This is a genomic window from Synechococcus sp. N19, assembly GCF_900474045.1.
In the GTDB taxonomy this organism is placed as follows: domain Bacteria; phylum Cyanobacteriota; class Cyanobacteriia; order PCC-6307; family Cyanobiaceae; genus Parasynechococcus.
In genome coordinates this window covers 54,042-109,855 of sequence record NZ_UCNR01000004.1, presented here as the reverse complement: position 1 = coordinate 109,855, position 55,814 = coordinate 54,042, and the positions used below count along the sequence as shown (strand labels likewise).

52 protein-coding genes (1 of these 52 only partly in view) are annotated in these 55,814 nt (G+C 64.3%); 31 read left to right on the top strand and 21 right to left on the bottom strand.

From position 1 onward, the window contains the following. Positions 1–89 precede the first annotated feature (89 nt). From DXY02_RS01640 to DXY02_RS01625, 4 genes are read right to left on the bottom strand one after another with little or no spacing between them, the layout of a single operon-like run. Positions 90–569, bottom strand: a complete 480-nt coding sequence (locus DXY02_RS01640; RefSeq protein ID WP_114987706.1) for an MEKHLA domain-containing protein — start codon at positions 567–569, stop codon at positions 90–92. 14 nt (positions 570–583) lie between these two features. Then, positions 584–1,471, bottom strand: coding sequence for an SWIM zinc finger family protein (locus DXY02_RS01635; RefSeq protein WP_114987705.1), 888 nt, complete (start codon positions 1,469–1,471; stop codon positions 584–586). A 2-nt stretch (positions 1,472–1,473) separates the two neighbouring features. Further along, entirely contained in the window at positions 1,474–4,671 is a 3,198-nt protein-coding gene (locus DXY02_RS01630) for a DEAD/DEAH box helicase (protein ID WP_114987704.1), read from the bottom strand. Further along, entirely contained in the window at positions 4,668–5,084 is a 417-nt protein-coding gene (locus tag DXY02_RS01625; protein ID WP_114987758.1) for a hypothetical protein, read from the bottom strand. Before DXY02_RS01625 ends, DXY02_RS01630 begins: the two co-directional genes overlap by 4 nt. A 25-nt stretch (positions 5,085–5,109) precedes the next feature. On the opposite strand from DXY02_RS01625, the gene alaS reads away from it, so the two are divergent. Continuing rightward, complete coding sequence (gene alaS / locus DXY02_RS01620; protein WP_114987703.1) at positions 5,110–7,773, top strand: alanine--tRNA ligase; 2,664 nt, start codon at positions 5,110–5,112, stop codon at positions 7,771–7,773. On the opposite strand, the gene speA is transcribed toward alaS, so the two are convergent. Continuing rightward, positions 7,770–9,698 (bottom strand): biosynthetic arginine decarboxylase, encoded by a 1,929-nt coding sequence (gene speA / locus DXY02_RS01615; protein WP_114987702.1) that lies wholly within the window; start codon positions 9,696–9,698, stop codon positions 7,770–7,772. The genes alaS and speA overlap by 4 nt on opposite strands. 122 nt (positions 9,699–9,820) lie before the next feature. On the opposite strand from speA, the gene ndk reads away from it, so the two are divergent. Beyond that, positions 9,821–10,276, top strand: a complete 456-nt coding sequence (gene ndk, locus DXY02_RS01610; protein ID WP_114987701.1) for a nucleoside-diphosphate kinase — start codon at positions 9,821–9,823, stop codon at positions 10,274–10,276. 4 nt (positions 10,277–10,280) lie between these two features. Here the strand turns inward: ndk and thiO are convergent, their stop codons facing one another. After that, positions 10,281–11,393 (bottom strand): glycine oxidase ThiO, encoded by a 1,113-nt coding sequence (thiO, locus tag DXY02_RS01605; RefSeq protein WP_114987700.1) that lies wholly within the window; start codon positions 11,391–11,393, stop codon positions 10,281–10,283. Between the two features lie 91 nt (positions 11,394–11,484). Here thiO and gatB point away from each other — a divergent pair, with 91 nt between their 5' ends. Together gatB and DXY02_RS01595 are read left to right on the top strand one after the other, a co-directional pair. Continuing rightward, positions 11,485–12,966: an Asp-tRNA(Asn)/Glu-tRNA(Gln) amidotransferase subunit GatB gene (gene gatB, locus DXY02_RS01600; protein ID WP_114987698.1), complete on the top strand. Its 1,482-nt coding sequence runs from the start codon at positions 11,485–11,487 to the stop codon at positions 12,964–12,966. Continuing rightward, positions 12,966–13,787, top strand: a complete 822-nt coding sequence (locus DXY02_RS01595; protein WP_114987696.1) for a 2OG-Fe(II) oxygenase — start codon at positions 12,966–12,968, stop codon at positions 13,785–13,787. The genes gatB and DXY02_RS01595 overlap by 1 nt, the downstream gene beginning before the upstream one ends. On the opposite strand, the gene coaE is transcribed toward DXY02_RS01595, so the two are convergent. After that, complete coding sequence (coaE, locus tag DXY02_RS01590) at positions 13,784–14,410, bottom strand: dephospho-CoA kinase (RefSeq protein ID WP_114987694.1); 627 nt, start codon at positions 14,408–14,410, stop codon at positions 13,784–13,786. The two genes, DXY02_RS01595 and coaE, sit on opposite strands and share 4 nt — an antisense overlap. A 50-nt stretch (positions 14,411–14,460) precedes the next feature. Between coaE and argJ the strand changes: the two genes are divergently transcribed. Genes argJ through DXY02_RS01570 form a run of 4 tightly spaced genes read left to right on the top strand, consistent with a single transcriptional unit; the run spans position 14,461 to position 18,350 of the window. Next, positions 14,461–15,663, top strand: a complete 1,203-nt coding sequence (argJ, locus tag DXY02_RS01585; RefSeq protein ID WP_114987692.1) for a bifunctional glutamate N-acetyltransferase/amino-acid acetyltransferase ArgJ — start codon at positions 14,461–14,463, stop codon at positions 15,661–15,663. Positions 15,664–15,714: 51 nt separating this feature from the next. Then, a complete protein-coding gene (locus tag DXY02_RS01580) occupies positions 15,715–16,341 on the top strand; it encodes a hypothetical protein (protein WP_114987690.1) in 627 nt (208 codons plus the stop codon). 45 nt (positions 16,342–16,386) lie between these two features. Next, positions 16,387–16,698 carry a hypothetical protein gene (locus DXY02_RS01575; protein ID WP_114987688.1) on the top strand — a complete coding sequence of 104 codons (312 nt, stop codon included), beginning with the start codon at positions 16,387–16,389 and terminating at the stop codon, positions 16,696–16,698. Then, positions 16,698–18,350 carry an AarF/ABC1/UbiB kinase family protein gene (locus DXY02_RS01570; protein ID WP_114987686.1) on the top strand — a complete coding sequence of 551 codons (1,653 nt, stop codon included), beginning with the start codon at positions 16,698–16,700 and terminating at the stop codon, positions 18,348–18,350. The genes DXY02_RS01575 and DXY02_RS01570 overlap by 1 nt, the downstream gene beginning before the upstream one ends. A gap of 21 nt (positions 18,351–18,371) precedes the next feature. Here DXY02_RS01570 and eno read toward each other — a convergent pair whose 3' ends face one another. Then, on the bottom strand, positions 18,372–19,664 hold the full coding sequence (gene eno, locus DXY02_RS01565; protein ID WP_038552476.1) for a phosphopyruvate hydratase: 1,293 nt from the start codon (positions 19,662–19,664) through the stop codon (positions 18,372–18,374). A 112-nt stretch (positions 19,665–19,776) separates the two neighbouring features. Here eno and gloA point away from each other — a divergent pair, with 112 nt between their 5' ends. From gloA to rplL, 8 genes are all read left to right on the top strand, one after another. Next, positions 19,777–20,175 carry a lactoylglutathione lyase gene (gene gloA, locus DXY02_RS01560; protein WP_114987684.1) on the top strand — a complete coding sequence of 133 codons (399 nt, stop codon included), beginning with the start codon at positions 19,777–19,779 and terminating at the stop codon, positions 20,173–20,175. 8 nt (positions 20,176–20,183) lie between these two features. Further along, on the top strand, positions 20,184–22,961 hold the full coding sequence (locus tag DXY02_RS01555; RefSeq protein WP_114987682.1) for an AAA family ATPase: 2,778 nt from the start codon (positions 20,184–20,186) through the stop codon (positions 22,959–22,961). A 70-nt stretch (positions 22,962–23,031) separates the two neighbouring features. Further along, entirely contained in the window at positions 23,032–23,274 is a 243-nt protein-coding gene (gene secE, locus DXY02_RS01550; protein WP_006850159.1) for a preprotein translocase subunit SecE, read from the top strand. Between the two features lie 21 nt (positions 23,275–23,295). Beyond that, positions 23,296–23,964 (top strand): transcription termination/antitermination protein NusG, encoded by a 669-nt coding sequence (gene nusG / locus DXY02_RS01545; RefSeq protein WP_114987676.1) that lies wholly within the window; start codon positions 23,296–23,298, stop codon positions 23,962–23,964. 109 nt (positions 23,965–24,073) lie between these two features. Beyond that, positions 24,074–24,499: a 50S ribosomal protein L11 gene (gene rplK, locus DXY02_RS01540; protein WP_006851160.1), complete on the top strand. Its 426-nt coding sequence runs from the start codon at positions 24,074–24,076 to the stop codon at positions 24,497–24,499. A gap of 72 nt (positions 24,500–24,571) precedes the next feature. Continuing rightward, entirely contained in the window at positions 24,572–25,279 is a 708-nt protein-coding gene (rplA, locus tag DXY02_RS01535) for a 50S ribosomal protein L1 (RefSeq protein ID WP_038552494.1), read from the top strand. 238 nt (positions 25,280–25,517) lie between these two features. Beyond that, on the top strand, positions 25,518–26,045 hold the full coding sequence (gene rplJ, locus DXY02_RS01530; RefSeq protein WP_006851480.1) for a 50S ribosomal protein L10: 528 nt from the start codon (positions 25,518–25,520) through the stop codon (positions 26,043–26,045). Between the two features lie 54 nt (positions 26,046–26,099). Next, positions 26,100–26,489 carry a 50S ribosomal protein L7/L12 gene (rplL, locus tag DXY02_RS01525; RefSeq protein ID WP_114987674.1) on the top strand — a complete coding sequence of 130 codons (390 nt, stop codon included), beginning with the start codon at positions 26,100–26,102 and terminating at the stop codon, positions 26,487–26,489. A 271-nt stretch (positions 26,490–26,760) separates the two neighbouring features. Here rplL and DXY02_RS01520 read toward each other — a convergent pair whose 3' ends face one another. Beyond that, positions 26,761–27,504: a DUF3747 domain-containing protein gene (locus tag DXY02_RS01520; protein WP_114987670.1), complete on the bottom strand. Its 744-nt coding sequence runs from the start codon at positions 27,502–27,504 to the stop codon at positions 26,761–26,763. Positions 27,505–27,555: 51 nt separating this feature from the next. Here DXY02_RS01520 and rnhA point away from each other — a divergent pair, with 51 nt between their 5' ends. From rnhA to DXY02_RS01505, 3 genes are all read left to right on the top strand, one after another. Next, positions 27,556–28,314 carry a ribonuclease HI gene (gene rnhA, locus DXY02_RS01515; RefSeq protein ID WP_114987668.1) on the top strand — a complete coding sequence of 253 codons (759 nt, stop codon included), beginning with the start codon at positions 27,556–27,558 and terminating at the stop codon, positions 28,312–28,314. An 8-nt stretch (positions 28,315–28,322) separates the two neighbouring features. Beyond that, the gene (locus DXY02_RS01510) at positions 28,323–29,504 is read left to right on the top strand and encodes a quinone-dependent dihydroorotate dehydrogenase (protein WP_114987666.1); all 1,182 of its coding nucleotides are present in this window, start codon (positions 28,323–28,325) and stop codon (positions 29,502–29,504) included. Between the two features lie 221 nt (positions 29,505–29,725). After that, entirely contained in the window at positions 29,726–30,802 is a 1,077-nt protein-coding gene (locus DXY02_RS01505) for an aminotransferase class I/II-fold pyridoxal phosphate-dependent enzyme (RefSeq protein ID WP_114987664.1), read from the top strand. Between the two features lies 1 nt (position 30,803). Here DXY02_RS01505 and murG read toward each other — a convergent pair whose 3' ends face one another. Further along, a complete protein-coding gene (gene murG, locus DXY02_RS01500; protein WP_114987757.1) occupies positions 30,804–31,880 on the bottom strand; it encodes an undecaprenyldiphospho-muramoylpentapeptide beta-N-acetylglucosaminyltransferase in 1,077 nt (358 codons plus the stop codon). Positions 31,881–31,938: 58 nt separating this feature from the next. On the opposite strand from murG, the gene DXY02_RS01495 reads away from it, so the two are divergent. Then, positions 31,939–32,676 (top strand): hypothetical protein, encoded by a 738-nt coding sequence (locus DXY02_RS01495; protein ID WP_244276100.1) that lies wholly within the window; start codon positions 31,939–31,941, stop codon positions 32,674–32,676. Here the strand turns inward: DXY02_RS01495 and DXY02_RS01490 are convergent. Then, a complete protein-coding gene (locus DXY02_RS01490) occupies positions 32,673–33,560 on the bottom strand; it encodes an NAD(P)-dependent oxidoreductase (RefSeq protein WP_114987662.1) in 888 nt (295 codons plus the stop codon). The genes DXY02_RS01495 and DXY02_RS01490 overlap by 4 nt on opposite strands. Before the next feature lie 140 nt (positions 33,561–33,700). Then, entirely contained in the window at positions 33,701–34,906 is a 1,206-nt protein-coding gene (gene pgk / locus DXY02_RS01485) for a phosphoglycerate kinase (protein WP_114987660.1), read from the bottom strand. 118 nt (positions 34,907–35,024) lie between these two features. Between pgk and ylqF the strand changes: the two genes are divergently transcribed. Together ylqF and DXY02_RS01475 are read left to right on the top strand one after the other, a co-directional pair. Next, positions 35,025–35,891, top strand: coding sequence for a ribosome biogenesis GTPase YlqF (gene ylqF / locus DXY02_RS01480; protein WP_114987658.1), 867 nt, complete (start codon positions 35,025–35,027; stop codon positions 35,889–35,891). After that, the gene (locus DXY02_RS01475; protein ID WP_114987656.1) at positions 35,888–36,892 is read left to right on the top strand and encodes an RluA family pseudouridine synthase; all 1,005 of its coding nucleotides are present in this window, start codon (positions 35,888–35,890) and stop codon (positions 36,890–36,892) included. The genes ylqF and DXY02_RS01475 overlap by 4 nt, the downstream gene beginning before the upstream one ends. A 4-nt stretch (positions 36,893–36,896) precedes the next feature. Here DXY02_RS01475 and DXY02_RS01470 read toward each other — a convergent pair whose 3' ends face one another. After that, positions 36,897–38,537, bottom strand: a complete 1,641-nt coding sequence (locus DXY02_RS01470) for an ABC transporter ATP-binding protein (protein ID WP_114987654.1) — start codon at positions 38,535–38,537, stop codon at positions 36,897–36,899. 20 nt (positions 38,538–38,557) lie between these two features. On the opposite strand from DXY02_RS01470, the gene DXY02_RS01465 reads away from it, so the two are divergent. Further along, the gene (locus DXY02_RS01465) at positions 38,558–40,891 is read left to right on the top strand and encodes a bifunctional (p)ppGpp synthetase/guanosine-3',5'-bis(diphosphate) 3'-pyrophosphohydrolase (RefSeq protein ID WP_114987652.1); all 2,334 of its coding nucleotides are present in this window, start codon (positions 38,558–38,560) and stop codon (positions 40,889–40,891) included. Here the strand turns inward: DXY02_RS01465 and DXY02_RS01460 are convergent. Beyond that, a complete protein-coding gene (locus DXY02_RS01460; RefSeq protein WP_114987650.1) occupies positions 40,888–41,361 on the bottom strand; it encodes a DUF2062 domain-containing protein in 474 nt (157 codons plus the stop codon). The two genes, DXY02_RS01465 and DXY02_RS01460, sit on opposite strands and share 4 nt — an antisense overlap. Before the next feature lie 54 nt (positions 41,362–41,415). Between DXY02_RS01460 and mnmE the strand changes: the two genes are divergently transcribed. From mnmE to DXY02_RS01435, 5 genes are read left to right on the top strand one after another with little or no spacing between them, the layout of a single operon-like run. After that, on the top strand, positions 41,416–42,768 hold the full coding sequence (mnmE, locus tag DXY02_RS01455) for a tRNA uridine-5-carboxymethylaminomethyl(34) synthesis GTPase MnmE (RefSeq protein ID WP_114987648.1): 1,353 nt from the start codon (positions 41,416–41,418) through the stop codon (positions 42,766–42,768). Between the two features lie 23 nt (positions 42,769–42,791). Further along, complete coding sequence (gene nadC / locus DXY02_RS01450) at positions 42,792–43,631, top strand: carboxylating nicotinate-nucleotide diphosphorylase (RefSeq protein ID WP_114987646.1); 840 nt, start codon at positions 42,792–42,794, stop codon at positions 43,629–43,631. Positions 43,632–43,674: 43 nt separating this feature from the next. Then, complete coding sequence (gene argS, locus DXY02_RS01445; RefSeq protein ID WP_114987644.1) at positions 43,675–45,447, top strand: arginine--tRNA ligase; 1,773 nt, start codon at positions 43,675–43,677, stop codon at positions 45,445–45,447. Next, positions 45,444–46,562, top strand: coding sequence for a histidinol-phosphate transaminase (locus DXY02_RS01440; protein WP_114987642.1), 1,119 nt, complete (start codon positions 45,444–45,446; stop codon positions 46,560–46,562). The genes argS and DXY02_RS01440 overlap by 4 nt, the downstream gene beginning before the upstream one ends. Then, positions 46,559–47,542: an asparaginase gene (locus DXY02_RS01435; RefSeq protein ID WP_114987641.1), complete on the top strand. Its 984-nt coding sequence runs from the start codon at positions 46,559–46,561 to the stop codon at positions 47,540–47,542. The genes DXY02_RS01440 and DXY02_RS01435 overlap by 4 nt, the downstream gene beginning before the upstream one ends. On the opposite strand, the gene DXY02_RS01430 is transcribed toward DXY02_RS01435, so the two are convergent. The 6 genes from DXY02_RS01430 to prfB form a co-directional block, all read right to left on the bottom strand. Continuing rightward, positions 47,526–48,248: an MBL fold metallo-hydrolase gene (locus DXY02_RS01430; RefSeq protein ID WP_114987755.1), complete on the bottom strand. Its 723-nt coding sequence runs from the start codon at positions 48,246–48,248 to the stop codon at positions 47,526–47,528. The genes DXY02_RS01435 and DXY02_RS01430 overlap by 17 nt on opposite strands. A gap of 1,110 nt (positions 48,249–49,358) precedes the next feature. Further along, a complete protein-coding gene (locus tag DXY02_RS01425) occupies positions 49,359–49,952 on the bottom strand; it encodes an aminodeoxychorismate/anthranilate synthase component II (protein WP_114987639.1) in 594 nt (197 codons plus the stop codon). A 14-nt stretch (positions 49,953–49,966) separates the two neighbouring features. After that, positions 49,967–50,374: a diacylglycerol kinase family protein gene (locus tag DXY02_RS01420; protein WP_244276105.1), complete on the bottom strand. Its 408-nt coding sequence runs from the start codon at positions 50,372–50,374 to the stop codon at positions 49,967–49,969. Between the two features lie 104 nt (positions 50,375–50,478). Beyond that, entirely contained in the window at positions 50,479–50,997 is a 519-nt protein-coding gene (gene ybeY / locus DXY02_RS01415; protein ID WP_114987635.1) for an rRNA maturation RNase YbeY, read from the bottom strand. 2 nt (positions 50,998–50,999) lie between these two features. Then, positions 51,000–51,182, bottom strand: coding sequence for a DUF3285 domain-containing protein (locus DXY02_RS01410; RefSeq protein ID WP_114987633.1), 183 nt, complete (start codon positions 51,180–51,182; stop codon positions 51,000–51,002). Beyond that, positions 51,169–52,297 (bottom strand): peptide chain release factor 2 gene (prfB, locus tag DXY02_RS01405; RefSeq protein WP_114987631.1). Its coding sequence is split into 2 segments (ribosomal slippage): positions 51,169–52,221 and positions 52,223–52,297, totalling 1,128 coding nucleotides; the frame shifts between segments, so codons are not numbered across the junction. Before prfB ends, DXY02_RS01410 begins: the two co-directional genes overlap by 14 nt. Before the next feature lie 77 nt (positions 52,298–52,374). Between prfB and grxC the strand changes: the two genes are divergently transcribed. Further along, positions 52,375–52,632, top strand: coding sequence for a glutaredoxin 3 (grxC, locus tag DXY02_RS01400; protein WP_114987629.1), 258 nt, complete (start codon positions 52,375–52,377; stop codon positions 52,630–52,632). A gap of 3 nt (positions 52,633–52,635) precedes the next feature. Further along, positions 52,636–53,559 (top strand): glutathione synthase, encoded by a 924-nt coding sequence (gene gshB / locus DXY02_RS01395; protein ID WP_114987627.1) that lies wholly within the window; start codon positions 52,636–52,638, stop codon positions 53,557–53,559. Here the strand turns inward: gshB and DXY02_RS01390 are convergent. Beyond that, positions 53,526–54,932 (bottom strand): isochorismate synthase MenF, encoded by a 1,407-nt coding sequence (locus tag DXY02_RS01390; protein WP_114987625.1) that lies wholly within the window; start codon positions 54,930–54,932, stop codon positions 53,526–53,528. The genes gshB and DXY02_RS01390 overlap by 34 nt on opposite strands. A 70-nt stretch (positions 54,933–55,002) precedes the next feature. Between DXY02_RS01390 and menA the strand changes: the two genes are divergently transcribed. Continuing rightward, positions 55,003–55,814, top strand: partial view of a 2-carboxy-1,4-naphthoquinone phytyltransferase gene (gene menA / locus DXY02_RS01385; protein ID WP_114987623.1) — the 5' portion only. Its footprint extends 133 nt past the window's final position; the window shows 812 of its 945 coding nt (coding positions 1–812); it begins with the start codon at positions 55,003–55,005; its stop codon lies off the right edge, out of view.

The window sequence follows — 55,814 nt, the reverse complement described above, 5'->3', positions numbered from 1 at the left end:
ACCAGAAGCCTGAGAACCGTCCGTTTTGATTCGGTCTGTACCACCAGGTTCGGCTGGCACCACAGGGATGGTGTTGAAACCGAATCTCCTTAAAGCCACCACCAGTCGCTGAAGCAGGCCGCCTGGCCGCAGACCCGCTCTTCCGCATCCCAGAGGGTCCAGATTCGGGCCTTGTTGATCATGAATCGCCGCCCTTTGCGGCTGATGCGAATGCCGTGATAGTTCTGCACGGCATCGAGGCGTTTGGCTTGGCCCAGGGCGCTGCTGCGTTCCGCCCGTTCGCTGTCCGGGGCGGTGAGCCGTGAGGGCATGCCAATCAGCACATTCCAGTCGCTGTCCCACAGCAGCAGGGCCGCAGCGTTGGCGTAACTGAGTGCGGGATCCTGCTCCGTGCCGTGGGCCAGCACCGGAAAGCCGCAGGTAAACAGGTTCTGGCAAAGCAGCCGCCTTGACTGGCCCGGTTGGGCGGAAGCGATCAGCGGCCTGCTGAAGGCTCGTTGATGCGATTGCAGCAGCACTGCGGCGAGTGCTTGTTTGTCGGCGGTGAGCCAGGCGGCTTCATGGGCCATGGCTTTGCTCTGTGTTAGCTCCCGGCTGCCATGGCCTGCAGCATCGCCTTCTGGGCACTGGCCTGACCATGGGCCTTGAGGTTGTTAAGGAAGGTGCTGCGCGCATCGGCGAAGCGTGGGTCTTCCGCCAGCGGCAGCTCTCCGGCGGCATCGAGGCCCGTGTCGCCCTCCATGGCTGGGGTGATCACCACCAGGTCGCCATCGAGGCTGCGGTTGTAGCGCCACCACAGGGCCGGGTCCTGCACCGCCGCATGGGGCGGCAGCGGTGTTGCCTCTTCAGATGTGCTGACTTTGTTCTCCTCCTTGGCTGCCGCCGCCCGCTCCGCCAGGGCCTTGCGCCGGTGTTCCGCCAGGTCTTCCAGCAGCCGAGCCCGGTTGCGGCCCCGCAGTTGGAACAGCACGAAGGGGTCTTCACTGAAGCGATCCCCCATCAGGAAATACACCGCGCTGATGTGTTTGCAGGGGTTGGCTTTGTCCGGGCAGCTGCACTCGCTGCGCACCTCCTGCAATTTGAACGGGAACAGGCGTTTGCCGCTGGCGGCAAACGCCCGTTCGATGTCGGAGGGCATGATCCCCGCCAGCAGCTGGGCCGACCAGCGGGCTTTCTGGGTCAGCGCTTCCAGCACATAGCCCCAGTCCTCATCGTTGAGCACATCCAGCCAGAGCTTCACCTTGTAGGGCGCTTCATCGGTGCCCTGAACACGGGCATGCACGCGGCGGCCTTCGAAGCGGATCGAGGTCACATGGCCTTCTCGGGCGTAGCCCCAGGCCCGCTCCAACCGTTTCTTGAAGCGGTAGCCGTTGATTAGCTCCATCCACTGCTCGACCCACCAGGGCTGTTGGCCCAGGCCGTCGTCGCCGATGGCGGTGATGCCGTTGCTGCTGCCGTTGCTGAGGGTCATGGTCAGGTGTCCTCCAAGGCGACGAGGTCGCGCAATTGATCGCCACCGAGGCTTCCCAGCCAATCCTCGCCGGAGCCGATCACATCCTCAGCCAGGCGTGATTTCTCGCGGATCATGCGATCGATCTTTTCCTCCACCGAGCCGCTGGTGATGAATTTGTGCACCATCACCCGGTTGGTCTGGCCGATCCGATAGGCCCGGTCGGTGGCCTGGTTCTCCACAGCTGGGTTCCACCAGCGGTCGATGTGGAACACGTGGCTGGCCCGGGTGAGGTTGAGGCCCACACCACCAGCTTTCAACGAGAGCAGGAACAGCTGCGGACCGCGGGGATCCTCCTGGAAGCGATCCACCATCGCCTGGCGCTCGCTCTTGCGGGTGCCGCCGTGCAGGAAGGGAACTTCCGATTTCCAGCGCTGCTGCATCCAGGCCTGCAGCAGATGCCCCCATTCGGCGAACTGGGTGAACAGCAGGGCCCGATCGCCCGCTTCGATCACCTCATCGAGGATTTCCTCAAGCCGCTGCAGCTTGGCCGAACGGCCCAGGAAGCCATCGTCCACGGCCCCTTCGCTCAGGGCCAGGGCGGGATGGTTGCAGATCTGTTTCAGCCGGGTGAGCAGGGCCAGTACCTGCCCGTGGCGCTGCCCGCGCGGTGCCCGTGCAATGGCATCGAGGGTGTCTTCCACGGTCTTGCTGTACAGGGATTTCTGCTCCTTGCTCAACCCCACCCATTCGCTCAGCTCCACCTTCTCCGGCAGGTCGGAAATGATCGTTTTGTCGGTTTTCAGCCGGCGCAGGATGAATGGACCCACGCGGCCTTTGAGGTCCCGCAGGGACGACATGTCGCCATACCGTTCGATCGGCATCCGGTAGCGCTGGCGGAAGAAGTCCTCTTCCCCCAGCACCTTGGGGTTGAGGAAGTCCATCAAGGCCCACAGTTCGCTCACCCGGTTCTCCACGGGGGTGCCGGTGAGGGCGATGCGGAAGCGGTTGGTTTTGCTGCGGCCGGGTCGGGCTAGATCCCGGGCGGCCTGGCTCTGTTTGGCGCCGGGGTTCTTGATCGCCTGGGCTTCGTCAATCACCACCCCCTGCCAGTCCTGGGTTTCCAGCAGTTCGCTGTCCCGCTGCAGCAGCCCGTAGCTGGTGAGCACCAGATCCACCTCCTTCAACACTTTTTTGAGTTCGGCTGGTGTGGAGGGGCGGCGGGGGCCGTAATGCTCGGTGACCTTCAACTCCGGGGTGAACGATTCCGCCTCCCGTCGCCAGTTGGTGAGCACCGAGGTGGGAGCCACCAGCAGCACCGGGCGCTTCAGTTCCTGCTCTGCTTTGAGGTGCTGCAGAAACGCCAGCAGCTGAATGGTTTTGCCCAGGCCCATGTCGTCAGCCAGGCAGGCCCCCTGGTCGAAGCGGTGCAGGAAGGCGAGCCAGCCGAGGCCCCGCTCCTGATAGGGCCGCAGCTGACCGCTGAATCCCTCGGGAGCCGGCAGGGGATCGGGCGCCTTCTGCTGGTGGTATTGCTCCAGCACCGATTGGAGCCTTGGGCCGGCGTCGAAGCGGTGCACCGGCATCCGCATCAGCAGTTCCCCTTCCGTTCCCGTCAGCCGCAGCGCGTCGTCGAGGCTCAGTTCCGGTTTCGCGCCACAGAAGCGTTCGGCGTTCTTGAGGTCGTTGGGCCGCAGTTCGATCCAGGCCCCCTTGTGGCGCACCAGGGGGCTGCGCTTGCCGCTCAGACGCTCCAGTTCCCGCAGGGTGAGCGTCACCCCGCCGATCATCAGATCCCACTCCCAGTCCAGACATTCGCCCAGGGTGAAGCCGCGGGACCGCTCTGGAAGTTCCGCCTTGATCGACAGGCCTAGCCGGCTGGCCAGGCCGCCGGAGAGGCTGGGCGGCAGCTCCACCCCCACGCCGGCATCCCGCAGCTGGCGGGCAGCCGTGCGCACCAGCACGAAGGCTTCGGCCGGGGTCAGCTGCATCGTGTCCGGCGTCGCGCTCTCCAGCCCCCGTTCGATCGGTGGGAACACCGTCAGCGCGCGTCCGAGGCCCTCCAGCAGCACTTCGCCCGGTTGATCCACCTGGATCTCCCCCAGTTGCAGCATCTCGGCGCCGGAGGCCCAGGCTGCGGCGGCCGGGAGCTTCAGGCTGGGGTCGGCTTCCGCCTGCAGCCCGAAGCGCAGCTCCCAGAGATCCTCCCCATCCGGTGGGGTGTGCAGTTCAAGGCAGGTGCGGGCCGCAGCAAAACCGCCGGCGATGCCTTCCCTCCAGTGATGGCTGGCGGTGGCCAGGCGTTCGGCCTCTTCATCACCGATCTCGATCACCCCGGTCTCCGACCCCAGGGCCTCCTGCCAGAGGGTCAACAGGGGATCCAGTCCATCAGTGGATGGCTCAAAGTCCTTGCGCAGCTGCGCGTCCACCAGGTCTTCCAGCAGCGTCGCCACCCGCAGGCGTCCGCTGCGGGGCCGGCAGCTGGCCACAGGGTTGGCGGCACGCATGGCCTCCGGTCGCAACCGGGTGGTGCGGTTGCTGCGGCGCCCCAGGGGTTCACGCCAGGGCAAGGCGCAGGTGGCCACCAGGGGCAGGCTGGCCGCTAGATCCTCCAGTCGGCGTCGGTCTTCTTCCCGGTTGAGCAGCGGCACCCAGCGGGCCCGATGCGGATAGCCCTCTCCTTTACTGAGCTCCATCTGGGGAATCCAGCGGCCCCGGGCCACCAGGCTCAGGGCCCAGCGCTGCAGATGGCTCCACCAGCGCAGTTCGTCAGCCAGGTCTGGATTGGTGCCTGAGAGGGGCAACCGGGACAGCCACTCCGTGGCAGCCGATGGTTCCACTGCGAGCCCTTGCACCTGCCAGGGCCACCATTCGGTTTGTTTGGGGATGGGTTCGCCGGCCTGCATCGGTAGCCCGGTCCAACCCGGTGGTTCCGGCGTTGGCTCCTCTTTTCTGCTGCGGCTTTTGCGCGGCTTCACCGTGCGGCTCGGCAGGGTGAGACAGGCCGTGGCATCAATGCAGCCGCCTGGCAAAAGTTCGCGTTCGCTCAGCCAGGCCCTGAGGTCGTCGTGGCTGAGGGTGAAGGGGTGCAGCGCGGGGGTGAGGCCGGGGCCTTCCGGTGTGGCCACCCGCCAGGTGTCAGCCCAAACGAGCAGTGCCGGTTGACCGGAACTGCTGGAGGTGCGGATGGCGGGAAGCCAGGTGGCGTGCAGCAGGCTCATGGCCGCGACGCGGGCAGGAAGCGGAGGGTGCCGTGGAGCAGGAGAGCACTGCCGATCAACGGCAGCCAGGCCTGAAGTAGCTCCAGTAGTAATGATGCCAGGCCATCGACCTGCCAGTTGTCAAGGGGTAGGGGCATGCCGAGGCTGCGCAACCCGCAGACCGCCCCCACCAGACCCGCCTGCAAATGCCCGTCATCAGGGTCCACCCGTTGCAGGTGGAAGGCCAGCAGGCCGTAAAAGAGGCCACAACCGCCCGAACGCACCGCAGCTTCCAGACCCCAGGGCAAGCTCAGCAGCCCGGCGCTGATCCCGGCAGCCAGCGCCCAACCGATCGACTGCAGCCGAAGTCGCTGGCGAATCTCGGGATCACTGGGTGGAACGGCCACGGGCGCCGGCGGTTCAAAGGCGATCATGACGGCAGGATCCCCCTTTCCTGTCATGGTTGCCGCCGCATCGTCGTCTTCTGCAGCGTCTGCACCGCGCAGTGGGGAGGAGATCCGTGAGGCCTTTCTCAACTTCTATGCCGAGCGCGGCCACAAGCGGATGGCCAGCGCCTCATTGATTCCCGAAGACCCGACGGTGCTGCTCACCATTGCGGGAATGCTGCCGTTCAAGCCGGTTTTTCTGGGCCAGCAGGAGCGACCCGCGCCCCGGGCCACCAGTTCGCAGAAGTGCATCCGCACCAACGACATCGAGAACGTGGGGCGCACGGCCCGGCATCACACCTTTTTCGAGATGCTCGGCAACTTCTCGTTTGGGGATTACTTCAAGCAGCAGGCGATTGAGTGGGCCTGGGAGCTCAGCACCGGCGTTTACGGCATCGACCCCAAGAATCTGGTGGTGAGCGTCTTCCGGGAAGACGACGAAGCCGAGCAGATCTGGCGCGATGTGGTGGGGGTGAACCCCAAGCGGATCATCCGCATGGATGAGGCCGACAACTTCTGGGCCTCCGGCCCCACCGGCCCCTGTGGCCCCTGCTCGGAGATCTATTACGACTTCAAACCCGAGCTCGGGGATGAGGGCATCGATCTCGAGGACGACGACCGTTTCATCGAGTTCTACAACTTGGTGTTCATGCAGTACAACCGCGACGCGGAGGGCACCCTCACGCCGTTGGCCAACCGCAACATCGACACCGGCATGGGCCTTGAGCGGATGGCTCAGATCCTGCAGAAGGTTCCCAATAACTACGAAACCGATCTGATCTTTCCGCTGATCCAAGCGGCCGCGGATCTGGCGGGGGTCGACTACCACCAGCTCAACGACAAGGGCAAGACGTCGTTGAAGGTGATCGGCGACCACAGTCGTGCAGTGACGCAGCTGATCTGCGATGGCGTCACCGCCAGCAACCTGGGCCGCGGCTACATCCTGCGGCGTCTGCTGCGCCGGGTGGTGCGCCATGGCCGCCTGCTGGGCATCGACAAACCCTTCCTCGTCACCATGGGCGAGGCGGCGATTGCCCTGCTGGAGGGGGCCCACCCCAGCGTGATCGAGCGCCAGGAGGTGATCCTGGCCGAGCTCCAGCGGGAGGAAGCCCGCTTCCTTGAGACCCTTGAGCGCGGCGAGAAGTTGCTGGCGGAGGTGCTGGCCTCCAAGCCCACCCAGATCAGCGGTGCCCAGGCCTTTGAGCTGTACGACACCTATGGCTTCCCGCTGGAGCTCACCCAGGAGATCGCTGAGGAGCAGGGCCTAGCCGTTGACCTCGATGGCTTCGAGGCGGCGATGGAGGAACAGCGCCAGCGGGCCAAGGCGGCCGCGGTGAGCATCGATCTCACTCTGCAGGATGCGATCGACCAGGTGGTGGCGGATCAGGCGGCCACCTGTTTCGAGGGCTATGAAGCCCTCGATCACGCCTCCTGTGTGCGGGCGTTGGTGGTGAACGGTGAACCAGCCAGCACCGCCAAGGCGGGCGATGCGGTTCAGGTGGTGCTCGACACCACGCCGTTCTATGGAGAAGGCGGCGGTCAGGTGGGTGATCGCGGCGTGCTTGCGGGCAGCGATCTGATTGCTCGGATTGAGTCGGTGAGTCGCAGCCGCGATGTCTTCGTCCATGCCGGGCGGGTGGAACGCGGCGAGCTCGCCTTGGGCGACACCGTGAAGGCCCAGGTGGACCGTGCTTGCCGGCGTAGGGCCCAGGCGAATCACACCGCCACCCACCTGCTGCAGGCAGCGCTCAAGCAGGTGGTGGATCCAGGCATCGGCCAGGCCGGATCACTGGTGGATTTCGATCGCCTGCGTTTCGACTTCCACTGCCCTACGGCGGTGACGGCGGATCAGTTGCAGCAGGTTGAAACCCTGATCAATGGTTGGATCAACGAGGCCCATGCGCTGCAGGTGCAGGAGATGGCGATCGATCAGGCCAAGGCGGCCGGTGCCGTGGCGATGTTCGGTGAGAAGTACGCCGATGTGGTGCGGGTGGTCGACGTCCCCGGTGTGTCGATGGAGCTCTGCGGCGGCACCCACGTGGCCAACACCGCTGAGATCGGCCTGTTCAAGATCGTGGCGGAAAGTGGCGTCGCCGCCGGTATCCGCCGGATTGAAGCCGTCGCTGGTCCCGCTGTGCTCGCGTATCTGAACGAGCGCGATGCAGTGGTGAAGCAGCTGGGGGATCGCTTCAAGGCGCAGCCGGCCGAGATCGTGGATCGTGTGGCGGCCCTTCAGGAGGAGCTCAAGGCCACCGGCAAGGCGCTGGCCGCGGCTCAGGCGGAACTGGCGGTGGCGAAAGCCGGCGCTCTGGCCGCTAAGGCCGAGGCCGTGGGCGACTTCCAACTGCTGGTGGAACGCCTCGACGGCGTGGATGGCGCTGGTTTGCAGGGTGCAGCCCAGAGCCTGGCGGATCAGCTGGGGGATGGTGCGGCCGTGGTGATCGGCGGTCTGCCGGATCCCGGCGACATGGGCAAGGTGATCCTGGTGGCGGCCTTTGGCAAGCAGGTGATCGCTGCCAAGCTCCAGGCCGGCAAGTTCATCGGCGGCATTGCCAAACAGTGCGGCGGTGGCGGCGGTGGACGCCCGAACCTGGCCCAGGCCGGGGGACGCGATGGTGCTGCCCTTCCTGTTGCTCTTGAGTCCGCCCGCTCCGAGCTGTCTGCAGCGTTGGCTTAGTCCTGAAGGTAGGTGGTCTGTCGCAGGCTGCTTTCGAGGTGATCCAGCAGCCTGCGTGACTCGTCGATGCGCAGCTGGCCGTTGTTGATGGCTGCTTCCGCCGCCACCCGCAACCGCTCCAGCAAGGCACGGGGGTCGTGCTCCATGGCCTCCAGCACATCGGCATTGGTGTCACCCCGCACGACGTGGTCAATGCGATAGCTACCGCCGGGGCTGAGGCGAATGTGCACGGCGTTGGTGGTGCCGAACAGGTTGTGCAGATTGCCCATTACCTCCTGATAGGCACCGCTCAGGAACAGGCTGATCAAATAGGGGTTGTTGCCGTCGAGTTCGTGCAGCTCCAGTAGGTGTTTGGGTTGTCCATCTCCGATGAAGCGATCCAGACGACCATCGGAATCGCAGGTGAGGTCGGCGAGGTTGGCCAGTCGGGTCGGCCGTTGATCCAGCTGCTGGATGGGCACCACTGGAAACAGCTGGTTGATGGCCCAGGTGTCGGGTGCTGAGCGGAAGATCGACAGGTTGGCGTAATACGTTCCCGCCAAAGCCTTGTTGAGGGCTGCGAGCTCTTCCGGGATGGCTTGATCCTTGGGCAGTCGCTGCGCAATCGCATCAGCACAGGCCCACGTCAGTTGTTCAGCGGTGGCGCGGTCGGGAAGCCCCATGTACCCGAGCCGGAATGCGGCCAGCGCATCCTGCTTGAACTTCAAGGCGTCGTTCCAGGCTTCCTGCAGACGCACCAAGTGCGCATCCGCCGTCGCCGATAACTCCTGAATTGTGGCGAGGGTGTCCCGCAGGTTGCGAACGGTGAGTGGTTCATCTCCGCTGGCCTTGGGAACCGATGCTGGCAGTGCGCTGCTGCCCAGCACGTCGAACACCAGCAGGGAGAAATGACTGGCAATAGCTCTCCCGCTTTCGCTCACCAGCGTGGGTACGTCCACACCATTGGGTTCGCAGCATTCCCGCACTGTTGCCACAACGTCGTTGGCGTAGTTCTGCAGCGAGTAGTTCGTGGATGCCGCTGATGCGGTGCGGCTGCCGTCGTAGTCGATGCCGAGTCCACCACCCACATCCAGGAACCCCATCGGAGCCCCCAGTCGGGTGAGCTCCACATAGATCTGCCCCGCCTCCTGGAGGGCGTCTTTCAGCACGGCGATGTCGTTGATCTGGCTGCCGATGTGGAAGTGCAGCAGGCGCAGATCGGGGAGCAGGTTGTTCTCCCGCAGCCGCTCCACTGTGGCCAGCAACTCGGGAATCGAAAGGCCGAATTTGGCCTTGTCGCCGACGGAGCTGCCCCAACGCCCCGTGCTGCGGCTGGAGAGCTTGGCCCGCACACCGATGTAGGGCGCTGCCCCCAGGCTTTTGCTGGCTTCGATAATCCGGTCGACTTCGTCCGGCTGTTCAATCACCACCACCGGTTGGCGGCCCAGACGGCGCGCCAGGATCGCTGTCTCGATGTAGAGCCGATCCTTGTAGCCGTTGCAGATCAACAACGCCTCGGGGTCGTCCAGCAGCGAGAGGGCGATCAGCAGTTCCGCTTTGCTTCCTGCTTCCAGCCCGAAGTTCCAGCGCTTGCCGCAGCTCACCAACTCCTCCACCACGTGGCGTTGCTGGTTGCACTTCACCGGGAAGACGCCCTGGTACCGGCCGGTGTAGCCGTACTGCGCGATGGCGCGTTCAAAGGCGGCGTGGAGCCGCTCCAAACGGTCTTCGAGGATGTCGTCGAAGCGAATCAGCAACGGCAGCGCCAGGTTGCGGCTTTTCAGCTCCGACACCAGATCCACCAGATCCAGGCTGCCGCCGCGATCCCCTTGGGGTTGAACGCTGATGTGGCCGCGCCCATTGATGGAGAAATACGGTTCGCCCCAGCGGTCGAGGCCGTACAGCGCAGCACTGTCCTGAATCGACCAGTGTTCGCTGTCTGACACCTGCGTCTGCTTGAAGTGGATGGCCGGAATCTAGGGACATTCCCTGCACTGCCCAAGGCCTGTGCTTGCCAAGCGGGGTGGCCAGCACTGACGATGGCGGCGCTTTTACTTCACACCAATCCATGGCCGAACGCACGTTCATCGCCATCAAGCCCGACGGCGTCCAGCGCGGCCTGGTGGGCGAGATCCTCGGCCGCTTTGAGCGCAAGGGCTTCAAGCTGGTGGGTCTGAAGCAGATCACCCCCAGCCGCGCCCTGGCCGAGCAGCACTACGGCGTCCACAAGGAGCGTCCCTTCTTTGCTGGTCTCGTCGATTTCATCACCTCCGGCCCCGTGGTGGCCATGGTCTGGGAAGGCGATGGCGTGATTGCCAGTGCCCGCAAGCTGATCGGTGCCACCAAGCCCCTCGAGGCTGAGCCCGGCACCATTCGTGGCGATCTTGCCGTCAACATCGGCCGCAACGTCATCCACGGTTCCGATGCTGCGGAAACCGCTGCCTTCGAGATCGGCCTCTGGTTTGAAGCCTCTGAGCTGAACGACTGGTCTCCTTCCGATCAGGAGTGGCGCGTCGAAAGCTGATCACTCAGTTTTCGAATCGGTTCCAGCGGAATGCCCCCAACAACGCCTCTTCGGCGGCGTTGGGGGCTTTTTTCATGACTCCGCCGGTCGTGAGCTCAGCCGTGATGGCGGCAAGCAGAACGCCATTGCGGTGATGCCCACAGGCCAGCCATAAACCAGGTAGCGGACCAGGGCCGAGCAAGGGGCCTTCATCGGGCGTGCAGGGCCGGAACCCCCACCAACGCTCCATCGGGGGCCATGTGGCCGCCGTTGGCAGCAGGCTGGCGATGCCCGCCTGCAGTTGTTTCTGGCCATCGGGGGTGAGCCCTTCGGCAAATCCGGCGTCCCGTTCGCTGGTGGCCCCCACCACGATCAATCCGTCTTCGCGTGGAACCAGATAGGTGCCGGGGCCGAAGATCACGCGCTTCAGTGCCTCCCGCGGACCCTGCAGCGACAGCATCTGCCCTTTCACCGGGAACACGGGCAGTTGCGGCACCAGTTGTTGGCTCCAGGCGCCACTGCAGAGCACCGCTTGCTGGCAGCGCAGTTGCTGCTGTTCTCCTTCGGCGCTGCGCAGATGGATGCCGCAGAGCTGTCCGGCGGACTCCCGCTCCAGATCAAGCACTTCGGCCCCTTCCATGAACTGCACGCCCAGGGACACGCAGGCCCGCTCCAGGGCCCGCATCAACTGCCTGCGGTTGTCGATCTGGCCGTCCTGCTCGAACAGCAGCCCGGTGCTCCACGCCGGCCCCAAGCCTGGGATTTCCCGCTCAAGGCCGGTGCGGTCCAGGGTTTGCCCAAGGCTGGCGGTGGGGTATGCGTCCCGCTCGGCCTCTGTTCGGAATGGCACCACGATGCCGCTGGTGCGCAGGCCGCAGCTCAGGCCGCTGTCCGCCTCGATCTGCGCCACCCAGCGAGGGATCAGCGCGAGGCTGGCTTGACCCAGCTCCAACAGGTTGCCGCTCAAGCCTTCGGCATGGGGCGCCAGCATCCCTGCAGCCACAAAGCCTGCCGCTTCGCTGCGGCGGCGGCTGATCACTGTCACGCGCTGATCGCGACGGGCCAGCTGATGGGCAACGGCTAAGCCCATCAGTCCCCCGCCCAAAACACAGACGGCTGAGGCAGAGGCGGCAGTCATGCGCAAGAAAGGCCCTTGCTGGTCATGGTGTCAGGAGAGGGCTTCATCCTGATTCCATAGGATCCCGGAATCTGCTTCACATCACGGGCGCATGGCCGACGCAGCAACCCAACCGGCCTGGGAGGCCGTGATCGGTCTCGAGACCCACGTGCAGCTGGGAACGGACAGCAAAATTTTCACGGCAGCATCCACCACCTTCGGTGATGACCCCAACACCCACATCGACCCGGTGGTGTGCGGTTTGCCCGGCACATTGCCGGTGCTGAACCAGAAGGTGCTCGAGTATGCGGTGAAGGCCGCGATGGCGCTGAACCTCAACATCGCCGAACACAGCAAGTTCGACCGCAAGCAGTACTTCTATCCAGATCTGCCGAAGAACTACCAGATCTCCCAGTACGACCAGCCGATCGCCGAGGAGGGCTGGATCGAGGTGGAAGTGGCGGAGAAGGGCAAGGACACCTACCTCAAGAAAATCGGGATTGAGCGTCTGCACATGGAGGAGGACGCCGGCAAGTTGGTGCATGCCGGCAGTGACCGCCTGGCGGGTTCCACCCATTCGCTCGTGGACTACAACCGGGCCGGTGTGGCCTTGGCCGAGATCGTCAGCAAGCCGGACCTGCGCACCGGCCGTGAAGCGGCCGAATACGCCTCGGAGATCCGCCGGATCATGCGGTACCTGGGGGTGAGCGACGGCAACATGCAGGAGGGATCCCTGCGTTGTGACGTCAACATCTCCGTGCGCCGGGGGCCGGATGCGCCCTTCGGAACGAAGGTGGAGATCAAGAACATGAACTCGTTCTCGGCCATCCAAAAGGCCTGCGAGTACGAGATCAAGCGTCAGATCAAGGCCTACGAGACCGATGAGCCGATCGTTCAGGAGACCCGCCTCTGGGATGAGGGCAAGCAGCTCACCAAGAGCATGCGCAGTAAGGAAGGCGCCAGCGATTACCGCTATTTCCCGGATCCTGACCTTGGTCCGATTGAGGTGAGCGCGGATCAGCGGGAGTCCTGGCGCGCTGAATTGCCTGAGCTGCCGGCGGCCAAGCGGCATCGCTATGCCGATGAGCTGGGTCTCTCCCAGTACGACGCACGGGTGCTCACCGATGAGCGGCCGATGGCCGACTACTTCGAGGCTGTGGTGGGTGCAGGCGCTGACGCCAAGCTTGCGGCGAACTGGATCACCGGCGACATCGCTGCCCATGTGAACAGCAACCGGCTCAGCTACACCGAGCTGCCCTTCCGGCCTGAGCAGTTGGCCGAAATGGTGCAACTGATCGATGGCGGCAAGATCAGCGGCAAGATCGCCAAGGAGATCCTTCCGGAGCTGCTCGAGAAAGGCGGCTCACCCAAGGCGATCGTCGACGAGCGCGGCCTCGGCATGATCAGCGATCCGGCGGCGATCGAAGCAATCGTCGATGAACTGCTGGGGGCCCACCCTGATGAAGTGGAGGCTTTCCGCGGCGGCAAGACCAAGCTGCAGGGCTTCTTCGTCGGACAGTTGATGAAGAAGACCGGTGGCAAGGCGGATCCCAAGCTCGCCAACCAGATTCTGAGCAAGAAGCTCAAGGGTTGATGAGCGGAGCGGCAGCCATTCCCGATGCCTGGAAGGAGTGGCTGCTGCAGAACCGGGATCGCGGCTGTGATCTAGAAGGGTTGATGCAGCGTGCTCTCGCCCAGGGGTTTGCGCGAGAGGCGATTGCGGCAGTTCTCGATTCGTCGTCCCGTGGGCTCACAGCCACGGACTCACCATCGCCCGATTGGCTCGCCTGGTTCGAGGCCCCCCTCACCCGGCAAGAGCACCGGCCTCGCGCCTGGCGGTTGGATACCTCATTGGCCCAGGTCTATGAGCTGCCAGGACTGCTCAGCCGCGAGGAATGCGAGCAAGTGATCGACGCCATCAACGGGTCATTGCAGCCGTCAACGGTGACCCGCGGCAGCAGCGATTACCGCACCAGTCGCACCTGTCATTTGCGCCAGAACCATCCCCAGCTGGCGGCGAGCCTCGACCAGCGCTTTGCGGCCTTGTTCGGCGTGGATCCGCGCCTCTCGGAACCGATTCAGGGGCAGCGCTACGACCCCAGCGAATACTTCAAGGAACACACGGATTGGTTTGCGCCGGGGACGGAGGAATACGCCACCCACACCGACAGTGGCGGGCAACGCACCTGGACGGTGATGGTTTATCTCAACGCTGTGGAGCGGGGTGGAGAGACGTTGTTCCGCCGCCTGGGGCGCTCGTTCACGCCTGTGCCCGGCATGGCCTTGGCCTGGAACAACCTCCAGGCCGATGGCACTCCCAACCCTTTCACGCTGCATGAGGCCTTGCCGGTAGAGGCGGGCCACAAATGGGTGATCACAAAGTGGTTCCGTGCCGACTTTGGGAGGAACGGCTAACCCGGATCTGCTGTCCCCGTTGCGTTGAGCAGACCCATGGCCTGGGTTTTCCAGGCGCCGGGTTGGCCTCGATTGGCAAGAACGTGATCTGCCAAGCCACGTTTGCGGCTCAGGGGCCATTGGGCGGCAATGCGGGCTTGAGCGGCGTCAGGGCTCAGCCCGTCCCGCGCGATCAAGCGCTCGAGCTGCTGGGATGCATCACAGTCGACCAGCCAGACTTCGCTGCAGAGCGACTCCAGCCCCGCTTCGAACAACAGCGGAATCATCAGCACAACGGCTGGTGCCTTGGCATGGAGGCTGAGTTCTTGGTCGAAGCGCTCCCGCACGATCGGGTGAACCAGTTGCTCGAGCCACCGCCGTTCCGCGGGGTCCTGGAACACGATCCGACCCAGGGCAGCGCGGTCGACGGCTGCGCCCCCTTCAGCCTGGACTCCAGCGCCGTACCGCTGCATCACGCTGGTCGTGGCCGGGCGACCGGGTGCGAGGGCCTCTCGGGCGAATTGATCCGCATCCAACACCGGCAGACCTTGCTGCGCCAACCAATGGCCCACGCTGCTCTTGCCGCTTGCGATCCCGCCCGTGAGTCCGATGCGTCGTTGCGAGAACGGCTCGCCAGGCGCCATGGTGTCGGAGCAGGATGCACCCAGTGTCTCGCGGCGGATCAGCGGTGGCGATGGCTTCTTCTTGGCAACCGATCCAGGGTGGTGTGACGGCACCGAATGGGTTCCAGGCCGCTGGCATCGTTGCCGGTCTCAAGCCCTCAGGTAAGCCTGATCTGGCGCTGGTGTTGGCACCGGTGACGGCCGTTTGTGCCGGCACCTTCACCACCTCCGTGGTGCGGGCGGCCTGTGTTGACCTTTGCCGTGATCGCCTTGCCAGTACTGCTGGCCAGGCCCGTGCCGTGTTGATCAATTCCGGTCAGGCCAATGCCTGCACCGGCGATCGCGGTCTGGTCGACAGTCAGCGCGCCACCCAGGTGCTGGCCGATCAGCTTGGCGTCGATGCGGAGTCGGTGTTGATCTGCTCCACCGGAGTGATTGGTGTGCCGATTCCGATGCCCACCCTTCTGGCCGGGTTGGCTCCTTTGCTGGAGGCCTTGGATGACGCGGGGGGTGATGCTGCGGCCAACGCCATCCTCACCACCGATCTGGTGGACAAGCAGGTGGCGCTTGAACTGGAACTGGAGGGGCGCCGGGTGCGCATCGGAGGGATGGCCAAAGGCTCGGGAATGATTCATCCCGACATGGCCACGATGCTCGGCTTCTTCAGTTGTGATGCCGGCGTCGATGCAGGCGTTTGGCAGGAGATGGTGCGACGTGCGGTGCAGCGTTCCTTCAACGCCATCACCGTGGATGGAGACACCAGCACCAACGACACCGTGCTGGCCTTCGCGGCAGGCCCACCGCTGGCCCAACAGCACCATGCCGTTCTGGAACAGGGCCTCACCCAGGCCATGCAACAGCTGGCTCAGGCCATTGCCCGGGATGGCGAAGGGGCGACCTGTCTGATCGAAGTGCAGGTGGAGGGTGCGGTTGACGAGGCCGCGGCGTTGCAGGTGGCGCGCACGGTCTGTGGTTCGTCCCTGGTGAAGACCGCAGTCCATGGCCGGGATCCGAACTGGGGGCGGATCGTGGCGGCCGCGGGTCGCTCTGGTGTGTCCTTCGATCCGGATGCGGTTGCTCTTTGGATTGGTCCCCATCAATTGATGGCGGCCGGTCAACCCGTGGCCTTTGATCGCGCTGCAGCCAGCAACGTTCTGCGGCAGGAGCATGTTCCGATTCGCCTCGGCCTGGGGCATGGTTCCGGCTCTGGTCAGGCCTGGGGATGTGACCTGTCGGATCAGTACGTGCGCATCAATGCCGACTACACCACCTGAAGCTTCTGTTTTGAACCCCTGTCACAATCCGAGTCTCCGTCAGACCCATCCGTGGACCATCCCAGCTCCCCTGACGCTCCCGTTGAGGCCAAGGCACGTTTCTGGGTGGGGCCCCTGGTGGCTGGTTGTTGTTTCGCCCTTGGTTACGGCATCACCGAGCGGGTGCTGACGCGGCAGACCAATGCTGAGGACCCTGTTCCTGAGGCTTTCACACCGCTCGCGTTTCCAGGGGATTCCCTGCAGGAGATTCGGGCTCGGTTCAGTGACGACGATTCATCCCTGCAAGTGGATGTCACAGCCCTAGAAGCTGCCGAGGCTGCAAGCCGACCGGCCAAGCCAGCGGTCAAGGAGACGCCCAAACCCCCTGTGGCCCTGCAGACGCCAGAACCCCCTGTCTGGACGGCCCCCGCCTGGTCGGACCCCCAAACCATTTCCCCGGAGGTTGAGGAAGACTACAGACCCGCCTCCTCATCTGCCCAGGAGCCTGAGCTCGAGCTCGATGACAGCAATGCCGATTCCCTGGCGCTTCCTGGGGAGTCCATCGAGGTGATGCCTGCTGTGGTTGTTCCAGGCGGTGATTCACCCGTGCTGGTGGCTGAGCCGGAATCTGTTGTGCTGCCTCCTGGCGCGGAAGCCTTTTTCGAAGTCATTGAGCCCGTGACTCCGCCTCAGCCCTGATCTCCGGTTGGATCTGCCACAGTTGAAGCTGTCTGCAATCGGTCCATGGGCTCGTCGGAGGCCTTGATTCGCGCCACGGTGAACCGCATCAGTGCGCGCCTTGGTCACGGCTTTGCAGACGCTGCAGCGGAGTTGGCGGTACTGGCGCAAGACGCTCCGCAACGGCTGCGCCAGGAATGGGATCTGTTTCAAGACGAGGTCCGTGCCGAAGCGGAACGGATTGAACGGGGTGATCACGTCACGGTGAGCACAGATGGGGCGTCGGCCTCGGAACCGTCGGACAACCCACAGGCGGTGATCGATCGTCTTCGGGCCACGGTGGCTGATCTGAGCCAAGCGATCGAGGCACGCCCCTGATGCTCGGCCTGCTGCGAGCGCTCCGCATCTGGCGCGCTGTCCTGACGCTGCTGCTGCTGCTTTGGTGGGATGGCCAGTCCTGGACCTACCGCGGCGGTGTCACCGTCGAGCGTCGTGCTCGCCGTCAGCAACAGCGAGCCCGTTGGTTGACGTCTGAGTTGCTGTCTCTGGGCTCCGCCTTCATCAAGCTGGGGCAACTGCTCTCCGCCCGCCCAGACATCCTCCCCGCGGGCTGGGTGGCCGAGCTGGCAGCGCTGCAAGACAGCGTTCCGGCCTTCAGTTTTGATCGGGTGCAGACCGTGCTCGAGCGAGAGCTGGGGCCGCGCTGTGCCGAGGTGATCGATCTGGATCCCGAACCCCTGGGTGCAGCCTCGCTGGCCCAGGTGCATCGCGCCAGCCTGCGCAGTGGCCGGCAGGTGGTGCTCAAGGTGCAGCGCCCTGGGCTCGATCGCCTGTTTCGCCTTGATCTGGAGGTGATGCAGCAGGTGGCAGCTGTGCTGCAACGCAATCCCAGTTGGGGTCGTGGTCGGGATTGGCCGGCGATGGCACGGGAATGTCGACGTGTGCTGCTGCGTGAGCTCGATTTCCGCGTTGAGGCGCAGTACGCCGCTCGTTTTCGTCAGCAATTTCTGGATGACGAACGCATCAGGATCCCCGGTGTGGTCTGGGAGTTGAGCACGCGCCGTGTGCTGTGCCTCGACTACCTGCCCGGTATCAAGGTCAACGACCGTGAGGCGTTGCTCGAAGCCGGCGTTGATCCGGCCGCGGTGGCTGAGGTGGGTGCAGCCAGTTATCTCAAGCAGTTGGTGAGGTTTGGTTTTTTCCATGCCGACCCCCATCCCGGCAACCTCGCCGTGGCGAGTGATGGAGCGCTCATTTACTACGACTTCGGGATGATGGGGCTGTTGTCAGACGGCTTGCGTCGACGTCTAGGAGCCATGGTCCGGGCTGCTGCTGCGAGGGATTCAGCGGCATTGGTGGAGGAGATGCAGGCGGCTGGTGTGATCTCCGGCGGCATTGATGTGGGTCCGGTGCGCCGTCTCGTGCGGCTGATGCTGCAGGAGGCTCTCACCCCACCCTTCACGGCCAACGTGATCGACAAACTCTCCGGCGATCTCTACGACCTGGTCTATGGCCAGCCCTTTCGTCTGCCGGTTGAGCTGATCTTTGTGATGCGGGCTTTGTCCACCTTCGAGGGTGTTGGCCGCAGCCTTGATCCCGCTTTTAGCTTGGTGGCGATCGCCAAGCCTTATCTCCTTCCACTCATGACCTCCAGCGGCTCCGGCAGCAACGATCTGTTCAACGAACTCGGCCGTCAGGTCGGGGCCCTCAGCAGCCGCGCTGCTGCCTTCCCGCGGCGCTTGGATGAAAGTCTGGAACGCCTGGAGCAGGGCGATCTTCAGCTCCAGGTGCGGCTTGGCGAATCGGATCGTCAGTTCCGCCGGATGGCCCTGGCCCAGCAATCGATCGGCCAATCGGTGTTGCTCGGATGCCTGGCTTTGGCCACCGCGATTGTTGGTGCCAGTGCACGCCCGCTCTGGTCACTTCTTCCGGCTGCTGCTGCTTTGCCGGTGGGCTTGGGCTGGTTCCGAATGCAAGTCAAGATCCGTCGCGATCAACGGTTGGAGCAGTTGCCCGGTTCCAACCGTTGAACGTTCGTCGGAGGCCTGAGATCAGGCCTTGCCGCGGGGGCCCTGGCCAACGGCACCGGCGTAGACGGCCTGGCTGCCCAACTCGTCTTCGATGCGAAGCAGCTGGTTGTACTTGGCGACCCGCTCGCTGCGGCTGAGGGAGCCGGTCTTGATCTGTCCGGCGCGGGTGGCGACGGAGAGGTCGGCGATGGTGGTGTCTTCGGTTTCGCCACTGCGGTGGCTGATCACGCTGGTGTAGCCGGAGCGGCCTGCCAGGTCGATGGCCTGGAGGGTTTCGGTGAGCGAACCGATCTGGTTCACCTTGATCAGGATCGAGTTGGCCGTGGCGCTGTCGATGCCCTGTTGAAGACGCTTGGTGTTGGTCACGAACAGGTCGTCACCCACCAGCTGCACTTTGCCGCCGAGGCGTTCGGTCAGCAGCTTCCAGCCATCCCAGTCGTCTTCGGCCAGGCCGTCTTCGATCGAAACGATCGGGAATTTCTCCACCAGTTGCTCGAGTTGGCCCACCATCTCAGCGCTGGTGTAGCTACCACCATCGAAGGCATAACGGCCGTTCTCGAAGAATTCGGTGCTGGCTACGTCCAGGGCCAGGGAAATCTGTTCACCGGGCTTGTAGCCCGCCTTACTGATCGCTTCCACCAGGATTTCGCCGGCTTCCACATTGCCCAGATCCGGTGCGAAGCCGCCTTCGTCGCCCACGGCGGTGCTCATGCCCTTGTCGCTGAGCAGTTTCTTGAGCGTGTGGAACACCTCGGTGCCCATCCGCAGGGCTTCGCGGAAGCTCGGAGCCCCGTGGGGCACCAGCATGAATTCCTGGAAGTCCAGGCTGTTTGCGGCGTGGGCGCCACCGTTGATCACGTTCATCAACGGCACCGGCAGCAGGTTCGCCATCGGCCCGCCGAGGTAGCGATAGAGGGGAATTCCCAGCCCGTTGGCAGCAGCACGGGCGGTGGCCATGCTCACCGCCAGGATCGCGTTGGCTCCCAGGTTGGATTTGTTGTCGCTTCCGTCCAGCTCCAGCATCGCGGCGTCCACAGCTGCCTGATCCAGTGCGGAAAGGCCGCAGAGAGCCGGTGCGATCCGCTCTTCGATGTGGTTCACGGCCTGGCCCACACCCTTGCCCATGTAGCGATCACCGCCGTCACGCAGTTCGTGGGCTTCGTGGGCACCGGTGCTGGCACCACTGGGAACGATGGCCCGTCCCATGGCACCTCCTTCGAGCAGCACCTCGGCTTCAACCGTGGGGTTGCCGCGGGAATCGAGCACCTCTCGGGCCACGATGGTGTCGATGACGAGGTCGAGGGAATCGATCACGTTGGGACGGACGCTTAACCCGGGGATCTTATGGGTCGCCCCTCTCTCTCGTGTTGTGACGGGTCATACCTGGCCAGAATGACGGCAGGTTCACGCTGCACGACGCTCACCCATGCGGATGCTTCACACCATGCTCCGGGTTGCTGATCTGGAGAGGTCTCTGGGCTTCTACACCGAGGTCCTGGGCATGCAGCTTCTGCGTCGAAAGGATTACCCCAGCGGCCGCTTCACATTGGCCTTTGTTGGCTATGGCTCGGAGAGCGACCACACGGTCCTCGAACTCACCCACAACTGGGACGCCGACAGCTACAACCTCGGGGATGGCTATGGCCACATCGCGTTGGGGGTGGAGGACATCCACAGCACCTGCTCTGGCATTGCCGATAAGGGTGGTCGTGTGGTGCGGGAACCTGGTCCGATGAAGCACGGCACCACCGTCATCGCCTTTGTTGAGGATCCGGATGGCTACAAGGTGGAATTGATCGAGATGTCCTCCAAAGCCCACGCCTGAAGAACCGGATGACTTCATCGCCAGCGTTGAACGGCAGCCTCACCCATGAGCCGGATCGCTTCAGCGACGCGGCCTGGGATCTGCTGCTCAGTGGTCAGGACGTTGCCCGTCGCTGGCGCCATGAGCAGTTGGATGTGGAGCACCTGATTCAGGTGCTGTTCACCGATCCCGCCTGCCGCCGCTTGGTGGAGCGCTTGCCCCTCCCCATCGATGCGCTCTTGGATCGCTTGGAGGATGTGCTGGCTGATCAGCCTTCGGGGCGAGGCGATGAGCTCTTCATCGGTGATGACCTGGAACAGCTGCTCGATTCGGCTGATGCCATCCGTCGGCGCTGGAATGGAGACGTCATCGATCTGCCGGAAGTGCTGATGGCCATTGGTGCCGATCCGCGGATCGGCGCTGATCTGTTTGCCGGCTTTGGTTTGTCGGCCGGTGCCCTGGAGCAGCTGATCCAACGGGGTATGGATGACCGGGTTCCTGGCATGACCGTTCCTCCCCAAGAACGCTCGATGCCGCGGGCTCAGCCGGAGGTGCAGCAGGAAGCGCCCCGCCGTGAACGGGTGGCGCGCGTTCCCTCCTCCTCCCGTGCGCCGCGCGGGCCGGAGCCTGTCGCCGCCCCTGTCACCCCCCAGTCGCCCGCCCCTGAGCCCCCCCTGCAGGAGCCCCCCACGGCCTTGGAGTCCTATGGGCGGGATCTCACCGAAGAGGCGGAAGCAGGCAGCCTGGATCCGGTGATCGGTCGCGATTCTGAAATTCGCAACCTGATAAAAGTGCTGTCGCGTCGGAGCAAGAACAATCCGGTGCTCATCGGTGAACCCGGTGTTGGCAAAACAGCGATTGCAGAGCTGCTGGCGCAGCGGATCGTGGCGGGTGAAGTGCCGGAGTCGCTGCAGGGTCTGCGGCTGGTGGCGCTGGACCTCGGGGCTTTGATCGCCGGTGCCAAGTTCCGTGGTCAGTTCGAGGAACGCTTGCGCTCGGTGCTCGAGGAGGTGAGTGGTTCCGATTCCGGTGTGGTGTTGTTCATCGATGAGCTGCACACCGTTGTTGGCAGCGATCGCAGCAGCACCGATGCCGGCAGCCTGTTGAAGCCAGCTCTGGCCCGGGGAGACCTGCGCTGCATCGGTGCCACCACGCCGGAGGATCACCGGCTCACGGTGGAAAAGGATCCGGCCCTCAACCGCCGCTTCCAGCAGGTGGTGATCCGCGAGCCGGATCTGGAGCTCAGCCTCGAAATTCTGCGCGGCTTGAAGGAGCGCTACGAGCTGCACCACGGCGTCACCATCACCGATGAGGCCATTCAGACCGCCAACCGTCTTGCCGACCGCTACATCAGTGATCGCTGCCTGCCGGACAAAGCCATTGATTTGATCGATGAGGCGGCCGCACAACTGAAGATGGAGGTCACCTCCAAGCCGCAGGTGGTGGAGGAGGCCGAAGCAGATCTACGCCGCGTTGAACTGGCCTTGCTCGCTGCCGAGCAGGCGCCTGAAGCGGAGCGGATTCAGCTCCAACGCAACCGGCTTGAAGTGTCCACGCGACTCGAAGATCTGCGACGGCGCTGGCAGGAGGAGCGCGGTCAGCTCGAGGAGCTCGGCCAGCTGCTTCAGCAGGATGAAGACCTGCGCCACGCCATCGCTGAGGCCGAGCGGGATGGTGATCTGGAGGAAGCGGCTCGCCTCCAGTACGACCAGCTGCATCGGGTGCAGCAGCGCCGGGATGAACTGGAGGCGTCCCAGGCGGAGGCCCAGTCCGCTGGAGTGGCTCTGCTTCGCGAGCAGGTGGAGGCCGGTGACATCGCTGATCTGGTGGCCCGTTGGACCGGGATTCCCGTGCAGCGGCTGTTGGCGGGCGAGCGTCGCAAACTCCTGGATCTCGACGCCCATCTCGCCGAACGGGTGATTGGTCAGGGCGAGGCGGTGTCCGCCGTTGCTGCTGCCATCCGCCGGGCCAGGGCCGGCATGAAGGATCCCCGTCGACCGGTGGGGTCCTTCCTGTTCCTGGGGCCGACCGGCGTCGGCAAGACCGAGCTGGCGAAGGCGCTGGCGGGGTCGTTGTTTGATGAAGAGGAGGCGCTGGTTCGCCTCGACATGAGCGAGTTCATGGAGCGGAACGCCGTAGCCCGGCTGATCGGTGCTCCTCCGGGCTACGTCGGTTACGAGGAAGGGGGGCAACTCACGGAGGCCGTGCGTCGCCGGCCCTATGCGGTGCTGCTTCTCGATGAAGTGGAGAAGGCCCATCCCGATGTGTTCAACCTGCTGCTGCAGGTGCTGGATGACGGCAGGCTCACCGATTCCCAGGGCCGCACCGTTGATTTCCGCCACACCGTGGTCGTGATGACCAGCAATCTGGCCAGCCCGGCGATCCTTGAACACGCCCGCTCGGGATCCACGGATGAGTCAGCCCTGCAACAGCAGGTGGATGCAGCGCTCTCCAGCCAGTTCCGGCCTGAATTCCTCAACCGCATTGATGAGGTGATTCGTTTCCGCCCGTTGGAGGTGGCCGATCTGGTGCGGATTGTTCAGTTGCAGCTGAAAGACCTCGCTGCTCTGTTAGCCGAGCAGGGTCTTGCCCTTCAGGTGGACAATGCTGTCGCTGAAGCCATGGCCCGTCAGAGCCATGAACCGGAGTACGGGGCGCGGCCGCTGCGTCGGGTGTTGCGGCGCCAATTGGAAAATCCGCTCTCCACACTGCTGCTTGAGGAGCGCTTTGCCGGAGCCAGTGGCGTGAAGGTGCGGCTGGGGGAGGGCGGCACGGATGCCCTTGTGTTTGATCCGGTGGGGGTTTGAGGGCATCCGGTAGGGTGTCTGTTTGGCGAAGTGCCTACCGGCACCGTTGTCAACTTCCGGTCCCATCCCCGTGACCAGCCCCATCTCTGAGGACACCACCACTTCCGACGGCTCAAAAGCCGCTGCCGATTCCACCAAATCCGGTGGTTTTCTGGCGGACACGGTTGATGAGCTGAAACTCGTGGTCTGGCCCAGCCGCCAGCAACTGTTCAGCGAATCCATCGCTGTGATCCTGATGGTCAGCCTTTCGGCCGCCACCATCGCGGCTGTCAGTCGCTTCTTTGGGTGGGCTTCGTCCCAGGTGTTCCGCTGACTCGATATCACCTTTCTCGCCGTGCCCGACGACCTGACCACACCGGACGCCCCTGAGGTGCTTGATCTGCCGGCCCCGAATGAGGGGGAAGACGGCACCTTGCCCGCGGCGGCTGTCGCCAACACGGCCATCGCCCGTTGGTACGCCGTTCAGGTGGCGTCCAGCTGCGAGAAAAAGGTCAAGGCCACCCTGGAGCAGCGGGCCGTCACCCTCGGGGTGAGCAACCGGATTCTCGAAATCGAGATTCCCCAGACCCCTGCCGTCAAGCTGAAGAAGGACGGGACCCGTCAGTCCACCGAGGAGAAGGTGTTCCCCGGTTATGTGCTGGTGCGGATGGTGCTGGATGAGGACACGATGATGGCGGTGCGGAGCACTCCGAACGTGATCAATTTCGTCGGTGCTGAAGACCGGCGCGCTACCGGTAAGGCCCGCGGTCACATCAAGCCCCGTCCCCTCAGCCGCTCTGAGGTGGATCGCATCTTCAAGCGCGCTGCCGAGAAGAAGACCGTCGTCAAGGTGGATCTCACCGAAGGCGATCAGATTCTGGTGACCGCTGGTCCGTTCAAGGACTTCCAGGGCGAGGTGATCGAGGTCTCCGGCGAGCGCAACAAGCTCAAGGCCCTGCTCTCCATCTTCGGTCGCGAGACCCCGGTGGAACTGGAGTTCTCTCAGATCAGCAAACAGAACTGACCTGGCGGCGGCCGTCTCCCTGCGGAGGGCGGCCTTGGGAGTGGGCAACCATTCCGCCGCACCCGACCCGAGGGTCTGGTGATCCGCAGCTGTCCAAACCCCCCAGCCGATGGCCAAGAAAGTCGTAGCTGTGATCAAGCTGGCCCTAGATGCCGGCAAAGCCAACCCCGCGCCGCCGGTGGGCCCTGCCCTCGGTCAGCACGGTGTGAACATCATGATGTTCTGCAAGGAGTACAACGCTCGGACGCAGGACAAAGCCGGTTATGTGATTCCGGTGGAGATCTCGGTCTTCGAAGACCGCAGCTTCACCTTCATCACCAAGACGCCTCCGGCGTCGGTGCTGATCACCAAGGCCGCGAAGATCCAAAAGGGATCCGGTGAGTCCGCCAAGGGCAGTGTTGGATCGATCAGTCGGGCTCAGCTCGAGGAGATCGCCAAGACCAAGCTCCCCGACCTCAACTGCACCAGCGTTGAGTCCGCCATGCGGATCATCGAAGGCACCGCCCGCAACATGGGCGTTTCCATCAGCGACTGACGTCGCTGCATCGCTTCTCCAACCCCATACGGGGGAGGCATCCCTGATGTCGTCTGAACCCCAACCCTGAACATGCCCAAAATCTCTAAGCGCCTGGCCAGCCTGGCCGGCAAGATCGAGGACCGTGCCTACGCACCCCTCGAGGCGATTGCCCTGGTCAAGGACAATGCCAATGCGAAATTCGACGAGACGATGGAGGCCCATGTGCGCCTCGGCATCGATCCGAAGTACACCGACCAGCAGCTGCGCACCACCGTGGCTCTGCCCAACGGAACCGGTCAGACCGTGCGGATCGCCGTGGTGACCCGCGGTGAGAAGGTGGCTGAAGCCAAAGCCGCCGGTGCCGAACTCGCCGGTGAAGAAGACCTGGTGGAAAGCATCAGCAAGGGCGAAATGGATTTCGACCTGTTGATCGCCACCCCCGACATGATGCCCAAGGTGGCCAAGTTGGGTCGGGTTCTCGGTCCTCGTGGCTTGATGCCCAACCCCAAGGCAGGCACCGTCACCACGGACCTCGAGGCTGCGATCAAGGAATTCAAGGCCGGCAAGCTGGAATTCCGTGCCGACCGCACCGGCATCGTTCACGTCCGCTTCGGCAAGGCCAGCTTCAGTGCCGATGCCCTGCTGCAAAACCTCAAGACCCTGCAGGAAACCATCGACCGCAACAAGCCCAGCGGTGCCAAAGGCCGTTACTGGAAGTCCCTGTATGTGACCTCCACCATGGGTCCTTCCGTTGAAGTCGATTTCTCTGCTCTGCAGGACATCGAGCAGGGGAGCTGATCAGGCTCTCCTCTACAATTAACGATTGGCGAAAGCCAAATCGGGCACGCGCCCGGCCAGAGACAGCAGGATGTCCCTGGGAACGACGTCAGTCATTCCTGTTGATGTAATCCCTGCCGAGGCAGACGCGACACGGTTTTGTCCCATTCGGGATTGGATCGGCACGCGGCCTCGTCTTCCTTTCGAAGACTCGATCGGCCGTGTGCCCAGCTTGTTCCTTTGATCCGATCCAATCCCTATGGGCCGCACGCTGGAGAACAAGCAGCAGATCGTCGGAGAGCTCAAAGAGCTCCTCGCCGACGCCGAACTGGCACTTGTCCTTGATTTCAAGGGCCTGTCCATCAAGGAAATGTCTGACCTGCGGGATCGTCTGCGGGCCAGCGACAGCGTTTGCAAGGTGACCAAAAACACCTTGATGCGCCGTGCCATTGATGGTGACAGCAACTGGGCCAGCCTCGATTCCCTGCTGACCGGAACCAACGCCTTCGTCCTGGTGAAGGGCGATGTTGGTGCCGGTGTGAAGGCCGTTCAGACCTTCCAGAAGGAACTCAAGAAGTCCGAGACCAAGGGCGGCCTTTTCGAAGGCAAGCTCCTGTCTCAGGACGAGATCAAAGCCATTGCCGATCTCCCCTCCAAGGAGCAGCTCATGGCTCAGATCGCCGGTGCCATCAACGCCGTGGCCACGAAGGTCGCTGTGGGCATCAACGAGGTTCCCTCTGGTATGGCCAGGGCACTCAAGCAGCACGCCGAAGGCGGCGAAGGCTGATTCGGCCCTGCCGAGACCACTGTTCATTGATCTGTTGCTTCCCCTTTCAAAACCATGTCTGCAAAAACCGACGAAATTCTCGAATCGCTGAAATCCCTCTCCTTGCTTGAAGCTTCCGAGCTGGTCAAGCAGATCGAAGAGGCCTTCGGTGTGTCCGCCGCAGCATCTGCTGGTGTTGTGATGGCTGCCCCTGGCGCTGCTGGTGGCGGTGGCGATGCCGCTGAAGAGAAGACCGAATTCGACGTGATCCTGGAAGGCTTCGACGCCTCCGCCAAGATCAAGGTCCTCAAGGCCGTCCGTGAGGCCACCGGTCTGGGTCTGGGCGACGCCAAGGCTCTGGTCGAGGCTGCTCCCAAGGCCGTCAAGGAAGGTGTCTCCAAGGAAGACGCCGAAGCTGCCAAGAAGGCCATCGAAGAAGCAGGCGGCAAGGTCACCCTCAAGTGATCGCCTTGGGAGAGGGCTTGCCCCTCTCCCCCTGTTTGCGTTCAGTCACCGGTCCTTTCCAGGGCCGGTTTTTTTGTGGTTTTCTCTGGCCAATAAAAAAGCCCCGCCAAAGGCGGAGCTTTTTAAGAGAGGAACACATTCAGGAGTCTGTCCTTGTTTCGACCCTGAAGAGGCGCTCAGCACTCCTCACACAAATTCAAACTAAGGGTGGGGAATCCTTTGTCAGCCCCTGTCTGGTCGCCCTCTCAACTGGCACTGTGACGGTTGGTCCTCAGCGGCGATAGGGAATCACCTGCAGCCGGATCGGGGCATTGCTGGCCAGGCGTGTGGTTCGTCGTTGTGTGGTGCGTCGTCGTGTTGATCGTGCCGTGGGCAACGGCGGTGGTGCGATCGGCGGCATCGGCGCTCCCAACCGCTGAAAGCCTGAACGCTGGCCGCGGCTGCTGGCCAGCGCGAGCAGCCGGTTCACCGGGTCGTGATGCGCGAAGTACAGGTGGTTCAACGGGCGACCCTGGTAAACCCGGCGTTCCAAGGCCCAGCCCGGCTCCAGCTGCAGAGCCACGAACCTGTTGGGATCGCGGCGAGTTGGTAAGGGAGCCTGACCCACCAGGAGTGGTGCCCGTTGCTGGGGGTCGAGGGCCTCGAGCCTCAGCGAGGCGCCGGATGGCTTGAGCCGGAAGCGAAAGCGGGTTCCAAGGTCTTGGCCACCGCTGCGCAGCGAGTAGCCATTGCTGTCCAGGTAGCGCTTGCAGATGCCGCTGAAGTTGAAGCGATTCAGGCTGGGCTCTACCAGTCCGTCCTGGCGTGCCCTCCAGCAGCGCGGTTGGGCCTTGATCTGTTCCAGCACCAGCAGTTTCCACTGGGCTTTGCCAAGGGGTTGTGCTAGCACAGCGAAGTGCTCCTGCGGCACCGCAGCGCTGTTAAACAAGGCCCGTGCGGTGCCCTCCTGCGACAGACCGGCCGCCAACAGCCCCACGGCAGTCAGACCAGCCGCCCGCAGGTAGGTTCGGCTCATCCACGGTGACGCCAGAAACCGTGTTGTACCGAACAGCGTTGGGACCGATCAATGGCGGAAGGACGGGGACGGGTCGTGGCTGCAGCGACGGATGGTGCCTGCAGCGGCAACCCAGGTCCGGGAGGTTGGGGGGCCTTATTGCGTTTTGAAAACGGCAGCGTTGAGGAATTTGGTGGCCATGCACCCGACACCACCAACAACCGCATGGAACTGCAGGCGGCGTTGGAGGTGTTGCAACGGCTTGAACATCTGCCCCGTCATCCGGATCTCACCCTGCGCACCGACAGCAAATATCTGATTGATGGCCTGGGCTCCTGGATCAAAGGCTGGAAGCGCAAAGGCTGGAAAACGGCTGCGGGCAAGCCCGTGCTCAACCAGGACCTCTGGAAGGCTTTGGATGCCGCTCGTCTGGATGATGTGCCCCTGCGCTACGTCAAAGGCCACAGCGGTGATCCAGACAACGAACGGGTGGACCGCATCGCCGTGGCGTTCTCCCATAACGCCCAGCCCAACTTGGCTCTGAAGCAGGGATCATCGGAGCTGTCTTCCGCCGAGGCTGCGCCAGAAGCACCATCTGAGGTTGCCCCCAAGCCTCTGCTGCAGCTGTTGTCCCGGTTGGAGCTGGCGGACCGTCTGGCGCAGGGTGGCTACAGCCTCTCGTCGCTGGAGCTGGCGCAGCTGGTGGAAAAGCCGCTCAAACAGCTGGAAACCAAGGCTGAGAGCTGGATCTGGAGGGATTGGATGGTCGAGCCCCAGGCGGAAGGGCGTTGGACCCTGCAACGTCGCGAGGCAGGATCAGAACAGTCCTGAGCCAGAGCATGTCGCCGTCCTCTTCGGCCGGACCGCTCAGCAGCGGTGCCTTTTATCAGCGTTGGCTTGGCCCGGTCTTGGCGCGGGACGACGGTCTGGATGCTGAACAGCTGTCGCGCACTGCCCTCACGGCTCTTGGTCAAGCCAGCCTGCGGCGCCGCTGGCCAGGGGTGTCCACGGTGCTGGATGGCGTTGCGGCGGATCTGCAACGGCGTGATCTGCGCCTGGAACAAGTGCTGTTTGGCTGCCGCTTCCCCAACCCGGTGGGTTTGGCGGCGGGGTTTGACAAGAACGGAGTCGCGGCTGGGATTTGGGATTGCTTTGGCTTTGGCTTCGCTGAAGTGGGCACGGTCACCTGGCATGGCCAGCCGGGCAACCCCAAACCACGCCTGTTCCGGTTGGCGGAGGAGCAGGCCGCGTTGAACCGGATGGGATTCAACAACGATGGCGCCAAGGCGCTGTTGAAAACGCTGGAGCGTCAACGTCTGGATCCGCCCGGCCGGCGGCCGGCGGTGCTGGGGATCAATGTGGGCAAATCCAAGATCACGGCCTTGGAGCAGGCACCGGACGACTACGCGGCGTCCCTGGAGTTGTTGTCGCCCTTGGCGGACTACGCGGTGATCAACGTCAGCTCCCCCAACACCCCCGGATTGCGGGATCTGCAGGACACAGCCCAGTTGCGGCGTCTGGTGGAACGGCTGCGCCGGCTGCCGGCCTGCCCGCCTCTGTTGGTGAAGATCGCGCCGGATTTGGACGATGAATCGATTGATGCGGTGGCCCGATTGGCCTTTGAGGAGGGTCTGGCTGGAGTGATCGCGGTCAACACCAGTCTCAATCGGCTGGGCCTGGAGCAACGGCGGTTGCCGCAGACCGGGCGCACTCTGGCGGAGGAGGCCGGAGGTCTCAGCGGTGCCCCCCTGCGTCAGCGGGCCCAGGAGGTGATCCGTCGTTTGCGGGCCAGTGCTGGCCCGGCGCTGCCGTTGATCGGTGTGGGTGGGATTGACTCGGCCCAAGTGGCTTGGGAGCGAATCACCGCGGGGGCTTCATTGGTTCAGCTCTACACCGGCTGGATTTTTCAGGGGCCGGATCTGGTGCCGCGGATTCTGGACGGTCTTCTGCTGCAGTTGGACCGCCACGGTCTGCGCACCATCGCGGAAGCATCCGGCAGCGGTTTGCCCTGGCAAGACTGAAGCTGTTGCTTGAAAGACAGCTCAACTGCTCGATGTTTCGCTCTTGAATGGCTCTTCTGCGCAGTTATTCAAGGGGTGATCGTCGACAGCGTTGGCTCAGTGGACAAAGCCGCTTGCCATGCTCGCTTTTGGTGAGCTGCCTCAACTCATAGCGGTCAGCTTGGCTTGAACTCGTCAGTGGGCCACGCTGGTGATGTCTCTGCGTTGTATTGGGAGTCGGGATGGGCGTTGACCTACGCCATGGCGGCAACCGCGAAGCAGCCGCCGCAAGGTTGAACTGCCCGCCGTCCCAGCTGCTCGATGCCAGTGCATCTCTGGTGCCTTGGTCTTCCCGTTGGCAGCGAATTGGCCTGAGTGCCTGGCGCGACTATCCCGACCGCAGTCAGGTGCTGCTTCGTGAGCGCATCGGTGTGCTGCACGGCGTTGAGCCTTCCTTCGTATTGCCGGGTAACGGCGCTGCCGAACTGTTCACCTGGGCGGCTCGTGATGCAGCCGAGCAAGGTTTGAGTGTGCTGGCAGCACCGGGTTTTGCCGATTACAAACGCGCCTTGCGCTGCTGGTCAGCGACCTCCCGGCAGCAGCAGTTGCCTCTCCTTTGGGATGAGGCGTTTCCGCAACCGTTTCCCGACGCGGGCGAGGGATCTGTGCTGTGGATTTGCAATCCCCACAACCCCACCGGCCAGCTCTGGTGCCGTGCCTCATTGCAGCCATTGCTGGAGCGGTACGCCCTGGTGATCTGTGATGAAGCGTTTTTGCCTCTGTTGCCCAACGGCGAGCAGCAGTCGTTGATTCCCTTGGTGGCTGAGCATTCGAACCTGGTGGTGATCCGTAGCCTCACCAAGCTCTATGGCATTGCTGGCTTGCGTTTGGGCTATGCCGTTGCGCAGCCCCAGCGGTTGCAGCGTTGGGCCGAGTGGCGGGATCCCTGGCCCGTGAATGGCATCGCCCTGGCTGTTGGCGAACGGTTGTTGTCATCGCCCCGGCATTACCAATCTTGGTGCATGCGCGTGCAGCGTTGGACGGCAACGGAGGGGGCGTGGATGCAGCGGCAATTGGCTGCGTTGCCGGGCATCACCCCGATGCCGTCGGCGGTTAACTATCTGCTGATTCGAGCGAACCGATCCCTCGTGCCTTTGCGGGAGGCATTGGAGCAACGGCATCGCATTCTTTTGCGCGATTGCCGTTCCTTCGAGGGTTTGGGAGAGACCTGGCTGCGGATCGGATTGCAATCGCGGCGCAATAACCGCCGCATTGTGTGGGCGATGCGTGAGGAGTTGAAGCGCAGCCCTCTGGCTTGACTCAGGCCACCAGGCCTTGAAGCACGCCGGCCAGTTGCTGTTCAGCATCCCGTTCCGCCAAGGCAGCCATCCCTTCACGCATCTGAGTGAGTGGATCGTTTGTGGTGCTGGCATGTCCGAGCCGCGATGCCAGGAGCCGCTGCACGGTGTTGAACAAAACCGGCTGCTCCGGACCGTGTTGATGCACGATCACGGCCGCACCAAGGGATGCGGCGCAGGATGCATTGGCCTCCTGGTGTTGGTCCGCCGCCTGGGGGAATGGCACCAGTACGGCCGGGGTCCCGCAGACCGCCAGTTCACTGAGGCTGCCGGCCCCCGCGCGGCTGATGGCTAGATCCGCATGTTGTAGCAACCCTGGCATCTCATCGCTGAAGCGGCGTTCCACCAGTTGTGGGTGCTGCAGTTGCCCAAGGTCAGGGTCGTTGTCACCGGTGAGGTGAACCACGCGGCAGCCCTGCTCCAACAGGGCCGGCACCGCATCACGCACCATGCGGTTGAGGCCGACGGCGCCTTGACTGCCGCCCATCACCACCAGCAGCGGTCCCTCTCCGGCGGGCACCCAGCTCGGTAGGGGTTGTGGGGCTAAAAAGCTGGAACGCACCGGCGTGCCCGTGAGCATCGGCTGGCTGCCGGGGATGCGCTTGGCGGCAGCGGGGAGGCCAATGGCCACGGCGCTGCAGAAGCGACCCAGCAGTCGGGTGACCCGCCCTGGGATGGCATTGGATTCATGTAGCACCACGGGAATGCCGCACCAGCGCGCCGCCAGGATTGCGGGGGCGGCGATGTAGCCGCCGGTGGTGAACACCACATCGATCGCGTTCCGGCGGATCACCTGCCGCACGCTCACGCTGGCCAGTAACAGGCGCAGCAACTGCAGCAGCTTGGTCAGCCCGCGTCCCTGCAGCCCGCCTGCGTTCACGCACACCAACCCAAAACGCTTTGGCACCAGCTGCGTTTCGAGCCGATCAGGCACCCCCAGCCAGCGCACGGGCCATTGGCTTTCAACGGCTTCAGCAACTGCAAGAGCGGGGAAGAGATGACCGCCGGTGCCGCTGGCGGCGATCAGAAGCCGGGTCATCGCGTCGGCCGTCACCGCACACCGGACCTAACTTAATTGGGCTGATGTGGTCTGGCCTGTGCGTCGTTTTCTGGGAGTCACGCTCGTGTCGGCCATGGCGTTGCTTTTGTCACCGGTCCATGCCCTTGAGCCGCCCGGACGTTGGGGCAGTGCTGTGGAACGTTTCAGCGATCGCCTGCAAACGGCATTGAACAGCGGCAGCTCTTCGGCGTTCGACACGCTGGCCAGCGTTGAGCTTCAGCCTGTTTTGGCCCAGCGCCTGGAGCGTTTCCGGCAGGATTTCCCCGAGGTCACCTGGCAGGTGGAGCCCGCAGCACCCACACCAGATGGCCGTTCAACCCTCAGCCTGCGGGTGCGAGGTTCCGCCGAATCCCAGGGGCTCAGCTATTCCCTCGAGGCCAGCGAGCAGATCGCGATTCGGCTGGAGGACGGCCAGCTCGTAGATCAGGAACTATTGGCCCAGCAGTCCTTGCTGCGCAGCGGTGAGCGCCCCTTGGCGGTCAACGTCGCCATCCCCGACGTGGTGCTCACCGGCAGCCGTTACGACGTCGACTTGATCGTTGAAAAACCGCTAGGCCAGGCCCTGGTGGCGGGTGGTTTGATTGACCTCACCGATGAGCAGCTTTCGGCTCAGAAGCGCCCCAACCTGCCGTTGTCGCCTCAGGCTGGGGGTGGATTGTTTAAAAGCGTTCAGGCCCCGCAGCAACCTGGTTCGCAGACCTGGGCCGTGATGCTGGTGCATCCCGAAGGCGTGGTGACGGCCACCAAACGGGTGCGCGTGGTCAGCAACTACTAGCTCCGCTGCCTTGTTTGGTTCCAGAGGTGCAGGGCGGACACGTCCTCATCGCCGTGGCCGTTGTTGATCAGATCTAGTTCCAGCTGTTCCACCAGCGTTGTGACGGGGAGATCCAGCTGGACGGCCTTGGCTGCATCGAGGGCGATGCCGAGATCCTTGCGATGCAGGCTGAGCCGGAAGCCGAGGGGATAGCTGCCCTCCAGCATGGCGGTGCTGCGATGGTCGAGGGCCCATGAGCCGGCTGCACCATTTTTGAGGGCATCGATCACCTGGGGCATGGGCAGCTCCAAACGCTGGCCTAGGGCCACCGCTTCGGCCACGGCGGCATAGCTGCCGGCCACCAGCACCTGGTTCACAGCTTTCACCTGCTGCCCACGCCCCACGCTGCCGAAGTGGTGGATGGAGCCGCCAATTACCTCGAGGATGGGCCACACCCGCTCCAATGGCTCGCTGGCTCCACCCACCAGCACCGTGAGGCTGCCGCGTCGGGCGCCTTCCGTACCGCCGGTAACCGGCGCATCCAGGTAGTGGACGTTCTGGTGGGCCAGGCGCTCCGCACAGCGTTGGGCCGTGGCGGGAGCAATGGTGGAGCAATCCAGCACCACGCTGCCGGCGCTCAGCTGTGAGGCGGCACCGTTGGGGCCGAAAAGCACCTGTTCAACGGCTGCATCGTCGCTGACGCACAGCAGCAGCACATCCACGCCGGTGCTGGCATCGGCTGGGCTGGAACATCGCGCTGCACCCTCGAGCTCCGGATTGGTTTCGGCTTTCCGGCTGCGGGAGTGCACCCGCAGTGGGAAGCCAGCGCGGTGCATGTTGATCGCCATGGGCAAGCCGAGTGCCCCCAGCCCCACGAAGCCAAGGCTCAAGTCAGCTTTGGTCATGACGCATGGCGAAGCATTTGGATCCTGGTCGACGGATGCGCTGCAGTTGTGGCTTCAGGACAAAAAATCCCGGTCGTCCCTTTGAGAGACGTCCGGGATGAGATCGATCAAGACCTGAATCTCCAGGCCTGAGCCACTGATCAGGCGGCGTCGAGGGCAGCCACGCCGGGCAGCACCTTGCCTTCCAGCAATTCGAGGCTGGCGCCGCCGCCGGTGGAGATGTGCGACATCTTCTCGGCCAGGCCGGCCTTCTCGACCGCTGCCACGGAGTCACCACCGCCGATGATCGTGCAGCAACCCTTGCCGCTCAGCTCGGCCAGGGTGGTGGCGATGGCGTTGGTACCAGCAGCGAACTTGTCGAACTCGAACACGCCCATGGGGCCGTTCCAGATCACGGTCTGACAGTCGGCCAGGGCGTCCTGGAACACCTTGATCGAATCGGGGCCGATGTCGAGACCCATCCAGCCATCAGGGATGGCGTTGATGTCAGCGGTCTGGCTGTTGGCATCGGGGGCGAAGTTGTCGGCCAGCACCACGTCGGTGGGCAGCAGCAGCTGCACGCCCTTGGCCTTGGCTTTGGCCTCGAGCTCCTTGGCCAGTTCCAGCTTGTCTTCTTCCACCAGGCTCTTGCCCACTGAGAGGCCGCGGGCCTTGTAGAAGGTGAAGATCATGCCGCCGCCGATCAGAACCTTGTCGCACTTGTCGATCAGGGCCTCGAGCACGCCGATCTTGGAGCTCACCTTGGAGCCGCCGACGATGGCGGCGAGGGGACGCTTGGGCTCATCCACAGCACCCTGCAGGTACTGAAGTTCCTTCTCCATCAGGAAGCCGGCGACGGAGGGCTTGAGGAACTTGGTCACGCCCTCGGTGGAGGCGTGGGCGCGGTGGGCGGCGCCGAAGGCGTCGTTTACGTAAACCTCAGCCAGGCCAGCGAGCTTCTCGGCGAAACCGGCTTCGTTCTTCTCTTCCTCGGCGAAGAAACGCACGTTCTCCAGCAGCACCACATCGCCGTTGGCCATGGCGCCCACCTTGGCTTCGGCGTCGGGGCCGATGCAGCTGTCGGTCTTGGCCACGGGCTTGCCCAGCAGTTCGCTCAGGCGAGCCGCCACGGGGGTGAGACGCATGGCGTCGTTCACCTGGCCCTTGGGACGGCCAAAGTGAGCAGACAGGATCACCTTGGCGCCCTTGCCGATCAGGTCGTTGATCGTGGGCAGGGCGGCGCGGATGCGGGTGTCGTCGGTGATCGCACCGGCGTCGTTCAGGGGCACGTTGAAGTCAACCCGCACGAGAACGCGTTTGCCGCTCAGGTCGCCGGCGTTGAGGCTGGCCAGGGAACGCTTCGCCATAGGGTTGTGTCGTGCGGTAAGAAAACGGGGTGAGATTAACCCGTGTGAACGGCGTTGGAGCCAGCGCGTTCAAAGTGAATCTGTTCCTGCTGGCCGTCTGTTCTGTGCGTTTGCCTTTGTGACCACCCCAACGATCCAGTGGTATCCCGGCCACATCGCCAAGGCGGAGCAGCAGCTCAAGCGCCATCTCGACAAGGTGGATCTGGTGATCGAGGTGCGTGATGCCCGCATTCCTCTGGCCACGGGCCACCCCCATCTCAACCGTTGGTTGAAGGGCAAGCAGCATCTGTTGGTGATCAACCGGCGCGACATGGTCACCGCGGCGGCCAAGGAGGCCTGGGAGGCATGGTTCAAAGCCCAGGGGCAACGGTCGGTCTGGTGTGATGCCAAGGCCGGGACCGGCGTGAAGCAGGTGCAGCAGGCCGCGATCCGTGCCGGCGATCAGCTCAACGAACGCCGCCGCAACCGGGGCATGCGGCCCAGACCGGTGCGGGCACTCACCTTGGGCTTTCCCAACGTGGGCAAGTCGGCTTTGATCAACCGTCTTGTGCGGCAGAAGGTGGTGGCCAGTGCCCGGCGGGCCGGGGTGACGCGAACCCTGCGCTGGGTGCGTCTGGGGCAAGACCTCGACCTTCTTGATGCCCCTGGCGTGCTGCCGCCTCGGCTCGACGACCAGCAGGCGGCCCTGCGGCTGGCCCTTTGCGACGACATCGGCCAGGCCGCCTACGACGGTGAACTGGTGGCCCAGGCCTTCCTGCAGTTGCTGCTGGATGTGGAATCCCAGGCTGCCGCTGGGGTGATGATTCCGCTGCTGCAGGAGCGCTATGGCATTCCCCTGAGAGGTGAAACGGCCGACCCGGCTCTCTGGCTTGATGCCGCAGCAGCCCGCCACACCTCAGGCGAGACGGCGCGCATGGCCCAGCGGTTGCTGGATGATTTCCGCAAGTCGGCCCTCGGCAGCATTGCCCTGGAGCTGCCGGCATGAGTCCGCAGCAGTGGAAACGTCCTCCGCTGCCGGAGGAAACATTCACCGACCGCTTTGGCGAAGGCGAGGGAGAGCTGCTGACGCTGGCCTATCCCAAGCCCTTGCCGATGCGTCTGGACCGTTGGCTAGTCAGCCAGCGCACCGAGCAGAGCCGGGCTCGGATCCAGAAGTTCATCGACGCGGGCTATGTGCGCGTCAATGGCAAGACCGGCAAGGCCAAAACCCCCCTGCGCCAGGGCGATGAGGTGCAGCTGTGGATGCCGCCGCCGGAACCACTGCCTTACCTCAAGCCGGAGCCGATGGATCTGGATGTGCTGTTTGAGGATGACCATCTGATCGTGCTCAACAAGCCGGCCGGGCTGACGGTGCATCCGGCGCCGGGTAACAAGGACGGCACCTTGGTGAACGGCTTGCTGCATCACTGCCCGGACCTGCCCGGCATCAGCGGCAAGTTGCGGCCAGGGATCGTGCACCGCCTTGATAAAGAAACCACCGGCTGCATCGTGATCGCCAAGAGCCAGGAGGCCCTGGTGCGGCTGCAGGTGCAGATCCAGAAACGGATCGCTTCCCGCGAGTACTTCGCCGTCGTCCATGGCGTGCCGGCCGGCGACTCGGGCACGATCGTCGGGGCGATTGGCCGTCATCCGGCGGATCGCAAGAAGTACGCGGTGGTCAGCAGCGAAAACGGCCGTTACGCCTGCACCCACTGGACCCTGGTGGAGCGACTCGGCGATTACTCCCTGTTGCGGTTCAAGCTCGACACCGGGCGGACCCATCAGATCCGCGTCCACTGCGCCCACATGAACCATCCCGTGGTGGGTGACCCCACCTACAGCCGCTGCCGCAAGTTGCCGATCGAGCTGCCCGGCCAGGCCCTGCACGCCGTGCAGCTGGGGCTGGATCATCCGATCACCCGCGAGCGGATGCTGTTCGAGGCCCCTCTTCCTCCAGTGATGGAGAAGTTGCTGGGGGTGCTGAGGCGCCGCGCTGCGTCGGGCTGAGGGCTTAGCGGGGCAGCCTTGGGCAGGCCTCCACGAGGGTGCGGCTGATCGGCGCCTGAGGCGCGCTGAAGATCCGATCCCCTGGCCCTTCCTCCACCACTTTCCCCTTGTCCAGCACCATCACCCGGTGGCAGAAGCCACTGGCCACCGAGAGGTCGTGGGTGATGAACACGATTGCCAGGCCCAGCTCCTGCTGCAGCTCCCGCAGCAGCGCCAGCACATCCGCCTGCACTTCCGCATCGAGCATGCTGACGCTCTCATCGCAGATCAGCACCTTGGGTTTCAACGCCAGGGCGCGGGCGATCGCCACCCGCTGCTGCTGGCCCCCGGAGAGCTGCTTCGGCAGGCGTTCTTGAAACTGCTCGGCCGGGCTGAGGCCGACCCGCTTCAGCAGGCGGCGGGCTTCCTCCCGGGCTGCTGCTTTCGAGCAGAGACCATGGATCAGCAAGGGATCGGCGATGGCATCGGCCACCTGCAAGGCGGGATTCAGGCAGGCCAGAGGGTCCTGAAACACCATCTGAAGGGCCCGGCGGGCTGTCCGCAGCGCCTCTCCACGCAGGCTCAGTAGGTCCTGGCCCAGCAGGTCCACCCGTCCGCCGCGGATGCGATTGAGCCCCATCAAGGCCCGGCAGAGGGTGCTTTTCCCGCAGCCGGAGGCCCCCACCACCCCCAGGCTTTCACCGGCCCTGAGCTCGAAACTCACCCCATCCACCGCCTTCAGCCAGAGGGGTGCCCAAGGTGCGCCACCAACGGCATGCCAGCAGCGCATCTCCTCCACCCGCAGCACGCTGCCGTTGTCGGGACGTGCCGGTGAGCGTCCCCCTTCCCGGGCCTGAGCGGAGGCCACCAGCCGTTGCCCGACGGATGACTGCGGCCGGGTCAGCAGCTGATGGCTGGGGCCGTCCTCCACCTTGCGTCCGCCGTCGAGCATGGCCATGCGCTCGCACCAGCGGGCGGCCATGGCCAGGTCATGGCTGATCAGCAGCAGGGCACTGCCCAGTTCCTGGCAGAGGCCGCTGAGTTCGGCCATCACCTGTCCGGCCACCGCCACATCCAGGCTGGTGGTGGGCTCGTCGGCGATCAACAGCGGTGGTTCCAGGGCAATCGCTAAGGCAATGGCCAGGCGCTGGCGCATCCCACCACTGAGCTCATGGGGGTAGGCGCGGAAGCGGTTGGCGCCAATGCCCACCCGCTCCAGCACTTCTCGGGCCCGTTCCTGGTGAGCCGTGGCACTGCTTTGAGGTCGGTGGGCCCTGAGGGTGTCGATCAGATGGTCGCCCACGCTCATCAGCGGATTCATCCGCGTCATCGGGTCCTGGAACACCAGACCCACGGCTTCACCCCGCAGCTGCCGCAACTGCGGTCGCCGGAGTTGGCGTGGATCCTGGCCCGTCAAGGCCAGCCGTCCTTCACAGACCGTTCCCTGGGGCAGCAGCTGCATCACGGCCCGCGCCACCGTGCTTTTGCCACAGCCCGAAGATCCCACCAAGGCCAGGGTCTCTCCCGGCTCGAGGCTCAGATTCAGCCCATCCAGCGTCCAGGAGTTGCTGCCGGGATAGCGCAATCGCAGCTGTTCGAGTTCCAGAACAGGCCGGCCCATGAACAGTGCTGCGCGAGCGACAGGGGGTCCTGCACTGAATACCATGGATTGATCCGACGGGTCGGATGCTCAACGCTGCCTCCACACCCAAAGAGCCCCGAACCAGCACGGGTTCGGCCACTGCGGGCTGCGCGTTGCCCGAAGTGAGACGCCATCCCGTCCGCCATCCGGACGATTACGGCATCGCTCTCCCGGACTGGTTGAGGGAATGCATCGCCAACGTGCCGCCAGGCATTGGTCAGAGCTGCCCCACCGATGCGGAGGCGCTGCTGGTGTCGGCTTTCGATTTCGGCTTCCAGCTCCACGAAGGCCAGTTCCGCGCCAGTGGAGACCCTTACATCGTCCATCCGGTGGCGGTGGCTGATCTGTTGCGGGACATCGGCGCCAGCGCTCCGGTGATTGCTGCGGGGTTCCTCCACGACGTAGTCGAAGACACCGACGTCACCCCCGATCAGATCGAGCTGCACTTCGGTTCCGAGGTGCGTGAACTGGTGGAAGGGGTCACCAAGCTCGGCGGCATCCACTTCAACGACCGCACGGAAGCTCAGGCGGAGAATCTGCGCAGGATGTTTCTGGCGATGGCCAGCGACATCCGTGTGGTGTTGGTGAAGCTGGCGGATCGCTTGCACAACATGCGCACCCTGGGTGCGTTGAAGGAGGAGAAGCGCCAGCGGATCGCCCGTGAAACCCGTGAGATCTATGCCCCCCTCGCCAACCGCCTTGGTATCGGTCGCTTCAAGTGGGAGCTGGAGGATCTGGCCTTCAAGTTGCTGGAACCGGAGGCCTTCCGAGAGATTCAGGAGGAGGTGGCCACCAAGCGCAGCGAGCGCGAGCAGCGGCTGGGCGTCACGGTGGGGTTGCTGAACGAGCGGCTGGAACGGGCCGGCCTAGAGCACTGCGAGGTGAGTGGTCGCCCCAAGCATCTGTTTGGCATCTGGAGCAAGATGCAGCGCCAGCAGAAGGAGTTCCACGAGATCTACGACGTGGCGGCGTTGCGGATCCTCACCCCCAATGTCGAGAGCTGCTACCGCGCCCTCGCGGTGGTTCACGACACCTTCCGCCCGATTCCGGGACGCTTCAAGGACTACATCGGGTTGCCCAAGCCCAACGGCTATCAATCCCTGCACACGGCGGTGATCGGTCGGCATCGCCCGATCGAAGTGCAGATCCGTACGCTCGAGATGCACCACGTGGCCGAATTCGGAATTGCGGCCCACTGGAAATACAAAGAAGGCGGCTCACCGGCTAGCAGCGGCAGTGATGCGGAGCGGTTCAACTGGCTGCGTCAGCTGGTGGATTGGCAGCAGGAAGGCGGCAACGACGATCACAACGACTACCTCTCTTCGATCAAGGAAGACCTCTTTGACGAAGAGGTGTTCGTGTTCACCCCGAAGGGTGATGTGCTCGGTCTGCGCAAGGGGGCAACAGCCATCGACTTCGCCTATCGCATCCACTCCGAGGTGGGCAACCACTGCCATGGCGTTCGCATCAACGATCGGTTGTGTCCGCTAGCGACGCCGCTCCAGAACGGTGATTTCGTTCAGGTGCTCACCAGCAAGACGGCCCATCCCAGCCTCGATTGGCTGAACTTCGTTGCCACGCCGACGGCCCGCAATCGCATTCGCCAGTGGTACAAGCGCAGCCACCGTGACGAAACGATTGAACGGGGCAAGGATCTGCTGGAGCGGGAGCTGGGCCGTGATGGCTTCGATGCCCTGCTCAACAGTGAGGCGATGGAGCGGGTGGCGCAGCGCTGCAATGTGCCCACCACCGAAGACCTGCTGGCTTCACTGGGGTTCGGAGACGTCACGCTGCAGCAGGCGCTCAACCGTTTGCGGGAAGAGATGCGTCTGCTGGCGGAACAGCAGCAGGCCCCACCCAGCAACGAAGACGTGGCCGCGGCGCTGCTGCCATCGCGGGATCTGGCGCCGGACCGTTCTGGAGGCGAAGGGGCGATCCTTGGCCTGGAGGGCTTGGACTACCGCCTCGGTGGCTGCTGCAGTCCGCTGCCGGGTGAGTTGATCGTGGGCACGGTGGCCCTCGGCAACCACGGCATCACCATTCACCGGCAGGACTGCTCCAACGTGGAGACAATCCCGCGGGAACGGCGGCTCCCTGTGCGCTGGAACACCGCCCATGCCGAACAGGAGAAACAGCGCTTCCCGGTGCAGTTGCGGATCGAAGTGATCGATCGCGTCGGCATCCTCAAAGACATCCTGCTGCGTCTCTCCGATGGGGCCATCAACGTCAGTGACGCGCGGGTCACCACGGCAGCGGGCAAGCCGGCCCGCATCGATCTGCGGGTTGAGCTGGAGGGTGCCGATCAGCTCAGCCGCACCATGGACCAGATCCGCTCGATGGCGGATGTGATCGGGATTGCCCGGGTGGGCACGAGCTAGCTGCCTCGGCTCACGACGGCACGGGCTTCACGCTGCAGAAACAGGCGGTAGGCCATCCAGCCGCTGGCGATGGCCATCACCATCCCCACAACGGTGGAGCCGAGCAGGATGCGCTGGCTGAACTCCCACCCCTGGGCCCACAGGCTGCTGCGATTCAGCTCCGCCAGGTTGATCCCGCCTTGGCCTGGGCCCAGCAGCCGACAGCCCACCAGATAGTTGAACCAGTAGAGGGGGAGATAGGTGAGGGGATTGCTTACCAGGGTGCCGGCGGCGGCGAGCAGGTGGTTGCCACGCACCACGCTGGCCACACCCACGCTGAGGAAGATCTGCAGCCCGAAGAAGGGGTAGCAGCCGCAGAACACGCCAGCGGCCAGGCCACGGGCCCGTTGGCCTGGGGTGCCTTCCTGTCTCCACAACCAGAGGACCCCGCGGCGGATCCGGATGCGACTGAGGCGCAGCAACCGGCGCATGAACCCAGCAGAAATCGGCCGGATCCTAGGTATGGATCACCAGCGGCGACTGCTGTGCCCAGCACCGACACGATTGCGGCCGTGGCCACCGCCGTGGCCCCAGGGCAGGGCGGCATCGCCGTGATTCGTCTCTCCGGACCGGCTGCGGAAGCGACGGGGCGCAGCGTGGTGCACTGCCCGGGCCGACAGGAGTGGGGATCGCACCGGGTTGTGTACGGCCATGTGATCGATGGCGAGGGCCGCCGACTCGATGAGGTGCTGCTGCTGATGATGCGCGGGCCCCGCAGCTTCACCGGCGAGGACGTGGTGGAGATCCACTGCCATGGCGGGGTGATCGCCGTGCAGCGGGTGCTCGAACAGGTGCTGCGGCAGCCGGGAGTGCGGCGGGCCCATCCGGGCGAATTCAGCCAGCGGGCCGTGCTCAACGGCCGGCTCGATCTCACCCGTGCCGAGGCGGTGAGTGAGCTGGTGGCGGCCCGCAGCCGCCGGGCGGCCGAGTTGGCGATGGCAGGCCTCGATGGCGGCATTCAGGCCCAGATCACGGCGCTGCGGGAACGTCTGCTCGATCAGCTCACCGAACTGGAGGCTCGGGTGGATTTCGAGGAGGACCTGCCGCCCCTCGATGGCGAGGCCCTGCTGCAGAAGCTGCAAGCCGTGCGGCTGGAGCTTCAGCAGTTGGTGCGCGATGGCGAGCGGGGCGATGCCCTGCGCCAGGGCCTGCGCGTGGCCCTGGTGGGTCGCCCCAACGTGGGAAAAAGTTCCCTGCTCAATCGGCTCAGCCGCCGCGAGCGGGCGATCGTGACCGATCTGCCGGGCACCACCAGAGATCTGCTGGAGAGCGAGATCGTGCTGGAAGGGGTGCCGATCACCCTGCTCGACACCGCCGGCATCCGCAGCACCGATGACGCGGTGGAGCAGCTGGGGATTGCCCGCAGCGAGGAAGCTCTGGCCACGGCGGATATGGTGCTGTTGGTGCTCGACGGCCATGCGGGCTGGACCGCTGAAGACGCCGCCTTGCTGGCGCGCATCCCTGCGCAGATCCCCAGGATCCTGGTGGCCAACAAGGCGGATCTCCCTGCGGGGGCCTTTCCCCAGCCGGTGGATGTTCAGTTGTCGGCCTTGGAGGGCACGGGGGAGGCTGACCTGGTGCAGGCCCTGCTGGAGCGTTGTGGTGCTGCAGGAACCGAAGGGGTGCTGCTGGCGCTGAACCAACGCCAACGCGATCTGGCTGCCCAAGCCGCCGAAGCCCTGGCCCGCGGCCAGGAGGTGGCGGCCCAGCAGCTCCCATGGGACTTCTGGACCATCGATCTGCGGGAGGCAATCCGCGCACTGGGGGAGATCACTGGAGAAGAGCTCACCGAAGCGGTGCTGGATCGGGTGTTTTCGCGCTTCTGCATCGGAAAATAGGTTCAGCGGACGTCTGAAACGGTTTGGACTGGCAATCCCCGGCACTCACCGCTGCCTTGGAGGCCTGGCTGGCGGAAGACATCGGCCGCGGTGATCTAACGGCGGCTGCCTTGCAGGGACAGCAGGGTCAGGCCCATTGGGTCGCCAAACAGCCGGGCCGGTTCTGTGGTGGGCCGTTGGTGCAGCGCCTGTTCCAGCGCCTGGATCCCGGGGTGAGCCTTCGCCTGCTGCGGCAGGACGGTGACGCCGTCGAGGCCGGGGACTGCCTGCTGGAGCTGCAGGGGCCCGCAGCGGCCTTGGTGGCGGGGGAACGCACCGCCTTGAACCTGGCCATGCGCCTCTCCGGCATTGCCACCGCCACCGCTGCATTGGTGGCCCAGCTTGAGGGCACCGGTGTGCGTCTGGCCGACACCCGCAAGACCACGCCTGGGCTTCGTCTGCTGGAGAAATACGCGGTGCGCTGCGGCGGCGGCATCAACCACCGCATGGGGCTGGATGACGCGGCCATGCTCAAGGAGAACCACATCGCCTGGGCCGGTGGCATCACGGCGGCCATCGCGGCGGTGCGTGAGCAGGCCCCCTGGCCCACGGCCGTGATTGTGGAAGCGGAGACGGAAGCCCAGGCGTTGGAGGCGGTGCAGGCGGGCGCCAACGGGGTGCTGCTGGATGAGTTCAGCTCCGAGCAGCTCAGGCAGCTGGTGCCGCGCCTGCGGGACTGCAGCGCCGGTGGGGTGGTGCTTGAGGCCTCCGGCATTCAGCCGGAGCAGTTGCAGGCCTACGCCGCCACCGGCATCGATCTGATCTCCACCAGCGCGCCGGTCACCCGCAGCCGCTGGTTGGACCTGAGCATGCGTTTCACCTGAAGAGGGATGATCAGAGCCGGATTCCCCCGGCCACGCACTGCCCATGCTCAGCCTGTCCCAGTCCCTGGATGCCCAGCTGCGGGCGGCGATGCAACGGGCCTTTCCGGAGGCGGATGCGGGGCTGGACCCCCAGCTGGCCCCTGCCAGCAAGCCGGAATTCGGCGACTTCCAGGCCAATGGCGCGCTGCCCCTGGCCAAGCCCTTGAAGCAGGCTCCTCGGCAGATCGCCACGGCGATCGTGGAGCAGCTGCAGGCCGATCCCGCCTTCACCGACCTCTGCCTAGAGCCGCAGATCGCCGGGCCGGGCTTCATCAACCTCACGATCCGCCCGGAGCGGCTTGCGGCGGAGGTGGCTGCACGGCTGGGGGACGAGCGTCTTGGCGTGCCGGCGGTTAGCAACGCGGCGCCGGTGGTGGTGGATTTTTCCAGCCCCAACATCGCCAAGGAGATGCATGTGGGGCATCTGCGCTCCACGATCATTGGCGACTCCCTGGCGCGGGTGCTCGAGTTCCGCGGCCATCCGGTGCTGCGCCTCAATCACGTGGGCGACTGGGGCACCCAGTTCGGCATGCTCATCACCCACCTCAAGCAGGTGGCGCCGGAAGCCCTGGACACCGCCGATGCGGTGGATCTTGGAGATCTCGTGGCTTTTTACCGCGAGGCCAAGAAGCGCTTCGATGACGATGAAGCCTTCCAGTCCACCTCCCGCGACGAAGTGGTGAAGCTGCAGGGGGGCGATCCGGTGTCGCTCAAGGCCTGGGGCCTGCTCTGCGACCAGTCGCGGCGCGAGTTTCAGAAGATCTACGACCGGCTCGACATTCGCCTGAGCGAACGCGGCGAGTCGTTCTACAACCCTTTCCTGCCAGCGGTGATTGATGGCCTGAAAGCCGCTGAGCTGTTGGTCACCGATGACGGTGCCCAGTGTGTGTTCCTTGAGGGCGTGCAGGGCAAGGACGGCAAGCCTCTGCCGGTGATCGTGCAGAAGAGCGACGGCGGCTTCAACTACGCCACCACCGATCTGGCGGCGATCCGCTACCGCTTTGGAGCGGCTCCTGAGGGGGATGGTGCTCGCCGGGTGGTGTACGTCACCGATGCCGGCCAGGCGAACCATTTCGCCGGTGTGTTCCAGGTGGCCGAACGGGCCGGCTGGATCCCGGATGGTGCGCGGCTTGAGCACGTGCCCTTTGGCCTGGTGCAGGGGGAAGACGGCAAGAAGCTCAAGACCCGTGCGGGAGACACCGTGCGTCTGCGGGATCTGCTCGATGAAGCCGTCGAGCGCGCCGAAACCGATCTGCGTTCACGCCTAAAGGAGGAGGAACGCAGCGAGTCAGAGGAGTTCATCCAGCATGTGGCGGGCACCGTGGGTTTGGCGGCGGTGAAATACGCCGACCTCAGCCAGAACCGGATCACCAACTACCAGTTCTCCTTCGATCGGATGCTGGCGCTGCAGGGCAACACGGCGCCCTATCTCCTCTATGCCGTGGTGCGCATCGCCGGTATCGCCCGCAAGGGGGGCGACCTTGCAGCCACCAAGGCCCAACTGAACTTCAGCGAGCCCCAGGAGTGGGCCCTGGTGCGGGAGCTGCTCAAGTTCGACGCCGTGATCGCTGAGGTGGAGGAGGAGCTCCTGCCGAACCGCTTGTGCAGCTACCTGTTCGAGCTCAGCCAGGTGTTCAACCGCTTCTACGACCAGGTGCCAGTGCTCAAGGCCGATCCTGAAGCGCTGGCATCCCGCCTCGCCCTCTGCCGTTTGACGGCCGACACCCTCAGACTGGGGCTCGGACTGCTGGGCATCGCCACCCTGGACCGCATGTGAGCGACAACACTCAACCGTTCACACCCGGTGGTGCTCCGGCGGCCCGCGCCGCCGTTGAGCAGCTCAAGGCCTACAGCGCGCCGTTGGAGGGTCGCCGCCAGATGCTGCGGTTGGATTTCAACGAGAACACGATTGGGCCCAGCCCCTTGGTGGCCCAGGCGCTCCGCAACTTCAGCACCGAAGAGATTGCCGTTTATCCGGAGTACGACGGCCTGCGGGAGGCGTTGCTCCAAAATCTGGAGGAAACCGGCTGCCGGCTTGGATTGAAGCCGGATCAGGTGGGCCTGTTCAACGGTGTGGATGCCGCCATCCATGCGGTGTTTCAGGCCTATGGCGATGCCGGTGAGACGTTGCTGACCACAGCGCCCACCTTCGGGTACTACAGCCCCTGCGCCGGGATGCAGGGCATGACGATCGAGGCGATTCCCTACGAAGGGGAGACGTTCGACTTCCCGCTGGCGGCCATTCAGGAGGCATTGGCGGCTCGAGCGCCGCGGCTGCTGTTGATCTGCAACCCCAACAACCCCACCGGCACGCGCTTGCCAGCCGATCAGGTGATCGCCTTGGCGGCCTCAGCCCCGGGCACCTTGGTGGTGGTGGATGAGCTCTATGAAGCCTTCACCGGAGACAGCGTGCTGCCGAGCGCAGATTTCACGGCCACACCGAACCTGCTGGTGTTCCGCTCCCTGGCCAAAACAGCTGGTTTGGCGGGTTTGCGGATTGGCTTTGCCATCGGCCATGCCGATGTGGTGGATCGGGTGAGTCGCGTCACGGGGCCCTATGACGTCAACAGCGTGGCCGTGGCCGCGGCCTTTGCCGCCTTGGCGGATCAGTCGTATGTGGATGCCTACGTAGCCGAGGTGCTGCGGGCTCGCGACTGGACCCTGCAGGCGCTGCAGGATGCGGGGGTTCGGCATCACTGCGATGGCGGCAACTATCTGCTGATATGGCCCCAGGGCCCGGTGGCGGAGGTCGATGCAGCGTTGCGCGAGGCGGGAATCCTGGTGCGTTCGATGGCAGGCAAGCCCCTGATTGATGGTTGTTTCCGGGTGAGCATCGGCACCACCAGCCAGATGCAGCGCTTCATGGAGGCGTTCCTCCCCCTGGAGCGATGAACCGCCTGCTGCTGCTGGCCACTGGCGGCACCATTGCCGGCTGTGCGGAGAACAGTGCAACGCTGAACAACTACACCGCGGGCGTGCTGGGGGGTGATGCCCTGTTGGCGGCGGTGCCGCAGCTGCAAGGCCTGGCGGCGATCAGTGTTGAGCAGATCGCCAATGTCGATAGCGCCGACCTGTTGTTTGCCCATTGGCGCGCGCTGGTGGTGCGCATTCGTGCTGCCTTTGCGGCAGACCCCGAGCTGGCTGGAGTGGTGATCACCCATGGCACCAACACGCTGGAGGAAACCGCCTGGTTGCTGCAGCTGTTGATCGATGATCCCCGGCCGGTGGTGCTGGTGGGTGCGATGCGGCCGGCCACGGCCCTGAGTGCCGATGGCCCCCTCAATTTGTTGCAGGCGGTGCAGGTGGCCTCAAGCCCAGAAGCGCGCGGTCAGGGCGTGCTGGTGGTGATGGATGGCCAGATCCATTCCGCCCAGTCGGTCACCAAGTTGGCCACCCAGGGGGTTGGGGCGTTCGCCAGTCCCGGTCGCGGGCCCTTGGGCTGGGTGGATGACGTTGGCGTTCATCTGCCCATGGCGAGTGGATCCCGGCAGGTGCCCTTTGCTGGGCTCGATTTGCAGGAGCAATGGCCCCAGGTACCGATCGTCTACGGGTGTGTGGAGCCCGAGCCGCTCCTGCTCAACGCTTGCCTCAACGCCGGCGTTGAGGGCTTGGTGTTCACCGGCACCGGCGCCGGCCAGTTGTCGGCGGCTGAGCGTTCGGCGCTTGAGGCTTGGCCCGGGAAGCGGCCGTTGATGCTGCGGGCCAACCGTTGCGGGTCTGGACCCGTGCATCGCGATTTCGAGGATGAACGGCTTGGGCTTCTGCCCGCAGGCAGCCTCAATCCCCAGAAAGCCCGGGTGTTGTTGCTGTTGGCTGTGCTGGCGGGCTGGGACAGAGATCAGCTGAAGGCGCTGGTCACTGCATCACCGTGATCACGGTGGTGTCGTCGAGGCGGCCCGGCAGAGTTTGGGTCCGGCCCACCCGGCGCACGACGGTGCCGCCCATGGCATCGAGGAAGGGCTGCACACCCTCTTGATCACAGCCTTTAGGTGCCTCGCCGTTGACGTACTGCACAGGAATGACGCGCTTGGGATTCAACTGATTCACCACCGCCGCAGCTTCTTCTGCGGTGTAGATCTTGCTGCCGCCACCCACGCCGATGATCAGCACATCGGGGTTGCCGAGCAGCACCCGGTCCGCAGCTGTGAGCTCTCCAGCGGTGGCACCGAGGTGGGCAAAGCTGAGGCCTCCCTGCTGCCAGCGCCACAGGGTGGCGTTGCCAAAGCGGCGTCCGCCCACGCGGTCGTGGGGATTGGTAAAGCCCTCAAGGCTCAGGCCGCCGATGCGATAAGACCCGGGCTGGGCAAGAAAGCGGCCGCCGGCCACGTCGCGGGCCCCTTCATCGGCGAGTTCGGAATTGGCCAGAACAACGCCGGGCGTCAGCCGGGGTTCAGGCAGCCCCGCAGCGCAACCCACGGCCTTGTAAGGGTTGAGCAGCACCGACTGGCCGCCCCCCTGAATCAGCAATGCCCGTTGCCCGTAGCTGCTGATGGATACCCCAGCGCCCGCCAAGGCCGGCGATGTGAGGCCAACTGCCAGGCCTGCAGCGGCGGTCACAGCGGAACGCAGGACGGACATGGAAGCAAAAGAACCTGCTTTGGACGCTAACAGCGTTCTTTTTTGATGCCGAGAGCAACCGTCAGGAATCGAATCCAGAGCTTGAGGCGCTGCGATTGCGGGTCCAATCGGCGGCGGATCTGCTTGACGGCCTGATGAATTTCCCTCTGTTCTGCTGTGCTGGGAATGCGGCCAGCTGTTGCAGGACTTGGGGTGAAGATCTGATCCCAGGGCCGTCCCCAGACGCGGAGGGCAAAGCGGTTGTTGGCTGCTGCGAAGTGGGTCCGGATGCGCCTGATTGAGCTCTGGATCTAGCCCTTGAAACGGTGTTTTCATCCAGTTGCGCCGCTCGGCTTCTCGGCAGATCAGGGTTCGAGCTCGCTTTGCTTTTTTGCCCAGCTGAATTCCCTCACGTTTGAGCTCTTGGCTCAGTTCCAAGGCGGTGCGAATGGCCAGGTCACCGGGCTGGGTGTTCAGGATGGCCACCGGCTGGAAGTGCACGGACTCTGGAATGCACAGGCAATGGATCAACTGCGCGAAGGGCTCCTTGGGGCCATCTTTGAGCGCTGGCGGTGGGGTGATCGAGCGTCCATAAGGAAAAAACACCGCATGGACTGCTGGGTGATCTTGCAGCCAGCCGAAGAGTTGTTCTGGATCGCAGGAACTTTTGCCGATTGTTGTCTGCATTGCTTTGGAGGCGTAGGCCTCCAGTGACTGGTCTGTGGCGAAGCGTTTGACGTGCTGCGTGTAGTGCGAGTTCAGATAGCTGGGTTGATCCCGCACAAAGCCGATCACGGTCATGTTCACCCCGGTTTGGCTCAATTTCTTCAGCAGCCAATCACCGATGCAGTCGGCATTTTTGCAGGATCGTGGGCGGCAGAGAACATGCGAGAAAGCTTCATGGGAGACGATCGGTGTCATGCCTTGGGTCTCGGCCTCGCGAATCAGCTCCCGCCAGGGTTTGAAATTGTTCTCCAGAACAGCTTTAAGTAGCCCTTTGCGCTTTTTGGAGACGTACCTGTAGCCAAACTCTTCGAGCGTTTGCTTGTTGGTCTTCAGTCTTTTCTGAATGGTTGTGGATGCCGTTTTGTGCATCCCGATGTGCAAGATGCCGCATGGTGCTGGGGAGGATCAGCCCTCGGCTTCTCGTAGGAAATTGGCCAGTACTTGGTGACCTTGATCGGTGAGCACGCTTTCGGGGTGGAACTGCACCCCTTGCAAGTGGTGATGCTCTCGGTGCCGCAGGCCCATGATCGTGCCGTCCTCGAGCCAAGCGGTCACCTCTAGGCAGTCCGGCAGGGTGTCGCGCTCGGCGATCAGGGAGTGGTAACGGGTGGCCGTCAGCGGTTGGGGCAGTCCTGCGAACACGCCGTCGCCCTTGTGCAGCACCGGTGAGGTTTTGCCGTGCATCTGCTGCTGGGCGCGCACCACGCGGCCGCCGTACACCTGGGCGATGGCCTGATGGCCCAGGCACACCCCCAGGGTGGGTACCTTTGCTGAAAGTTCTTTGAGGATGTCGAGGCAGACGCCCGATTGATCCGGGTCGCCAGGGCCTGGAGAGAGCAGGATCGCGTCGGGCTTCAGGGCACGGATTTGCTCGAGGCTGATGGCATCGTTGCGATGCACCTGTAGATCAGCTGCCACCGGATGCTGGGCGGCGAGCTCACCGAAGTACTGCACCAGGTTGAAGGTGAAGCTGTCGTAGTTGTCGATGACCAGCAGCATCTGCGAATCGGGAGTCAGAGCCCCAGGCGGAGCAGGAGCGGCGGAAGCAGGAGAAACAGAGCGATCAGCATGGAGCTGATGGCGGCTGTCAGCACGGCGGCGGCAGCACAGTCTTTGGCGATGCGGGCCAAGGGGTGATAGCGCCGGCCAATGGCCAGATCCACCACCGCTTCCATCGCTGTGTTCAGCAGCTCCAACACCAGAACGGCAGCCACCGTAAGCACCAGCACGGCCAGGCGGATCAGATCCAGTTGCAGCCATGTGGCCAGACCAAACACCACCAGCCCCGTCACCACATGGATGCGGAAGTTCCGCTGGGTGAGGAAGGCATAACTCAGGCCTTGGGCGGCGTAGCGAAAACTCGAGGGCAGATCACCGGCGATGCGCCAGCTGCCCTGTCGTCGCATGGCATTGGGCACCATAGCCACTTCCTCTGAAGCTGCGTCTGCGGAGGGTGTCCGGGGCGATTCAGTGGTCATCGGAACGGAACTCAGACTCCGCAGGGCACACGCCCGCTGTTCGAAGACTACCCGGGTTGTGCAGGCCACCCATCCCCAAGAAGCCTCTCCTGCAGGGCCAGCATTGCGGCAAGGCTGTCGTCATCGGGATGGTCCCGGCCCAGCAGGTGCAGCAGGCCATGGCTCACCAGCCAGCGCAATTCCCGCTGAAGGCTGTGCCCCTGCTCCTGGGCCTGCCGCCGGGCCGTCTCCAGGGAGACGACGATGTCTCCCAGTTCGATGCTGGGGCCTTCCATCCAGTCGCCGGCGTCGTCGAGGGCGGCAAACGACAACACATCCGTGGGGCCTGTTTTCTGGCGCCAGGCGCTGTTCAGATCCGCGATGGTGGCGTCATCGGTGAAACGCAGTCCCAGGCTCAGCTCTTTCGCTGCACGGACCAGGGTTGGGCAGTCGAGGCTTGCATCGCCGCAGATCCCGTTGAGCCAGTGCTCCAACTGCTGGAGCCAGGCAGTTTCATCAAGTAGGTCACTGCTGTCGGAGGGTTGCAGCTTCACCCCCTCCCGATCCAGTGCGAGGTCGAGCTCCATGCCTAACCCGGCAGGGTTGGACGCCCCAGCCAAGCCACAAGGGTGATGAAGCCGAGGAATCCCATGGCCGTGAGGCCGAAGTGAAACAGGCTTTTGCTGCCCTTGCGCACCATGTTGCGCATGGCCTGTTTGACGAAACTCGGCGGTGGGGTGCTTTCGATGGCCATGGGATCAGGAATCGGCATCGGCGCCGGGACTGTCAACACCCTGGCGCAAAGAGGCGTCGATGAATGGGTCGAGGGCCCCATCCATCACCGCTTGCACATCGTTGGTTTCTTCATTGGTGCGCAGGTCTTTCACCATTTGGTACGGCTGAAAAACGTAGTTGCGGATCTGGTTGCCCCAGGCCGCTTCAACGATGTCGCCGCGGATGTCGGCGATTTCGGCCGCCCGTTGCTCCTGGGCGATCACCAGCAGCTTGGCCATCAGCAACGCCATCGCTTTCTCCTTGTTCTGGAGCTGGGAGCGCTCCTGGGTGCAGCGCACAAACAGCCCGGTTGGGATGTGCAGGATGCGCACAGCCGTTTCCACCTTGTTGACGTTCTGGCCACCCGCGCCGCCCGAGCGGCTGGTGGTGATCTCCAGGTCCTTTTCAGGAATATCGAGCTTGACCTCCTCCTCGATCTTGGGCATCACCTCCACACCGGCAAAGCTGGTCTGGCGCTTGTCATTGGCGTTGAACGGTGAGATGCGCACCAGGCGATGGGTGCCCTTTTCGTTGCGCAGGTAGCCGTAGGCGTAGCGCCCTTCGATCTCGATCGTGCAGCTCTTGATCCCCGCCTCCTCCCCTTCGGAGAGTTCATCCACGGTCACCTTCATGCCGTGGTCTTCCGCCCAGCGGGTGTACATGCGCAGCAGCATCTGGGCCCAGTCCTGGGCGTCTGTTCCGCCAGCCCCCGCATTGATGCTGAGCACTGCACCCTCTTTGTCGTATTCGCCGCTGAGCAGGCGCTCAAGTTCCCAGCGGTCAAGCCCCTGGCGCAACTGGTTCAGCCCGTTCTGAGCTTCTTGCAGCAGGTCCTCATCGGGCTCCAGCTCATAAAGCTCAAGGGTGGCCTGAGCGTCATCGACCGCACCGCGCCATCCGGCCAGCTGAGACAGCTGGGCTTTCACCTCATCCAGACGCCGCATCTGCTTCTGGGCGTTCTGCTGGTCATCCCAGAAATCGGGCTGGGCTGCGAGTTGTTCGAGATCCTGTTGCCTGGCGTTCAGTGCAGGAACGTCAAAGACAGTCCTGGGCATTGCCCAGGCGGTCAGTGAGCTCGGAGAGATCGCGTTTGAAGTCGGTGAGATCCAGCAAGGACTCGGTCCTGATCAGCCTCTGACGCTATCAGCGCAGTAGCTGCATAGGATCCGACCACCGGCATCACCAACGCAATGGCCAAGGTTGAGATCTACACCTGGCAAACCTGCCCGTTCTGCGTCCGCGCCAAGGGGCTCCTGGATCGCAAAGGGGTGAGCTTCACCGAACACAGCGTGGATGGGGATGAGCCTGCCCGGGATGCCATGGCGGCTCGGGGCGATGGTCGCCGCAGTGTTCCGCAGGTGTACATCGATGATCGCCACATCGGTGGTTGTGACGACCTCCATGCCCTGGATCGCGCCGGTGAGCTCGATGCGCTGCTGAAGGCCTGATCGATGCGCCAGCTGTTCGTTCTGGATCCGCTGGGGCAGATCAATCCAGCCAAGGATTCCTCTGCTGCGCTGATGCAGGCCGCCCATCGCGCCGGCGATGAGGTGTGGGCCTGCACGCCCTCCGATCTGATTGCACGGGGCGATGAACCCCTCGCGATTGCTCTGCCGGTGACGCCGGAGCCCTGGATCACGGTTGGGGTGGCTGAACGTCAGGCGTTGGCTGGGTTTGACGTGATCTGGATGCGAAAGGACCCGCCGGTGGATGAGGCGTATCTGTACGCCACCCATCTGTTGGAGGTGGCAGAGCGGGCTGGGGTGCGGGTGCTCAATCGCCCCAGTGCGCTGCGCAGCTGGAACGAAAAGCTGGGGGCCTTGCGCTTCAGCCGTTGGATGGCTCCCACGCTGGTGGCGGGGCGGGTGTCTGAACTGCTGTTGTTTGCCGAAGAGCAGCAGGAGATCGTGCTCAAACCCCTGGGGGGCCGCGCCGGCCTTGGGGTGATTCGGGTCAACGGCCAGTCGCCGGGCTTGAAGGCCCTGCTGGAGCTGGTGACGGAGCAGGAAAGCCTGCCGGTGATGGCACAGGCCTTTTTGCCGTCCGTGAGTGAAGGTGACAAGCGCATCCTGCTGGTGGACGGCGATCCCCTGGGGGCGATCAACCGTCGCCCGTCAGCGGGGGAGTTCCGCAGCAACTTGGCCGTGGGTGGTCAGGCGGAGGCCACGGAACTCACCGAGCGGGAACGTCAGATCTGCGCGGCCCTGGCCCCGGCGCTGCGCGCGGAGGGGTTGTTCTTCGTCGGCATTGACGTGATCGGCGGCATGCTCAGCGAAATCAACGTCACCAGTCCCACGGGGGTGCGGGAAGTGGAGCGGCTGATGAACCAGCCCCTAGCGGATCAGACGATCGAGCGGTTGCGCGCGCTGGTCTGAAGTTCCAGCTGGTCCGCCAGCACGGCCAGCTTCAGCCCCACCTCCTGCAGCTCGCGTTCGGCAACGGATCCCCGCACCAGGCCTGCTCCGGCGGTGAGGTCAAGCTCGCAACTGCGGGCATGACCGCAGCGGATTGCCACCCGCAGTTCCGCATCACCGGCGCTGTCGATCCAACCGATCGGCGCTGCGTAGCTGCCCCGTTCAAACGGTTCCAGGGTGCGCAACCAGGCCATCGCGTCGCGTCGCGGCAACCCGGCAACGGCGGGGGTGGGGTGCAGTTGTTCGGCCAGCGCCAGGACGGGCTGACCATGGGTTTCGGCCGTGATCGGGGTGTGCAGATGGGTGAGGTTGCCGTGGCGGGCCAGTTGGGGTTGGCGGCGGCGGCGGGGGGTCAACCCGTTGCGGCGCAGTTGGTCGGTGATGGTTTCCACCACCAATTCATGTTCGCGGCGGTCCTTGTCGGAGCGCAGCAGCTGCGCTCCGGAATCTCCTTGCCCCGCCGTGCCGGCAAGCGCATCGCTGCGCAGCCAACCGGCGCGCAGGCTGAGCAGCCGTTCCGGTGACGCACCGAAGAAGGCATCACCGGTGTGACGCTGCCAGAGGAAGCGGCAGCTGCCGGCCTGCTGCCGCCGCAGCCGCTTCAACAGCGGCAAGGGGTCGAAGGTGTCGGCCAGAACGATGCGGTGCCGCACGGCCAGCACCAGTTTGTGCAGGTCGCCGCTGTTGACCAGATCAATGCCCCGGGTGAGGGCTGCGGCGTAGCGCTGCCGCCAGGTTTCCGGTTCCGTTGCCGTCACCAGCGCCTGGGGCTTGAGGGGGGTTGGCGTGGCTGGCGTCTTGAGCAGCTGTTCGTGTTTGAGCCAGAGCTGTTCCGCCAGCTCGCGGCAGTCCGCTGCACTGCTCACAACCCCATTCAGCCGCAGCCAGCCGCGGCGTCCCTGACGGCTGAGTTGCCAGCGGGGCAGCACGGCTTGCACCGATGGCACCACCGCTTCACTGCGGCGGCGCTCACTCACCTGATCAAAGAAGCGGAAGCGCAGCAGCACCCGGGGCCGCGCATGGGCTGGGCTGTCCGCTGCCGTGTCGTGCAGCCGGCTCAGGCAGAGGTCGGCGAAGCGCTGGGCCTGCTCAAAGCGACGGCTGCCGGCCAGCTCCAGTTCCTGGCAGGGCCCTGCGGCAGCCAGGCAGAGGCCTGGCGCGCTGTCCCACAGCACCTGCAGGCTTTCGTGCTCCGCCAGCTGCGGCAAGGCCAGAAGCGGGTCGATCCCTTCGATCGGCAGGGCCAGGCTGAGCAGAGCTTCATCGCCGTCACAGGCCAACCATCCCCGCTGGGCAGCGGAGAGGAGGGTGCTGAAACAACAATCAGCCGACATCCGCGGCGTTTCCGGCCAGGGTTACTGCTCAAATGTATGGGTCTTCGCCCTGCGGGAACGGGTCCTGTCCATGTCTGAGCCGCAGGCTGTCGCATCCCGTTACGCCGATCGGCGCCGTTTGTGGAAGGCAGCGATCAAGTGGCCGATGTATTCCGTTGCCGTGATGCCTGTGCTGCTGGCGGCTGGATGGCAGTTCGGGGTCGCGGGCTCCCTGCGCTGGCTGCAGTTGGGGGGCTTTGTGCTGTCGGCCATCCTGCTGTTGCTTTGGGAAAACCTCAGCAACGATGTTTTTGACGCGGCCACGGGTGTGGATGCCACCGGTAAACCCCATTCCGTGGTGAACCTCACCGGCCGCCGGGACCGTGTCGCCCAGGGGGCGACTGCTGCGCTGGTGCTGGGCTTGCTGGTGATGGCCGGGTTGGCCTGGAGCAGCAGTGGGGCCGTGCTGGCCCTGGTGTTGGTCTGCTGCGGCCTGGGTTATGTGTATCAGGGCCCGCCTTTCCGCCTGGGCTACCGCGGCCTGGGTGAGCCCCTGTGCTGGCTGGCCTTTGGACCGTTTGCCACCGCAGCGGCCCTTGTTGTGCTGCAGCCCCGGGGGGCAGCATCGATTCCTTGGGGCACGGCCTGGATCTTGGGATCAGGCCCCGCCCTGGCGACCACCCTGGTGTTGTTCTGCTCCCACTTCCATCAGGTGGAGGAGGACGCTGCCCATGGCAAACGTTCGCCGGTGGTGCGTCTGGGCACGGCCCGGGCGGCAGCCTTGGTGCCCTGGTTTGTGGCCTTGACGCTGGCGTTGGAGTGGGTGCCTGTGCTGCATGGGGACTGGCCTCCGACGGTGTTGTTGAGCGCTCTCGGCCTTCCTGCCGGTGTGCAGCTGATGCG

Bases quoted from the DNA above. Each gene is read 5' to 3' on its own strand.
- coaE (WP_114987694.1), bottom strand. From the start codon at position 14,410: ATGGCGCCTGGCGAGCCGTTCTCGCAACGACGCATCGGACTCACGGGC.
- DXY02_RS01635 (WP_114987705.1), bottom strand. From the start codon at position 1,471: ATGACCCTCAGCAACGGCAGCAGCAACGGCATCACCGCCATCGGCGAC.
- DXY02_RS01595 (WP_114987696.1), top strand. From the start codon at position 12,966: ATGAGCGGAGCGGCAGCCATTCCCGATGCCTGGAAGGAGTGGCTGCTG.
- argJ (WP_114987692.1), top strand. From the start codon at position 14,461: ATGGCTTCTTCTTGGCAACCGATCCAGGGTGGTGTGACGGCACCGAAT.
- alaS (WP_114987703.1), top strand. From the start codon at position 5,110: ATGGTTGCCGCCGCATCGTCGTCTTCTGCAGCGTCTGCACCGCGCAGT.
- DXY02_RS01410 (WP_114987633.1), bottom strand. From the start codon at position 51,182: ATGCCGATTCCTGATCCCATGGCCATCGAAAGCACCCCACCGCCGAGT.
- DXY02_RS01430 (WP_114987755.1), bottom strand. From the start codon at position 48,248: ATGTCCGTCCTGCGTTCCGCTGTGACCGCCGCTGCAGGCCTGGCAGTT.
- DXY02_RS01640 (WP_114987706.1), bottom strand. From the start codon at position 569: ATGGCCCATGAAGCCGCCTGGCTCACCGCCGACAAACAAGCACTCGCC.
- ybeY (WP_114987635.1), bottom strand. From the start codon at position 50,997: ATGGAGCTCGACCTCGCACTGGATCGGGAGGGGGTGAAGCTGCAACCC.
- rplL (WP_114987674.1), top strand. From the start codon at position 26,100: ATGTCTGCAAAAACCGACGAAATTCTCGAATCGCTGAAATCCCTCTCC.
- murG (WP_114987757.1), bottom strand. From the start codon at position 31,880: ATGACCCGGCTTCTGATCGCCGCCAGCGGCACCGGCGGTCATCTCTTC.
- DXY02_RS01425 (WP_114987639.1), bottom strand. From the start codon at position 49,952: ATGCTGCTGGTCATCGACAACTACGACAGCTTCACCTTCAACCTGGTG.
- DXY02_RS01460 (WP_114987650.1), bottom strand. From the start codon at position 41,361: ATGCGCCGGTTGCTGCGCCTCAGTCGCATCCGGATCCGCCGCGGGGTC.
- DXY02_RS01475 (WP_114987656.1), top strand. From the start codon at position 35,888: ATGAGTCCGCAGCAGTGGAAACGTCCTCCGCTGCCGGAGGAAACATTC.
- DXY02_RS01490 (WP_114987662.1), bottom strand. From the start codon at position 33,560: ATGACCAAAGCTGACTTGAGCCTTGGCTTCGTGGGGCTGGGGGCACTC.
- grxC (WP_114987629.1), top strand. From the start codon at position 52,375: ATGGCCAAGGTTGAGATCTACACCTGGCAAACCTGCCCGTTCTGCGTC.
- DXY02_RS01570 (WP_114987686.1), top strand. From the start codon at position 16,698: ATGCTCGGCCTGCTGCGAGCGCTCCGCATCTGGCGCGCTGTCCTGACG.
- gloA (WP_114987684.1), top strand. From the start codon at position 19,777: ATGCGGATGCTTCACACCATGCTCCGGGTTGCTGATCTGGAGAGGTCT.
- gshB (WP_114987627.1), top strand. From the start codon at position 52,636: ATGCGCCAGCTGTTCGTTCTGGATCCGCTGGGGCAGATCAATCCAGCC.
- rplA (WP_038552494.1), top strand. From the start codon at position 24,572: ATGCCCAAAATCTCTAAGCGCCTGGCCAGCCTGGCCGGCAAGATCGAG.
- ndk (WP_114987701.1), top strand. From the start codon at position 9,821: ATGGCCGAACGCACGTTCATCGCCATCAAGCCCGACGGCGTCCAGCGC.
- DXY02_RS01625 (WP_114987758.1), bottom strand. From the start codon at position 5,084: ATGATCGCCTTTGAACCGCCGGCGCCCGTGGCCGTTCCACCCAGTGAT.
- rplJ (WP_006851480.1), top strand. From the start codon at position 25,518: ATGGGCCGCACGCTGGAGAACAAGCAGCAGATCGTCGGAGAGCTCAAA.
- DXY02_RS01465 (WP_114987652.1), top strand. From the start codon at position 38,558: ATGCTCAACGCTGCCTCCACACCCAAAGAGCCCCGAACCAGCACGGGT.
- thiO (WP_114987700.1), bottom strand. From the start codon at position 11,393: ATGACTGCCGCCTCTGCCTCAGCCGTCTGTGTTTTGGGCGGGGGACTG.
- rnhA (WP_114987668.1), top strand. From the start codon at position 27,556: ATGGCGGAAGGACGGGGACGGGTCGTGGCTGCAGCGACGGATGGTGCC.
- argS (WP_114987644.1), top strand. From the start codon at position 43,675: ATGCTCAGCCTGTCCCAGTCCCTGGATGCCCAGCTGCGGGCGGCGATG.
- pgk (WP_114987660.1), bottom strand. From the start codon at position 34,906: ATGGCGAAGCGTTCCCTGGCCAGCCTCAACGCCGGCGACCTGAGCGGC.
- DXY02_RS01520 (WP_114987670.1), bottom strand. From the start codon at position 27,504: ATGAGCCGAACCTACCTGCGGGCGGCTGGTCTGACTGCCGTGGGGCTG.
- DXY02_RS01390 (WP_114987625.1), bottom strand. From the start codon at position 54,932: ATGTCGGCTGATTGTTGTTTCAGCACCCTCCTCTCCGCTGCCCAGCGG.
- DXY02_RS01575 (WP_114987688.1), top strand. From the start codon at position 16,387: ATGGGCTCGTCGGAGGCCTTGATTCGCGCCACGGTGAACCGCATCAGT.
- DXY02_RS01420 (WP_244276105.1), bottom strand. From the start codon at position 50,374: ATGGTGCCCAATGCCATGCGACGACAGGGCAGCTGGCGCATCGCCGGT.
- DXY02_RS01555 (WP_114987682.1), top strand. From the start codon at position 20,184: ATGACTTCATCGCCAGCGTTGAACGGCAGCCTCACCCATGAGCCGGAT.
- DXY02_RS01505 (WP_114987664.1), top strand. From the start codon at position 29,726: ATGGGCGTTGACCTACGCCATGGCGGCAACCGCGAAGCAGCCGCCGCA.
- gatB (WP_114987698.1), top strand. From the start codon at position 11,485: ATGGCCGACGCAGCAACCCAACCGGCCTGGGAGGCCGTGATCGGTCTC.
- DXY02_RS01630 (WP_114987704.1), bottom strand. From the start codon at position 4,671: ATGAGCCTGCTGCACGCCACCTGGCTTCCCGCCATCCGCACCTCCAGC.
- rplK (WP_006851160.1), top strand. From the start codon at position 24,074: ATGGCCAAGAAAGTCGTAGCTGTGATCAAGCTGGCCCTAGATGCCGGC.
- DXY02_RS01435 (WP_114987641.1), top strand. From the start codon at position 46,559: ATGAACCGCCTGCTGCTGCTGGCCACTGGCGGCACCATTGCCGGCTGT.
- DXY02_RS01510 (WP_114987666.1), top strand. From the start codon at position 28,323: ATGTCGCCGTCCTCTTCGGCCGGACCGCTCAGCAGCGGTGCCTTTTAT.
- DXY02_RS01470 (WP_114987654.1), bottom strand. From the start codon at position 38,537: ATGGTATTCAGTGCAGGACCCCCTGTCGCTCGCGCAGCACTGTTCATG.